The sequence below is a fragment of the Epibacterium ulvae genome, assembly GCF_018678075.1.
Taxonomy (GTDB): Bacteria; Pseudomonadota; Alphaproteobacteria; order Rhodobacterales; family Rhodobacteraceae; genus Epibacterium; species Epibacterium ulvae_A.
Map to the genome: position 1 here is coordinate 1 of NZ_JAHHIR010000060.1, position 43,694 is coordinate 43,694.

General features: G+C 57.6%; 38 protein-coding genes, 1 tRNA gene and 2 pseudogenes. 24 read left to right on the forward strand and 17 right to left on the reverse strand.

Annotation, left to right across the window (positions count from 1 at the left end; translation table 11 throughout):
• Positions 1 to 318: 318 nt before the first annotated feature.
• A complete protein-coding gene (locus tag KMP13_RS14155; RefSeq protein ID WP_215266540.1) occupies positions 319 to 768 on the reverse strand; it encodes an RrF2 family transcriptional regulator in 450 nt (149 codons plus the stop codon).
• Positions 769 to 863: 95 nt separating this feature from the next.
• Here KMP13_RS14155 and KMP13_RS14160 point away from each other — a divergent pair, with 95 nt between their 5' ends.
• Entirely contained in the window at positions 864 to 1,430 is a 567-nt protein-coding gene (locus KMP13_RS14160) for a gamma-glutamylcyclotransferase family protein (protein WP_215266541.1), read from the forward strand.
• 97 nt (positions 1,431 to 1,527) lie between these two features.
• On the opposite strand, the gene gltX is transcribed toward KMP13_RS14160, so the two are convergent.
• Together gltX and KMP13_RS14170 are read right to left on the reverse strand one after the other, a co-directional pair.
• A complete protein-coding gene (gene gltX, locus KMP13_RS14165; RefSeq protein WP_215266542.1) occupies positions 1,528 to 2,853 on the reverse strand; it encodes a glutamate--tRNA ligase in 1,326 nt (441 codons plus the stop codon).
• 142 nt (positions 2,854 to 2,995) lie between these two features.
• On the reverse strand, positions 2,996 to 3,439 hold the full coding sequence (locus tag KMP13_RS14170; protein WP_215266544.1) for a DUF1801 domain-containing protein: 444 nt from the start codon (positions 3,437 to 3,439) through the stop codon (positions 2,996 to 2,998).
• A 125-nt stretch (positions 3,440 to 3,564) separates the two neighbouring features.
• On the opposite strand from KMP13_RS14170, the gene KMP13_RS14175 reads away from it, so the two are divergent.
• The gene (locus KMP13_RS14175; protein WP_215266546.1) at positions 3,565 to 4,497 is read left to right on the forward strand and encodes an MBL fold metallo-hydrolase; all 933 of its coding nucleotides are present in this window, start codon (positions 3,565 to 3,567) and stop codon (positions 4,495 to 4,497) included.
• Between the two features lie 182 nt (positions 4,498 to 4,679).
• Here the strand turns inward: KMP13_RS14175 and KMP13_RS14180 are convergent, their stop codons facing one another.
• Positions 4,680 to 6,338 carry an NAD+ synthase gene (locus KMP13_RS14180; protein ID WP_215266548.1) on the reverse strand — a complete coding sequence of 553 codons (1,659 nt, stop codon included), beginning with the start codon at positions 6,336 to 6,338 and terminating at the stop codon, positions 4,680 to 4,682.
• A 167-nt stretch (positions 6,339 to 6,505) separates the two neighbouring features.
• Here KMP13_RS14180 and KMP13_RS14185 point away from each other — a divergent pair, with 167 nt between their 5' ends.
• Complete coding sequence (locus tag KMP13_RS14185; RefSeq protein WP_215266551.1) at positions 6,506 to 7,948, forward strand: MORN repeat-containing protein; 1,443 nt, start codon at positions 6,506 to 6,508, stop codon at positions 7,946 to 7,948.
• Between the two features lie 61 nt (positions 7,949 to 8,009).
• Here KMP13_RS14185 and KMP13_RS14190 read toward each other — a convergent pair whose 3' ends face one another.
• Entirely contained in the window at positions 8,010 to 8,672 is a 663-nt protein-coding gene (locus tag KMP13_RS14190; protein WP_215266553.1) for a pyridoxamine 5'-phosphate oxidase family protein, read from the reverse strand.
• A 92-nt stretch (positions 8,673 to 8,764) separates the two neighbouring features.
• Between KMP13_RS14190 and KMP13_RS14195 the strand changes: the two genes are divergently transcribed.
• The 3 genes from KMP13_RS14195 (at position 8,765) to KMP13_RS14205 (ending at position 13,499) form a co-directional block, all read left to right on the forward strand.
• Positions 8,765 to 10,162, forward strand: a complete 1,398-nt coding sequence (locus KMP13_RS14195) for a PLP-dependent aminotransferase family protein (protein ID WP_215266555.1) — start codon at positions 8,765 to 8,767, stop codon at positions 10,160 to 10,162.
• Positions 10,163 to 10,372: 210 nt separating this feature from the next.
• On the forward strand, positions 10,373 to 11,947 hold the full coding sequence (locus KMP13_RS14200; RefSeq protein WP_215266557.1) for a 2-isopropylmalate synthase: 1,575 nt from the start codon (positions 10,373 to 10,375) through the stop codon (positions 11,945 to 11,947).
• A 127-nt stretch (positions 11,948 to 12,074) separates the two neighbouring features.
• A complete protein-coding gene (locus tag KMP13_RS14205; protein ID WP_215266559.1) occupies positions 12,075 to 13,499 on the forward strand; it encodes a tetratricopeptide repeat-containing sulfotransferase family protein in 1,425 nt (474 codons plus the stop codon).
• 6 nt (positions 13,500 to 13,505) lie between these two features.
• Here KMP13_RS14205 and KMP13_RS14210 read toward each other — a convergent pair whose 3' ends face one another.
• Positions 13,506 to 14,294: a 23S rRNA (adenine(2030)-N(6))-methyltransferase RlmJ gene (locus KMP13_RS14210; protein ID WP_215266562.1), complete on the reverse strand. Its 789-nt coding sequence runs from the start codon at positions 14,292 to 14,294 to the stop codon at positions 13,506 to 13,508.
• Between the two features lie 257 nt (positions 14,295 to 14,551).
• On the opposite strand from KMP13_RS14210, the gene KMP13_RS14215 reads away from it, so the two are divergent.
• Genes KMP13_RS14215 through KMP13_RS14245 form a run of 7 tightly spaced genes read left to right on the forward strand, consistent with a single transcriptional unit; the run spans position 14,552 to position 21,541 of the window.
• The gene (locus KMP13_RS14215) at positions 14,552 to 15,598 is read left to right on the forward strand and encodes a rod shape-determining protein (protein WP_215266612.1); all 1,047 of its coding nucleotides are present in this window, start codon (positions 14,552 to 14,554) and stop codon (positions 15,596 to 15,598) included.
• Between the two features lie 52 nt (positions 15,599 to 15,650).
• A complete protein-coding gene (gene mreC, locus KMP13_RS14220) occupies positions 15,651 to 16,583 on the forward strand; it encodes a rod shape-determining protein MreC (RefSeq protein ID WP_215266565.1) in 933 nt (310 codons plus the stop codon).
• On the forward strand, positions 16,576 to 17,112 hold the full coding sequence (locus KMP13_RS14225) for a rod shape-determining protein MreD (RefSeq protein WP_215266567.1): 537 nt from the start codon (positions 16,576 to 16,578) through the stop codon (positions 17,110 to 17,112). Before mreC ends, KMP13_RS14225 begins: the two co-directional genes overlap by 8 nt.
• Entirely contained in the window at positions 17,112 to 19,061 is a 1,950-nt protein-coding gene (gene mrdA, locus KMP13_RS14230; RefSeq protein WP_215266569.1) for a penicillin-binding protein 2, read from the forward strand. Before KMP13_RS14225 ends, mrdA begins: the two co-directional genes overlap by 1 nt.
• Positions 19,058 to 20,197 carry a rod shape-determining protein RodA gene (rodA, locus tag KMP13_RS14235; RefSeq protein WP_215266571.1) on the forward strand — a complete coding sequence of 380 codons (1,140 nt, stop codon included), beginning with the start codon at positions 19,058 to 19,060 and terminating at the stop codon, positions 20,195 to 20,197. Before mrdA ends, rodA begins: the two co-directional genes overlap by 4 nt.
• Positions 20,198 to 20,207: 10 nt before the next feature.
• Entirely contained in the window at positions 20,208 to 20,618 is a 411-nt protein-coding gene (locus KMP13_RS14240) for a VOC family protein (protein WP_215266574.1), read from the forward strand.
• Positions 20,615 to 21,541 (forward strand): 2-hydroxyacid dehydrogenase, encoded by a 927-nt coding sequence (locus KMP13_RS14245; RefSeq protein ID WP_215266577.1) that lies wholly within the window; start codon positions 20,615 to 20,617, stop codon positions 21,539 to 21,541. Before KMP13_RS14240 ends, KMP13_RS14245 begins: the two co-directional genes overlap by 4 nt.
• Before the next feature lie 60 nt (positions 21,542 to 21,601).
• Here the strand turns inward: KMP13_RS14245 and KMP13_RS14250 are convergent, their stop codons facing one another.
• From KMP13_RS14250 to KMP13_RS14270, 5 genes are all read right to left on the reverse strand, one after another.
• Positions 21,602 to 23,617, reverse strand: a complete 2,016-nt coding sequence (locus tag KMP13_RS14250; RefSeq protein WP_215266579.1) for a M3 family metallopeptidase — start codon at positions 23,615 to 23,617, stop codon at positions 21,602 to 21,604.
• Between the two features lie 168 nt (positions 23,618 to 23,785).
• Positions 23,786 to 24,838, reverse strand: coding sequence for a HesA/MoeB/ThiF family protein (locus tag KMP13_RS14255; RefSeq protein ID WP_215266580.1), 1,053 nt, complete (start codon positions 24,836 to 24,838; stop codon positions 23,786 to 23,788).
• Positions 24,838 to 25,308 (reverse strand): dUTP diphosphatase, encoded by a 471-nt coding sequence (dut, locus tag KMP13_RS14260; RefSeq protein ID WP_215266583.1) that lies wholly within the window; start codon positions 25,306 to 25,308, stop codon positions 24,838 to 24,840. The genes KMP13_RS14255 and dut overlap by 1 nt, the downstream gene beginning before the upstream one ends.
• 11 nt (positions 25,309 to 25,319) lie before the next feature.
• Positions 25,320 to 26,522: a bifunctional phosphopantothenoylcysteine decarboxylase/phosphopantothenate--cysteine ligase CoaBC gene (coaBC, locus tag KMP13_RS14265; RefSeq protein ID WP_215266585.1), complete on the reverse strand. Its 1,203-nt coding sequence runs from the start codon at positions 26,520 to 26,522 to the stop codon at positions 25,320 to 25,322.
• Positions 26,523 to 26,636: 114 nt separating this feature from the next.
• The gene (locus tag KMP13_RS14270) at positions 26,637 to 27,515 is read right to left on the reverse strand and encodes an RNA polymerase factor sigma-32 (RefSeq protein ID WP_215266589.1); all 879 of its coding nucleotides are present in this window, start codon (positions 27,513 to 27,515) and stop codon (positions 26,637 to 26,639) included.
• On the opposite strand from KMP13_RS14270, the gene cobU reads away from it, so the two are divergent.
• The 4 genes from cobU (at position 27,514) to KMP13_RS14290 (ending at position 31,217) form a co-directional block, all read left to right on the forward strand.
• Positions 27,514 to 28,278 carry a bifunctional adenosylcobinamide kinase/adenosylcobinamide-phosphate guanylyltransferase gene (gene cobU / locus KMP13_RS14275; protein WP_353055716.1) on the forward strand — a complete coding sequence of 255 codons (765 nt, stop codon included), beginning with the start codon at positions 27,514 to 27,516 and terminating at the stop codon, positions 28,276 to 28,278. The genes KMP13_RS14270 and cobU overlap by 2 nt on opposite strands.
• The gene (locus KMP13_RS14280; protein ID WP_215266591.1) at positions 28,275 to 28,853 is read left to right on the forward strand and encodes a histidine phosphatase family protein; all 579 of its coding nucleotides are present in this window, start codon (positions 28,275 to 28,277) and stop codon (positions 28,851 to 28,853) included. Before cobU ends, KMP13_RS14280 begins: the two co-directional genes overlap by 4 nt.
• Positions 28,854 to 28,934: 81 nt before the next feature.
• Positions 28,935 to 29,612 carry a glutathione S-transferase gene (locus KMP13_RS14285; protein WP_215266593.1) on the forward strand — a complete coding sequence of 226 codons (678 nt, stop codon included), beginning with the start codon at positions 28,935 to 28,937 and terminating at the stop codon, positions 29,610 to 29,612.
• An 87-nt stretch (positions 29,613 to 29,699) separates the two neighbouring features.
• Positions 29,700 to 31,217, forward strand: a complete 1,518-nt coding sequence (locus KMP13_RS14290) for a YifB family Mg chelatase-like AAA ATPase (protein ID WP_215266595.1) — start codon at positions 29,700 to 29,702, stop codon at positions 31,215 to 31,217.
• Between the two features lie 9 nt (positions 31,218 to 31,226).
• On the opposite strand, the gene gshB is transcribed toward KMP13_RS14290, so the two are convergent.
• The 3 genes from gshB to rsmI form a co-directional block, all read right to left on the reverse strand.
• Complete coding sequence (gene gshB / locus KMP13_RS14295; RefSeq protein ID WP_215266598.1) at positions 31,227 to 32,159, reverse strand: glutathione synthase; 933 nt, start codon at positions 32,157 to 32,159, stop codon at positions 31,227 to 31,229.
• A 63-nt stretch (positions 32,160 to 32,222) separates the two neighbouring features.
• Positions 32,223 to 32,600, reverse strand: a complete 378-nt coding sequence (locus KMP13_RS14300; protein ID WP_215266600.1) for a YraN family protein — start codon at positions 32,598 to 32,600, stop codon at positions 32,223 to 32,225.
• A gap of 1 nt (position 32,601) precedes the next feature.
• On the reverse strand, positions 32,602 to 33,462 hold the full coding sequence (rsmI, locus tag KMP13_RS14305) for a 16S rRNA (cytidine(1402)-2'-O)-methyltransferase (RefSeq protein WP_215266602.1): 861 nt from the start codon (positions 33,460 to 33,462) through the stop codon (positions 32,602 to 32,604).
• An 88-nt stretch (positions 33,463 to 33,550) separates the two neighbouring features.
• Between rsmI and KMP13_RS14310 the strand changes: the two genes are divergently transcribed.
• Genes KMP13_RS14310 through murJ form a run of 3 tightly spaced genes read left to right on the forward strand, consistent with a single transcriptional unit; the run spans position 33,551 to position 39,058 of the window.
• Positions 33,551 to 34,723 carry a penicillin-binding protein activator gene (locus tag KMP13_RS14310; protein WP_215266604.1) on the forward strand — a complete coding sequence of 391 codons (1,173 nt, stop codon included), beginning with the start codon at positions 33,551 to 33,553 and terminating at the stop codon, positions 34,721 to 34,723.
• A gap of 25 nt (positions 34,724 to 34,748) precedes the next feature.
• Entirely contained in the window at positions 34,749 to 37,514 is a 2,766-nt protein-coding gene (locus tag KMP13_RS14315) for a [protein-PII] uridylyltransferase (RefSeq protein ID WP_215266605.1), read from the forward strand.
• On the forward strand, positions 37,511 to 39,058 hold the full coding sequence (murJ, locus tag KMP13_RS14320) for a murein biosynthesis integral membrane protein MurJ (RefSeq protein ID WP_215266606.1): 1,548 nt from the start codon (positions 37,511 to 37,513) through the stop codon (positions 39,056 to 39,058). Before KMP13_RS14315 ends, murJ begins: the two co-directional genes overlap by 4 nt.
• Here the strand turns inward: murJ and KMP13_RS14325 are convergent.
• On the reverse strand, positions 39,055 to 39,738 hold the full coding sequence (locus tag KMP13_RS14325; protein ID WP_215266608.1) for a rhomboid family intramembrane serine protease: 684 nt from the start codon (positions 39,736 to 39,738) through the stop codon (positions 39,055 to 39,057). The two genes, murJ and KMP13_RS14325, sit on opposite strands and share 4 nt — an antisense overlap.
• Before the next feature lie 102 nt (positions 39,739 to 39,840).
• Between KMP13_RS14325 and trpS the strand changes: the two genes are divergently transcribed.
• Together trpS and KMP13_RS14335 are read left to right on the forward strand one after the other, a co-directional pair.
• Positions 39,841 to 40,869 (forward strand): tryptophan--tRNA ligase, encoded by a 1,029-nt coding sequence (gene trpS, locus KMP13_RS14330; RefSeq protein WP_215266609.1) that lies wholly within the window; start codon positions 39,841 to 39,843, stop codon positions 40,867 to 40,869.
• A gap of 206 nt (positions 40,870 to 41,075) precedes the next feature.
• Positions 41,076 to 41,152, forward strand: a tRNA-Met gene (locus KMP13_RS14335).
• Between the two features lie 6 nt (positions 41,153 to 41,158).
• Here the strand turns inward: KMP13_RS14335 and KMP13_RS14340 are convergent.
• Complete coding sequence (locus tag KMP13_RS14340) at positions 41,159 to 41,518, reverse strand: DMT family transporter (protein ID WP_215266610.1); 360 nt, start codon at positions 41,516 to 41,518, stop codon at positions 41,159 to 41,161.
• 166 nt (positions 41,519 to 41,684) lie between these two features.
• Here KMP13_RS14340 and KMP13_RS14345 point away from each other — a divergent pair.
• Positions 41,685 to 42,470: pseudogene (locus KMP13_RS14345) on the forward strand (transposase).
• Between the two features lie 54 nt (positions 42,471 to 42,524).
• Here the strand turns inward: KMP13_RS14345 and KMP13_RS14350 are convergent.
• Positions 42,525 to 42,722: pseudogene (locus tag KMP13_RS14350) on the reverse strand (NAD(P)/FAD-dependent oxidoreductase); the annotation flags it as partial.
• A gap of 326 nt (positions 42,723 to 43,048) precedes the next feature.
• On the opposite strand from KMP13_RS14350, the gene KMP13_RS14355 reads away from it, so the two are divergent.
• Positions 43,049 to 43,252 carry a hypothetical protein gene (locus KMP13_RS14355; protein ID WP_215266611.1) on the forward strand — a complete coding sequence of 68 codons (204 nt, stop codon included), beginning with the start codon at positions 43,049 to 43,051 and terminating at the stop codon, positions 43,250 to 43,252.
• The last annotated feature ends 442 nt before the right edge of the window (positions 43,253 to 43,694 follow it).

Sequence of the window (43,694 nt, forward strand, 5' to 3'; positions counted from 1 at the left end):
ATATACCCGCAACCCCTAAATCACAAAAACATAAAAGAAATCACACAAAACATAAAAAAATAAACAATATCAATGACCTAACCGTGATAAGTTTCGCAGAAATACACAAAACCAACAGGCCAAACCACCGTGAGGCCAACCCAACGAAACCCCCAAATCACCGAAGAACAACATAAAACAAACATACCAACACACTTATCCACAAAATAGACGGGAATCCCAAACCAAACGCCGACTCGCATATGCGAACCGGCGTTCAAAAACCCAGACCGGCCCCGAATCCGGAGATGAAGAGGTGGAGCGGTGATTTGCCTATGGTCAGGCGCGCACGCAGGCGGCAGGGCGCATGGCATCCATCATCTCTGACGGGTCACAGATCAACGCATCGAGCGTAACCTCGTCCAAAGCCTGAAAGAAGGCATGGGCCGCATCCGACAAAGCGGTGCGCAGGCGGCACACATCCAATTGCGGACAGGAATCCTCGCCATCGCCAAAACATTCGATGATCGGCACCGGACCTTCGACCTGGCGGAAGACGTCGCCCACCCGGATCTCACTGGCGGGACGGGCAAGCGCAATACCGCCGCGCCGACCACGGTGCGTGTTCAGAAATCCGCGCTGGCTGAGCTGGTTGATCACCTGTGCCAAATGGTTCTCTGAAATCTTGCAGCGGTCAGCTATCTCTGCCTTGGTGACAAGGCGGCCGTCATTGGCGGCACAATACATCAGCAACCGCACAGCGATATTGGTCCGTTTGGTGATACGCATGGGACATCTCCGGGTAGAACAATGGATGCATGAGGGTTGCACAGCAGGCCAAAGGCCGGTTTGACATACATCAATAGGAATCGGAGAAAGCGCATATGAAGAACCCCTATTTCTTTGGCTACGGAAGTTTGGTCAATGTTTCCACCCACACTTACGTGGATCCTCGCCCTGCCCGCCTGAGCGGTTGGAAACGTGCCTGGGTTCAGGCCGAAGAGCGGGGTCAGGCCTTTTTGACCGCCGTGCGTGCGCCTGAGTTTGAGATTGACGGGCTGGTCGCGGCCGTTCCCGATGCGGATTGGGTGGCGCTGGATCAACGGGAATACGCCTATGAACGGCTGGCCGCCGCCAAGAGCGTCACCCATGATCTGCCAACGGGCACCGATATTCAGGTCTATGCGGTGGCGCCCGCCGTCCAGCACAAGACCACCCCTGCCTATCCCGTCTGGATGAGCTATCTGGATGTGGTGGTGCAAGGCTATCTGCGGGTCTTTGGCGAGGCGGGCGTTGCAGGGTTTTTCGAGACCACGGACAATTGGGCGCGCCCCTTTGTGGATGACCGCGCCGACCCCAAATATCCGCGTGCGCAAGTACTGAGCACATCGGAGCAAGAGTTGGTGGATCACTGGCTGGCACAGACAGCTGCGGAACGGGTCATGGGCTAAGGGCCGTCGCAGCCATAGAGCAACCATAGACATGCAAAAGGCGCGCCCGATTGGCCGCGCCTTTGTTATTTCAACGATGCCTTTGAGCCGGGCGGCTTTAGCCGCGTGCGCGCACCACTTTCATCAACGGTAGCAGAGCTCCCATATCGGGGCCACGCTCCATGCCGGTGACGGCTTTGCGCAATGGCATGAACAGACCTTTGCCTTTGCGGCCTGTGGCCTCTTTTACAGCCGTGGTCCAGCTCTTCCAGCTGTCAGCCTCATAGGGGCCTTCGGGCAGAAGCTTCATTGCCTCGGCCACGAAATCTGCGTCATCCTCTGCGATCATTGGCTCAGCACCGTCCTGGCAGAGCGTCCACCATTGGCCGAGATCCGCGAGCGTTGTGATGTTTTCACGCGCTACACCCCAAAAGGCCGCCTGTTGGTCGGCAGGCACACCCAATGCGTCGAGATCCGCCTTAACATCCTCGGCCGATTGCGCCTGCAGATAGCGGGCGGTCAGCGGGAAGACGTCCTGAACGTCAAATTTGGTCGGCGCGGTGCCGAAACGGGAGACATCAAAGCCCTCGATCAGTTCGGCCATGCCTGTCCGCAGTTCAACCGGATCCGACGAGCCAAGACGCGCCATCAAGGACAACAGCGCCATGGGCTGCACGCCCTGTTCACGCAGATCACGCAGCGCAAGGGTGCCCAGGCGTTTAGACAGCGCTTCGCCCTGTGGGCCGGTCAACAGAGAGTGGTGGGCAAATTCCGGATGGTCAAACCCAAGCGCTTGCATGATCTGGATCTGGGTTGCGGTGTTGGTCACATGGTCGGAGCCACGCACAACATGGGTCACACCCATATCGGTGTCATCGACAACGGAGGCCAGCGTATAAAGGAACTGCCCATCGCCGCGGATCAGAACCGGGTCAGACACGGATGCCGCGTCAATAGAGGTGTCGCCCCCGATCCCATCGGTCCATTCGATGCGGGCATGGTTCAGTTTGAACCGCCACACGCCATCGCCACGCTCTGCGCGCAGCGCGTCTTTTTCAGCGTCAGACAGCGCGAGCGCCGCCCGGTCATAGACCGGCGGCTTGCCCATGTTCAGCTGTTTCTTGCGCTTGAGATCCAGCTCGACCGGAGTTTCGAACGCCTCATAGAAACGGCCCGCATCGCGCAGCTTGTCAGCGGCCGCCACATACATATCCATACGCTCGGACTGGCGCTCGACCTTGTCCCAGGTCAGGCCCAACCATTCGAGGTCTTGCTTGATCGCGTCGACATATTCTTCTTTGGAGCGCTCGGGATCGGTGTCATCGATACGCAGGATAAAGGTGCCGCCAGCCTTGCGGGCGATCAGATAGTTCATCAGCGCGGTGCGCAGGTTGCCCACGTGAATATATCCGGTGGGCGACGGAGCAAATCGGGTGGTGGTCATCAAGCATCTCCTGTTGCGATGTGCTCTGTCATATGCAGGCTGCTTTGTCCAGTTCGCCCCGGTTGGCGCAGGCTTTTGCAGCGCACCGGCAAGGTGACGCACAGCACACTTTGGAGGTGCCAAAAGAAGGTAAAGGCTTGATTTACGTTGGCGACACGGACCAGATTTTATCCAGATCCTTGAGCCCTTTTGCAATCAGCTCGGCCAGAACATCCATATCGATATCCGCCAGCTTGTTCACGTATAGGCAGGACTTACCTGTCTTGTGCTTGCCAAGGCGCGCCAGAATCTCACCGTAGTCTTGGTAGCCGGGCATGATGTAGATCGAGTGTCGCGCTTTGCGGGGGGAGAAACCGGTGGCGAGAAAGTCCCCTTCTCGGCCACTGTCATAGACATAGTGATAGCTGCCGTAGCCAATGATGCTTGGACCCCACATCTGCGCGTCCAATCCGGTGACTCGTCGAAACAGTAGATCCAGCGCTCGCGCCTCGGCTGCCTTGCGCGCGGGCTCGACGCCGCCCAAAAACGCCGCCACATCCTGCGTGGTCGGAGTGGTTTTGTTTCCGGATTTTGAAGGCTTGGTCATCGGTCTCACCTCTGACTTCATACTGTAGCAATGCTCACGCTCTCGTCATCCCAAAATCGCCAAGCAGTTGTTAATGTGCGCAAGAACACGCCTGTTCGAAGCCCCCTATGGAATGAGGTTCCACAATGTCTTTCAAACTGTCCCGTCGCGCAGCGCTTGGCGCAGCTGCCGCCCTGCCCTTGTCCTTGGCCGCAAGACCTCTGCTGGCCAAAGCAAGCGTGACTCCGGTCAACAGCATAATCGCACGCAGCTTTAAGATCGGTAAATTCGTCGTCACCACCATTCTGGACGGTTCCGCTCGTCGCGAAGACGCCTTTGACATCTTTGGCAGCACTACCACCGAAGACGAATTCAAGAAAGTCTCCGCTGAGAACTTCATCTCTGCAGATGCGGCGCAATTCTATTTCACGCCGACTCTTGTGGACACAGGTGCCGAGCTGGTTCTGTTTGATACAGGCCTGGGCAACGGCGGCATTCAAGCCGGCCTCGCCGAAGTGGGCATCACACCCGAGCAGATCGACGTTGTTGTCATCACCCATATGCATCCTGACCACATTGGCGGAATGGCGACCGATGGTCATGTGACATTCCCGAATGCCCGTTACGTGACGGCTGCGAAAGAGTATGACTTCTGGTCCGGCTTTGATGAGACCCACCGCGTGGGCGGTCTGGTGAAAAAGAACGTGACCCCAGTTGCGGAAAAGACCACTTTTGTCAAAGACGGTGAAAGCGTTGTTTCCGGCGTCACTGCCATCGCCGCGCCAGGTCACACTCCCGGCCACACCATCTATATGCTGGAAAGCGAAGGCCAACAGTTGCTGCTGACCGCAGACATGGCGAACCACTACATCTGGGCGTTCCATAACCCTGAGTGGGCGATTTCCTTTGACGGCGACAAAGACCTCGCGGCCGCGACTCGTCGCGCCAAGATGGACATGCTGGCCGCCGATAAGATCCCGATGATCGGTTACCACATGCCTTTCCCTGGCATGGGTTTTGTTGAAACCCGTGGTTCCGGCTTCCGTTTTGTGCCGGTCAGCTATCAATTCGCGATCTAAGGTGAAGCGGCTGGGGGTGCTCCCGCGCCCTCGGCCCCTCCCCGCCAAAAGGCGGGCACCGACCTCGATCTTGGGCGTAGCACCGCGCTGTGCGCGGTGCTTCGCCCAACTGGCACAGGATTGCCTGCAAACCGAGACAGGCGGGAGCGCTCAGCCGGTGTTTTTCCAAACAGGTTGTGTGATCAGCTTGAGCTGCGCCAACGGTTCACGATGGGGTAGCGGCGATCCAGCCAAAAGGCGCGTGGCGTCAAACGTGCGCCCGGAGCCGATTGGAAGCGTTTGTATTCACTGAGGAAAACGAGATGCTCTATCCGTTTGGCCTCTGCCCTATCAAAACCGGCAGCAACGCAATCCTCGACCGAGCCGTCCTGATCGACCAGAATATCCAGCATCGCATCCAAGATCGGATAATCTGGCAGGCTGTCGCTGTCTTTTTGGTCTTCGTGCAGCTCCGCTGAAGGGGGCTTGTCGATCACGTTAGGGCGGATCACTTCGGTTGCCGGCCCCATCATCCAATCCCGGTGATTGGCATTGCGCCAGCGGCAGGTTTCAAACACCCGCGTCTTATACAGATCCTTGATCGGGTTATAGCCGCCGTTCATGTCGCCATAGATGGTTGCATACCCAACAGCGACCTCGGATTTGTTACCGGTGGTCAGCAGCATCTCGCCAAACTTATTTGACATCGCCATCAACAACAGACCCCGCAGGCGGGATTGGACGTTCTCTTCGGTCAAATCCGCATCCCGGCCCGCAAACAGCGGCGCGAGCGTTTTGGTGATCGCGTCGCGCCCCTCAGAAATCGGCACATAGTCATAGTGAACGCCCAGCGCCTTGGCGACCGCTTCAGCGTCGGACAGAGATTCTGTGGACGTGTATTCGGACGGCAGCATTACGCAGCGCACGTTGTCTGCTCCGATTGCGTCGACCGCGATGGCCGCCACCAGCGCGGAATCCACGCCGCCAGACAGGCCCAGCAACACTTTGGCAAATCCGCTTTTGCGCAGGTAGTCGCGCAGGGCCAGAACCATCACCTGATAGTCCTGCTCCCATTCATCTGGCATATGTGCCTTTTCACCCTCGACCGCGCGCCAGCCTTCTGCGGTGCGTTCAAGATCCAGCTGCGTTACAGCCTCCTCGAACGCTGGCATTTGCAGCGCCAGGCCGCCGCCCGGGTTCAGGACAAAAGTACCGCCATCAAAGACCTGATCGTCCTGTCCACCAACCATATTCAGGTAAATCACCGGCAAGCCGGTCTCAACCGTGCGGGCCACCATATGGTTCTGCCGCACTTCAATTTTGTTGCGGTAATAGGGCGAACCATTGGGGATCAAAAGGAACTCAGCACCGGTTTCCACCAGCGTTTCGGCCACATCAATGTGCCACCCGTCTTCACAAATTGGCGAGCCAACGCGCGTCTCGCCAACCACATAGGGGCCACCCAAGGGGCCTGCATCAAAGATGCGCACCTCGTCAAAGACCGTCTCGTTCGGCAAATGGTGTTTCAGAACACGGCTGGCGATCTTCCCGTTCTTGAGGATCAGATAGGCGTTGTACAATTTGCCATCTTCCGCCCAGGGGCAGCCGACCGCAAGCGCTGGACCATCGGCGCAGCGTTTCGCCAACGCCTCCGCTTCCGCTTTAGCTGCTTGGTGAAACGCGGGCTTCATCACCAGGTCCTGCGCGTTATAGCCGGTCAGAAACATCTCTGGCAGCGCGACCAAATCGGCGTCGGCGGCAGCACCTTCTTCCCAGGCCGTCACCGCTTTGGCTGCATTTCCGGCAATGTCGCCTACAGTCGGGTTCAACTGTGCGAGAGTAATGCGAAATCGATCAGCCATTTTGTCCTACACTTTTTCAGTCGCTCTCCTTGCCATTTATCAGATCAGCCGCCGAGGGGAAGCCCACGCCGTAAAAGAGATTGCGACATTGCACTTGCTGACATAGTTTTTGCCCAAGCATCGGCGCCCCTTGGGGGTGCGTCTCCAAAAGGCAGGCAGAGGTTCACATGATCCGCTTTGGCACTATCACCGCAATCACGACCGCTCTGGCGCTGACCGGCGCGGCCTGGGCGCAAGACGGTCAGCCCATCACCACGCAGGATGAGATCGGCGGCATCTATGAGGGTGAATTCAAAGGCGGGTTGCAACATGGCACCGGCACATACACCCTGCCCAATGGCTATGAATACTCCGGCGCCTGGGTCGAGGGGGAAATCCACGGCCAGGGTGTCGCACGGTTCCCCAATGGGTCGATCTATGAGGGGCAATTTGCCAAAGGCAAACCCGAAGGCATCGGCAAGATCACCTTTGCGGATGGCGGCACCTATGAAGGCGAATGGGGTGATGGTGTCATAAACGGGCAAGGGATCGCGATTTACGCCAATGGCATGCGCTACGAGGGCACATTCGCCGATGGAAAACATCACGGCCATGGCACGATGACCAACCCGGATGGTTACCAATACACCGGCAATTGGGTCGAAGGACACAAAGACGGCAAAGGGAAAATCCTGCAGTCGAATGGTGCCACCTACGAAGGTGACGTACGTGACGGCAAGCTGGATGGCTTCGGCAAACTCACCCTGCCCGATGGCCTGATCTACGAAGGCGAATGGCTCAACGACCAAATGCACGGCCAGGGCAAGCTGACGCTGCCCAATGGTGACATCTATGAGGGTCCGCTGGTTGCCGGGCGTCGTCAGGGTCGCGGCAAGCTGAACTATGCGGATGGCTCAGTTTACGAGGGCGATTTTGAGGATGACCTGCGCCACGGCACGGGGTCCTTTAAGGGCACCGATGGCTATGAGTACTCCGGCAATTGGTCTGGTGGTCAAATCGAAGGCGCTGGTGAGGTCACCTATCCCGATGGCTCGGTTTACAAGGGTGAGTTTCGCGCGGATCTGCCGGATGGCGAGGGGAAAGTCACCTATGCGGACGGCTCCTCCTATGAGGGCAACTGGATAGCCGGCGTGATCGAAGGCGAAGGCAAATCGATCTACCCCAATGGTGTGACCTATATAGGCACGTTCAAAAATGCCAAACACCACGGACGCGGGGTGATGACCTATTCCGATGGCTATCGTTACGAGGGCGACTGGGACAAGAACCTGCGTCACGGCGAGGCGGTTGTCACCTATGCTGATGGTTCAGTCTACACCGGCGGGTTTGACGTCGGGCAGCGCCATGGAACCGGTAAGATCGTGATGGTTGATGGTTTCAGCTACGAGGGCAACTGGGACCAGGGCAAGATCACCGGCAAAGGGATCGCACGTTACACCAACGGGGACATCTACGAAGGCAATTTCCTCAACGGTAAACGCCAGGGCCCCGGCGTCATTCGCTATGCCAGCGGGCAGGAAGCAGCTGGCGAATGGGATGATGGCGCCTTGGTCGTCGCCCCTGTAGCGGCTGAGGGCACCGAAGCTGAGGTCGTTCCGGCCACCGAGTGATCGCGTCTACATCGTTGCGCTCAAAACACCCCCGCTAGGCTTTTCCGAGCGGGGGATTTTTTTAGCCGATTTTGACATCCCCCAAATGCGCAGGCTGCGGCACCTCCAGCCGGGCGTCTGGATCGTCTACTGGCGGATGCAGCGTTATGGTGATCGGCAGCACACCGGCCCAGATCGGCAAGGCATAGTCTTCCTCGTCATCGCTTGGACCACCAGTGCGCACTTTGGCGGCACCTTCGGTGATTGGCATGCGCATCACGGCGGTCGCCTTGAACTCTTGCGCGTTCATCGGGCGCAAGGTCTCCCACCGGCCGGGAAACCAGGCATCAAACATCAGCTCAAGACTGTTTGCCGCGTGATCGCCATGCACCCGCTCGGCCTCTCCAAACAGCATAACAGACCGGAAATTGACCGAATGGTGCATGGCGGAGCGCGCCAGGACATAACCATCCAGACAAGACACGCTCAGACAGACTTTGCGCCCCTCCATCGCGCGCAAGGCTCGGCTGGCGGAGGAGCCGTGCCAATAGACGTAATCGCCCTCTCTCCATTGCAGGGTTGGCAAAATCGATGGCGCACCGTCCATTTCATAGGCGATATGGGCCATTGGCATCGCAGCCAGAACCGCGTCGATGGCTTCGCGATCATAGTGACCCCGCTCATGTGAGCGGCGCAGGCGGCTGCGGTCGGTTTTCAAATCGGATGTGTCGGGGGCTTGGGACATGGCCTGCTTCCTTGGTTGCGTTTGAAAAGCAGAGCTACGCGACAATTGGACACTTCATAAGATCCAGTTTTTGACTATTGTTGCATACCAATATGATTGATCTCTCTGCCCTACTCTCCTTCGATGACCCCGCGCCCCGATACGCGCAACTGGCCCAGGCATTGCGCGGGGCCATTGCAGAGGGACAAATTGCACAAGGCACCCGCCTGCCGTCGTCGCGCGCCTTGGCCCTGGACCTTGGGGTGTCGCGCAGCACGGTTGTGCTGGCCTTTGACCAGTTAACGGCTGAAGGCTATCTGACCGCGCGACGTGGTTCAGGCGTTTTTGCGACCGATATCACCCCGTTGGCGGATGTTCCTGTATCAACGACGTCCACGCCAAGCCCACGCCCTGCCCCGTCGGCGCGGCCCGAGGTGTTGCGTCCCGGAGACCCGGATCCAACGCTGTTTCCCACCCGCGCCTGGGCCCGTACCCTCGCACGGGTGGCGCGCAGCACGCCCGAAGCGCTCTGCCTGCTCAGTGATCCATTTGGCGACGACATGCTGCGTCAGGAAATCGCGACGTACCTGAGGCGTTGGCGCGGTATCACATGTTTCGCAGATCAAATTCTGGTCACTTCAGGCGCGCGTGAAGCACTGGAACTGGCGATTGATCTGACCATTGATAGGCAAGACATTGGTCTTGAAAGTCCGGGGTTTGCGCCGCTGCACCGGTTTGTAGCGGCACGCAATTGGCCCGTGCGCTGGCTGACGCCGGGGGCGCAAGGACCGGAAGCGCCGGACAAGTTGGCCAAAGTCACCGTGCTGACACCGTCCCATCAATTCCCCCTAGGCGGCACGCTGCCAATTGCGCAACGACGCGCATTCCTAAGTGCAGCCAAGGCGCAGGATGCCTGGATTATCGAAGACGATTTCGACAGTGAATTCCGTTACGCGGGTCAACCCGTGCCGGCTATGGCCGGGCTCGACCAACTGGGGCGTTGTCTCTATGTGGGGACGTTTTCCAAGACGTTTTCCCACTCGATCCGCCTTGGATACTTGGTCTTGCCCACCACATTGGTTCCCAAAATGCGCCAGCGGTTCATTCACCCCAGTGCAGGCGCGGGTATCACCGCGCAGCGCCCTTTGGCGATCTTTATGGCAGAGGGGCTATATGATCGCCACATCCGCCGCGCCCGACGTCGATATGGTGAACGATACGAGGCGGCAGTGGCCGCACTGCAGCGCTGGCCACAGGATTGGGGCACGTTCCAGACCCACCGCGCGGGCATGCAGATCGCATTTCACCTGTCCGCCGACCTTGATGATCACGCGATATGTGCAGCCGCCGCAACAGAGGGGTTTGCGGTGCAACCCCTGTCCGCCTGTGATCCAAACGGCAGTCAGCGTGGTCTGTTGATCGGCTTCTGCCGCTCTGAGGTTGCCGATATTCCGGATCTCATCGCCCGGTTGGGCCGTCATGTGAGCGTTGCGCATAAAGCTGCGATTTGACCCTTTTCATTTGCCGCGCCACCTGTATAAATCGCCACATGACCATGCGTGCAGATATCATGACAGCCGACACCGCTTTTTGCGGTGCGCTTCTGCACGACCTACTGCTCCTAATCCGCCTCTGAGCGTGCCATTCGGCGCGTCCGCTCAGAGGGTTTGGCATGCGCGCCACAGAATGGATTTAGGACAGAGACAAAGAAAGCTACCGACATGACAACAGCATCTGACACAGATCGCGTCTTTATTTTCGACACCACACTGCGTGACGGCGAACAAAGCCCCGGCGCGACCATGACCCATGATGAAAAGCTGGAAATTGCCGAGCTTCTAGATGACATGGGCGTCGATATCATCGAAGCCGGTTTCCCGATTGCCTCCGAAGGCGATTTCCGCGCGGTTTCCGAAATTTCCGAACGGTCAAAGAACGCGATGATTTGCGGTCTGGCACGTGCCAATTTCAAAGACATCGACCGCTGCGCCGAAGCGGTGCGCAAGGCCGCGCAGCCACGCATTCACACCTTTATCGGCACCTCCGCGCTGCACCGGGCGATCCCCAACCTCACCATGGATGAGATGGCTGACAAGATTCACGACACGGTCAGCCACGCGCGCAACCTGGTGGACAATGTTCAATGGTCGCCGATGGATGCGACCCGGACCGAATGGGATTATCTGTGCCGAGTGATCGAGATTGCGATCAAAGCGGGTGCGACGACGATCAATATTCCCGATACCGTCGGCTACACCGCCCCTGCCGAAAGCGCTGATCTGATCAAACGTCTGATCGAGACTGTGCCGGGCGCGGATGATGTGATCTTTGCCACCCATTGCCATAACGATCTGGGCATGGCGACTGCAAACGCGCTGGCGGCTGTGGCCGGTGGTGCGCGTCAGATCGAATGCACTATCAACGGTCTGGGTGAACGTGCGGGCAACACCGCGCTGGAAGAGGTCGTGATGGCGCTGAAAGTGCGCAACGACATCATGCCATTCACCACCGGCATCGACACCCAGAAGATCATGCATATCTCCCGCCGGGTTTCGACCGTTTCCGGATTTGTGGTGCAACCGAACAAGGCGATCGTGGGCAAAAACGCCTTTGCTCACGAATCTGGCATCCACCAGGATGGCATGCTGAAAAACAAAGAAACCTTTGAGATCATGCGCCCGGAGGATGTGGGCCTGTCCGGCACCTCACTGCCGCTTGGCAAACACTCTGGCCGTGCGGCGCTGCGCGACAAGCTTTCGCAACTGGGGTTTGAGATTGGTGACAACCAGCTGAAAGACCTGTTTGTCCGCTTCAAAGAACTGGCGGACCGCAAGAAAGAAGTGCTGGACGATGATATCATCGCCCTGATGCGCGTCAGTGAAAACGCCGAAGAAGATCACCTGCAACTGGTGTCGATGAAAGTGGTCTGCGGCACCGGCGGTCCGGCCGAAGCAACGGTTGAGATGGAAGTCGACGGCAAGGACATCACGGCCACCTCCGAAGGGGACGGCCCGGTTGACGCAACCTTCAAAGCGATCCGCAAGATCTACCCGAACACCGCGCGCCTGCAGCTTTATCAAGTGCATGCGGTAACCGCCGGCACCGACGCGCAGGCGACGGTTACGGTTCGTCTGGAAGAAGACGGCAATATCGCAACCGGTGAAAGCGCCAATACTGATACGGTGGTTTCCTCGGCCAAAGCCTATATCCACGCGCTGAACCGTCTGATTGTGCGCCGTGGCAAGATCGGTGAAGGCGTCGACGCGCGTGAGATCTCGTACAAAGATGTCCATTAGGGAAACGTAGGGTTGGATACCTCTTTGAGGTGTCCAACCCCACACTCATCTAAGAGGCTTTCCAACTTAAGAATTTCATAAAAACTTCCTTTTAATCTCCGCTGTGCAAAGAGCACCTGGAGGTCAAATGTCACACCTTGCGCACACAAATAATCCGGCAAAATTTGAGATTGGAACATATCTCCGATTTGCGCAGGATGGCCAGTACACATCGGCATTTTCCTACCTTCAGCCGTTTGTTGCACAAGCCCCCCAGAATCCAGACCTCTTGGAACTGGTGTCAGAGTGTTACTGGCAGCTGGGAATGAAACAGCGTTCATTGTCTGTCTTACAGCTTGTGGTGCAAATGTATCCTCAAAGGCAGCAGAGCATCTTTTGCTTGGCTGGACGTTTGGGACAGATCGGGCAAACTGAAGCAGCCAAAGCTATCTACCATGCGCTGATCCAAGATAACCCGGACAATGTCGACGCCTATATTGGTCTGACCTTCGTGGAAGATTTGCAACCTGGCAATCCAACTACCGAGCGGCTTCGGCAGTTCTTGGACGATCCGTCATTGTCTCGTAACAACCGTTACACCTTGCTTACGGCACTTGGGCACATCCTTAAGAAGCACAGCCCAGATGAAGCATTCATGCTTTTTACGCAATCCAACGCTCTACAAGAAGCCCCCTATTCGCCAACTGAGATTGAAAATGAGGTCGAGGCACAAGGAAAAGCGTTCAAGTCACCCGTTAGGATTGCGCAGCCTCCTCAAGGGAATGTACCAAACTTCGCCTTCATTGTCGGGCTGCCGCGTTCGGGTACAACCCTTTTGGATGCCATGCTGACTCGGCATCCGGAAATAGCAAGTACGAACGAAAGCACCGAACTTGTGGGGGCCAGGAAGATGGCCCAGACCCTTGCCGAGATAAAAGAACAAGACGGGCCTGCAAATTACTGGTCATGGACCAACACGGTCGGGCAATCCACTTTAGAACATGCGCGCTCCAGCTTCTTTTCAAATGTCCATCTGCCAGTTGGTGCAAAACCGAGCCTAGTGATCAACAAGCTCCCTCACAATCGGTTTGAATTGGGTTTTGCTCAGATGATCCTACCGCAAAACCGTTCTATATTCTTGATGCGTCACCCTTTGGACGTTGGTTTGTCGCTTTTTACAACGAACCTCAAAGACGGCTATGAATACACACGCAGGCTCGAATGGATTGGGCATATGATCCGCCAGACCTACAGGAGCCTGGACGACTTCAAATCAAAGCTAGGTGACTCCCTGCGGGTGCAATCGTACAGAGCATTGGTGACAAATACCGAACCCCAAATGCAGGCTATTTTGAATCATCTCGAAATGCCATGGGACCCGGCGTGTATGTCCCCTGAGAGCTCCGAACAGGCGATGGTCACCGCCTACTCCGCTCAGGTTCGCAACGGGGTAAACTCCTCTGGCCTTGGGAAGTGGCAAAAATTTGAATGCCACCTCGCTCCATTGATCGACGCGCTCGGTGGTTGGAGATGGATCAAGGATTGGGAAGCAAGAGACGCAGACCTCGGCTGATCACAATCACACGAGATGAGAGAACAGCTGATCCAATTGCTTTGCCTGCGCCTCCATACCGTAAGGGGCGTTCACGATGAACATGCCGGATCCAATCATGCCGTGGTTTTCGCGGGCGGCTGGAAAGGTAACCTCGTGCCGCACAACGCCCGGCAAGCCTTGATGCTCCAACGCGTTCAGCATCTGTGCGTGGCGTCCGTCACGCAGGATCGGATACCACAAGGCGATGATGCCAACGTTCCATTTGCGATGCAGCTTGGCAATGATGCCCGGTAGGCGTGCGTATTCGGTTTTCACCTCATAGCTTGGATCGATCAACAACATCCCTCGGCGCGGCGTCGGCGGCGCAATGGACAGCGCCAAGTCATACCCGTCTTGTTGACGATTGCGGGCACCCGTGCCCTTGAGAGCATCCTCTAGTGCCGCAAATTCCTGCGGATGCAATTCCGCAAAATGCATAGTGTCCTGCACCCGCAGCAAAGACGCCGCAATCACCGGCGATCCCGGATAGGCATGGTCACCGTGTTTGGCACGTATATCGGCAATCGCTTCCAAAAGCGGGTGATCAGGTGGCAAAATCCCATCGGTCAACACACGCTCCACGCCGGCCGCCGCTTCACCGGTTTTGACCGCCTCTGGCGCATCCAACTGGTAGAGCCCGCGCCCCGCATGGCTTTCCATATAGGTCAGCGGCTTTTCCTTGCGGGTGAGATAGGACAGCATCCAAGCCAGAAGCGCATGTTTCTGCACATCTGCCAAATTGCCTGCGTGATAGATATGTTGATAGGAGAGCATCCCCCCCTGTACCCGGTGTCCAACAATTGTGAAATGGGAAACTGCTGGATTTTTATGCGAATCTATCGTTCGCTTTATGGGGGATTGCGCCAGCTATCCCCTTTGCCTCCAAGTCATTTCTCTGGGGCAAGCGAAAAGGCGCTGCCAGATCCGATTCCAGTCTTTCACCATCAGCCCGCGCTGCTTATAAGATCATAACCTCATTGGCTCTCATGGGAGTCGGTGTGCAATCGCTGAACTTACAGGATCCCGACTATATGGCGTTTTTCGGAAATCTAGGCGGTCTGTTCACTTCGGACATGGCTATCGACCTTGGCACTGCAAATACCCTTGTCTACGTAAAAGGGCGCGGTGTTATTCTCTCCGAACCGTCCGTTGTTGCCTATCACGTCAAAGATGGCGTCAAAAAGGTCCTGGCCGTTGGCGAAGATGCGAAATTGATGCTGGGCCGTACGCCGGGTTCGATCGAAGCGATCCGCCCAATGCGCGAAGGTGTGATTGCCGATTTCGACACTGCGGAAGAGATGATCAAACACTTCATCCGCAAAGTGCACAAACGCTCGACCTTCTCGAAACCCAAGATCATCGTTTGTGTGCCTCATGGTGCGACACCCGTTGAAAAACGTGCGATCCGTCAGTCGGTTCTGTCCGCTGGCGCGCGCCGTGCGGGTCTGATTGCGGAACCTATTGCTGCGGCCATTGGTGCGGGCATGCCGATCACCGATCCAACCGGTAACATGGTTGTCGATATCGGCGGTGGTACAACCGAAGTTGCGGTTCTCTCCCTGGGTGACATTGTTTACGCACGTTCGGTGCGTGTCGGTGGTGACCGCATGGACGAGGCGATTATTTCCTACCTGCGTCGCCAGCAGAACCTGCTGGTCGGTGAAGCCACCGCAGAGCGGATCAAAACATCCATCGGCACCGCGCGCATGCCCGATGACGGCCGTGGCCAGTCGATGCAGATCCGGGGGCGTGACCTGTTGAATGGCGTGCCCAAAGAAATCGAAATCAGCCAGGCTCAGGTTGCTGAAGCCCTGGCCGAACCCGTTCAGCAGATTTGCGAAGCGGTGATGACCGCGCTTGAAACCACTCCGCCGGATCTGGCGGCCGACATCGTGGACCGTGGCGTCATGCTGACCGGTGGGGGCGCGCTGTTGGGCGATCTGGATCTGGCACTGCGCGAACAGACCGGTTTGGCAGTATCGATTGCCGATGAAAGTCTGAACTGCGTGGCTCTGGGCACCGGCAAGGCGCTGGAGTTTGAAAAACAGCTGGCCCACGCGATTGACTACGAAAGTTGAGGCGTTGACCTTCCCGGCCTGATCGGGAAGCGCCATCCCCGAAAGGAACAACGTGTCCCGAGACCGGACTCAGCGCGAAGACTATACAACCCCGCTGCGCCGCTTGCTCATCGGGATCCTGTGTTTGTGTCTTGCGGCTATGTTTCTGGTCTGGCGCATCGATAATCCCCGCGTTGAACGGTTTCGCGCGCAGGTGGTTGATCGTTTTGTCCCCAATATGGACTGGGCCATGGCGCCCGTAACCGGCACCATCAAGTTGCTCCGTGATTTCCAGAGCTACCAGCGGCTCGCGGAACAAAACCAAGAACTGCGCTCTGAGTTGCGCCAGATGCGTGCCTGGAAAGAGGCCGCGCTCCAGCTGGAACAGGAAAACGCCCGTCTGTTGGATTTGAACAATGTCCGCCTTGATCCTCGACTGACCTTTATCACCGGGGTTGTCATGGCCGACAGTGGCTCACCATTTCGCCAGTCCGTCTTGCTGAACGTGGGCGCGCGGGACGGCATTCAGGACGGCTGGGCCGCGATGGACGGGATCGGCCTTGTAGGTCGTATCTCCGGCACCGGACGCAACACTGCACGAGTGATCCTGCTCACTGATACCGCGATGGCCGTGCCCGCGACGATCCAACCCTCGGGCCAGACCGCTTTGGTGACCGGCGACAACACGGCGGCGCCGGTGCTTAACTTTTTGGAAAACTCCGATTTGGTGCGCCCCGGTGACCGGGTGATCAGCTCTGGTGACGGCAGTGTCTTTCCGGCAGGTCTGCTGATCGGTCAGGTCGCTCAGGATCCGTCAGGACGTTTGCGCGTACGTCTGTCGGCAGATTACGAACGTTTGGAATTTCTGCGTGTCTTGCGCCACCATGGCACCGAAGTGATTTCGGATTCTGGTGGTTTGGTGGTCCCTGCCCCGGACGCGACAACCCCTCGGGCGCGGCCTGAAAACCTTGATGAATTGGCGCAGGGCGAGGACGACAATGGCTAGCGGTCAACGCGCGCGTGTCTGGCTGATGCGGGGGACATTTTCCCTGTTGGTGCTGATCATTATGTTCTTCCAACTGCTCCCGCTGGAAACACAGCCGCGACAATGGGCACCACCGGATCTGATCATGGGCTTGGCCTTTGTCTGGGCTCTTAGACGGCCGGATTATGTGCCCGCCTTTCTGCTCGCGACACTTTTACTGCTGTCTGATCTGTTGTTCCAGCGCCCGCCGGGGTTGATGGCCCTGCTGATCATTTTGGCCTGCGAGATCCTCAAGGTGCGAATCCTGTCCAACCGGGAAACGACGTTTATGGCGGAATGGATCGAGGTTGCGCTGGCCATTGCCGCCGTCACCGCGCTCAATCGCGTTGTTTTGAACCTGACGGGCGTTGCGCAAGCCTCTTTGACGCTGACAATGATCCAGATGATCATGACAATTGGAATTTACCCGATTCTCATTGCTTTCAGCCAAACTGTATTGGGTGTGCGCAAGCTGACTCCGGTCGAAGCAGATGCCATAGGAAACCGCTAATGAAACGCAATCCAAAGGAACAAGACGGATCTGGTCGAGTTTTTGCCCGCCGCGCTCTTTTGTTGGGGGGCGCACAGCTGGCCTTTGCCGGCGGTCTGGCCATGCGTATGCGGTTTCTGCAGGTGGATCAGGCGGACCAGTTTCGTCTGCTGGCCGAGGAAAACCGGATCAAGTTTCAACTCCTGGCCCCTGCCCGGGGTGAGATTTTTGATCGCAACGGTTTAATCCTGGCGCGGAACACACCGTCATACCGGATCAACATCGTGCCCGAGGACGCGGGCGACGTTGAGAAAGTCATTCGCGATCTTTCGCTGCTGATCGATCTGGACTCCGACGATCTGGAACGTGCCCGGACCGAGATGCGGCGCAATCGCAACGCGCCGTTCCGCCCGATAACTTTGGCGGACCAGATCCAGTGGGAAGACATCTCAAAAGTTGCAGTAAATGCGCCTGCCCTGCCCGGCATCTCGACAGAAATTGGCCTGTTGCGCAGCTATCCCATGATGGACAGTCTGGCGCATGTGGTGGGCTATGTCGGCCCCGTCTCTGACTATGATTTGAGCCAGATCGAAGACCCCGAACCCATCCTGAAAGAACCACGGTTCCAAATCGGCAAGGTCGGGTTTGAGGCCAAAAGCGAAGGCGTGTTGCGCGGCAAGGCGGGCACCAAACAGGTCGAAGTCAATGCGGCAGGCCGCGTTATGCGTGAATTGAGCCGCCGTGAGGGCACTGCTGGTGCGGATATGCAGCTGACGCTCAATGCCGACCTTCAGACCTATGTTCAAGCGCGCCTTGGCCGTGAAAGCGCCAGCGCGGTCGTGATCGATTGCGAAAACGGCGACTTGGCGGCGATCTGTTCCTCACCCAGCTTTGATCCAAACCTGTTTGTGCGCGGCATCTCTGTCGCGGACTACCGCATCCTGACAGAAGACCCCTATCGCCCGCTTGCCAACAAATCGGTGCAGGGCATCTATCCACCGGGCTCCACGTTCAAAATGGTCGTCGCCATGGCTGCGCTGGAGGCGGGGTTGATCGGCACAGAAGACACTGTCTGGTGTCCCGGCCATCTGGAAGTTGCGGGGCGCCGGTTCCACTGTTGGAAACGTGCAGGGCACGGGCATGTGGATTTGAACGGATCGCTCAAAGGGTCCTGCGATGTCTACTACTACGATCTGGCGGTGAAGGTAGGCATCGACAAGATCTCGGACATGGCAAAACGGTTTGGCATCGGCGTGCGTCACGATATTCCCATGTCTGCTGTTGCGGCAGGATTGGCGCCCAACAAAGAGTGGAAGCAGCGTGTGCACCAACAGGACTGGCGGGTTGGTGATACGGTCAACGCCTCGATCGGTCAGGGGTATATGCTCGCCTCCCCCATGCAATTGGCAGTCATGTCGGCGCGGCTTGCAACGGGGCGTGCGGTGACACCACGCTTGATCAAGTCTCTGGACGGTGTCGAACAGCCCTCAGGTGCAGGCGACTCCCTCGGCTTTAATGAAAACAACCTGCGCGTGGTGCGCCGGGGTATGTATTCGGTCAGCAACGAACGGCGCGGCACCGGCTATCGCAACCGGATTGTGGCAGATGGCATTCGCATGGCCGGCAAAACCGGCACCAGCCAGGTGAGAAACATCACCGCCGCGGAACGCGCAGCAGGCGTGATCCGTAACGAGGACCTGCCGTGGGAGCGGCGCGATCACGCGCTTTTTGTCTGCTTTGCACCCTATGACAAACCCAAATACGCGGTTTCCGTCGTGGTCGAACATGGCGGCGGCGGCTCCAAGGCAGCCGCCCCGATAGCCCGTGACGTTCTGCTGCAAGCGCTTTATGACGGCACGCCGCCGCTTGATGCCTACCCCAAGTCAGACCGCAGCCTCATCCAAGCGCAACAAGAACGTCTGACCCGCGAAATCCGCCAGGCCCGCGCAGCCGGGAGCGACCAAGCATGAGCTATCTCGCCTATCACGCAAAATCGACGCCGACCGGCCTGCGCAAAATTCTGTTTCTGAACTGGCCGCTTGTACTGTTGCTGGCAACCGTCGCCAGCGTTGGTTTCCTGATGCTCTATTCCGTGGCAGGTGGTGATTTCGCACCTTGGGTTGAACCACAATTGAAACGGTTCTTGCTCGGCCTTGGTGTGATGCTGTTTGTCGCCCTGATCCCAATCTGGTTCTGGCGCAACGTCTCGGTTGTCGCCTACCTCGGCTCATTCGCACTGCTTTTGGCGGTGGAGTTCTTTGGCACTGTCGGCATGGGTGCGCAGCGGTGGATCGACGTCGGTTTCATGCGACTGCAGCCATCGGAATTGATGAAGGTCACCTTGGTTATGCTGCTAGCAGCCTATTACGACTGGCTGCCACAAGAGCGGACATCGCGCCCTTTTTGGATCCTGATGCCGGTGGCGATGATTTTGATCCCCACCGCCTTGGTCCTTAAACAGCCCGACCTTGGAACCTCTATTCTGCTGATGGCCTCAGGTGGGGGTGTCATGTTCCTGGCGGGCGTGCACTGGGCCTATTTTGCCGCCGTAATCTCGGCTGGTGTTGGACTGGTTGCAGCTGTCTTCCAAAGCCGTGGCACCGAATGGCAGCTGATCAAAGACTACCAATTCCGCCGCATTGATACCTTCCTTGACCCGTCCCAAGACCCACTGGGCGCGGGCTATCACATCACCCAGTCCAAAATCGCACTGGGGTCTGGCGGCTGGTCTGGACGGGGCTTTATGCAAGGGACCCAATCGCGGCTGAACTTCTTGCCGGAAAAACACACGGACTTCATCTTTACCACTTTAGCGGAGGAGTTCGGGTTCATTGGCGGCGTTACCCTTCTGACGCTCTATATGCTGATCATCGTCTTCTGTGTCGCGGCAGCCATCGCCACCAAGGACCGGTTCTCGTCGCTTGTGACTATGGGCATCGCCCTGACGTTCTTCCTGTTCTTTGCGGTGAATATGTCGATGGTAATGGGCCTGGCGCCTGTTGTTGGTGTCCCCCTGCCGATGGTGTCTTATGGTGGGTCCGCGATGTTGGTTCTGATGGCGGCGTTTGGTCTGGTACAAAGCGCCAATATCCACCGCCCACGCTGAGGACTGTACCATGAGCATCTTTCACCTTGCCTATCACGTGGATGACCTTGACGCCGCGCGCCATTTCTATGGTGAAGTTCTGGGCTGTTCCGAAGGGCGCAGCACCGACAGCTGGGTTGATTTCAACTTCTTCGACCATCAAATCTCACTGCACCTCGGGCCGGTGTTTGCCACGGCCAATACCGGAAGAGTTGGCGCACATATGGTGCCGATGCCCCATCTTGGCGTGATCCTGTCCCAAGACGCGTGGCACGCGCTAGCGGATCGCTTGCAAGCGAAGGGCGTCACCTTTGCCCTAGAACCCACTACTCGGTTTACAGGTGAGCCCGGTGAGCAAAGCACCATGTTTTTCCACGACCCAGCCGGCAACCCGATTGAGATCAAAGGATTTCGCGACATGACAGGAGTTTTTGCCACATGATCAAGGTTGAATTCGCGGCCGGTGACGCCCGTTGGGATGTTTATGAAGCACCTCTGAAACAGGCCTTTGCCAAGCTCAACCTTGATGTGGATCTACGGCTCGGACACGCACCACAGGATGTGGAGTACATCGTCTACGCGCCGGGCTCCTATCTGCAGGACTTCACGCCCTTCACAAATGCCAAGGCCGTGCTCAACCTGTGGGCGGGGGTTGAGCGGATCGTTGGCAATGAAACGCTGACCATGCCGCTGTGCCGTATGGTTGACCCCGGCCTCAGCACGGCGATGGTCGAATGGGTGAGCGGCCATACCCTGCGCTATCATCTTGAGATCGACAGATGTCTGGCCACGCAAAACCGCTGGGATCCCTATGTGCCACCTTTGGCAAAGGACCGGCCAGTCACCATTTTGGGATTGGGGGAACTGGGCCAATCCTGCGCAAAGGCCCTAGCCGCCTTGGGGTTTCCGGTAACCGGTTGGTCACGCTCCGAGCGGGACGTGCCTGGGGTCACCTGCCGTTTTGGCGAGGACGGGATGCACGCCGCCTTGTCCAACGCAGAGATCGTGGTTCTGCTGCTGCCCGATACACCGGCCACACGGGATCTGCTGAATGCGCAAACCCTGTTACACCTGCCAAAAGGCGCGCGGATCCTTAATCCCGGTCGTGGTCCTTTGATCGACGATAATGCATTGTTGGCGGCTTTGGACAACGGTCAGATCGGCCATGCGACATTGGATGTGTTTCGCGTGGAACCTTTGCCACAGGGGCATCCCTATTGGACCCATCCCAATGTCACCGTGACGCCCCATATCGCGGCTGAAACACGCCCATCGACTGCAGCTGAAGTTGTCGCGGAGAACATTCGCCGAGGCGAGGCAGGTGTGGAGTTCATCTACCAAGTGGATCGCGACAAAGGGTATTGAACGCAAAAACGGAGGCTTAACGCCTCCGTTTCAATGCAGTCTTTTGCAGTGGCTCCAGCCTTAACCGGCAGCCAATCCGCGCCCTTTTAGAAGCGCGTCGACACCCGGCAAACGGCCCCGGAAGTTTGTGTAAAGTATCTTTGGATCAACCGAACCGCCAGTAGAGAGTATATGCTCTTCCAAGGCTTTGGCGCGTTCTGGATCGAAGGCATCGCCCGCCTCTTCAAAGGCGGCAAAGGCATCGGCGTCCATCACTTCGGACCACATGTAGCTGTAGTAACCCGAGCTGTATCCATCGCCCGAGAAGACATGTGCAAAATGCGGCGTAGCATGGCGCATAATGATCGCGGATGGCATGCCGATCTCTTCCAGAACCTCGGCCTGTTTGGCCATCGGATCCTTGGGGACGGGGCCGTCGTGGAACGCGAGATCCACCAGCGCAGAGGCCACATATTCCACCGTCTGGAACCCCATGTCATAGGTCGCAGCGCCCAAAACCCGTTTCAACAGATCATCCGGCATCGGCGCGCCGGTTTCTGCATGGGTCGCAAATTTCTGCAAAACCTCTGGCACTTCCATCCAGTGTTCATAAAGCTGGCTTGGTAGCTCAACAAAATCACGCGCGACTGAGGTGCCAGAAATACTGTCATAGGTCACATTGGACAGCATCTGATGCAGCGCGTGGCCGAATTCATGGAACAAGGTGCGCGCATCATCCCAGCTGAGCAGTGCGGGCGACCCTTTGGCGAAATTACAGACGTTGATCACGATGGGCGACTGCACCTCGGGAAACTTTGCTTGACTGCGCATGGCCGAACACCAAGCGCCAGACCGTTTCGACCCACGCGCAAAATAGTCACCAATAAAGACCGCCACATGATCGCCGCCCCGAGTCACTTCCCATGCCCGGCAATCCGGGTGATAGAGAGCCACGTCCAAGGGCTTGAACTCCAGCCCAAACAGTCGCGTGGCACAGTCGAACGAGGCTTCGATCATCCGGTCCAATTGCAAGTAGGGTTTCAGCTCTGCCTCATCCAGATCATGTTCGACGGCACGCCGTTTTTCGGAGTAATACCGCCAGTCCCAGGGTTCGAGCGGCCCGTTGATTCCATCGGCCTGCATCATCTGGGTCAAAACTTCAGCGTCTGCATCGGCTTGCGCCTTGGCCGGGGTCCAGACATCCATCAAAAGACCGCGCACGGCCTCGGGTGTCTGTGCCATTTCAGTTTCAAGCTTGTATTGTGCGAAGGTGTCATAGCCGAGCAATTTGGAACGTTCTTCGCGCAGGCTCAGGATCTCAGCCGCGATGGTGCGGTTGTCGGTCTCACCGCCATTTGCACCGCGCGCAGCCCAGGCGGCAAAGGCGGTTTTGCGCAGATCGCGCCGGGGGGAGAATTGCAGAAACGGGGTAATGATCGACCGCGACAGGGTTACGACTGGACCTTTGGCGCCCTTTTCCTCACCTGCGGCACGGGCTGCTGCAACAGCGAAATCTGGAAGACCTTCAAGGTCCTCTTCACTCAACTCCATGAACCATTCCCGCTCATCCGCCAAAAGGTTTTGGGTGAAATTAGTTCCTAAAGTGGCAAGGCGGGATTTGATCTCTTGTATACGGGTGTCATCAGCGCCTTCGAGGGCGGCGCCCCCCCGGACAAAGCCACGATGGGTCAGCATCAAGACCCGCTGTTGTTCATCCGACAAATCGAGGCTCGCGCGTTGTTCCCAAACAGATTTCACCCGCGCATAGAGCGCTTTGTTGGCGGTAATGGTTGAGAAATGCGCCGCGAGTTTCGGGGAAAAATCACGCTGCAAAGCCTCACGCCCGGGATTGCTGTCGGCGCCAGCTACGGAAAAGAACACCGACAGGACTTGCTCCAAAGGTTGGCACGGGGTCTCCAGCGCTTCGACCACATTGGCAAATGTCGGCGCGTCGGGGTTTTCGGCAATGGCATCAATCTGCGCCTTATGGGCGCTGAGCGCGGCGTCCAGCGCCGGGGCAAAATCGTCATCGGAAATCTCGGAAAACGGGGCAAGGCCAAAGGGGGTGGACCAGTCGGCCAGAAGCGGGTTCGTCATGGGTAAATCTCCTTTGATTGTGAGGCTAGCGAGATGCGTTTGGGGGTGCAATGCGTTGCGACAAATGCAGCGGAAATCGCAGCGCTCCCGCCCGTGTCAGATCCGCCTTTGCAGGCGCTTCTTCCCCCGTTGGGCGTGGCCGCGCTGACGCGCGGCGGGGCCCATAGCTCAATCGGCGCCTTTGCCCTGGCAAATGGGGCAGTCAACGCGGGGCTTCAAAGAGATACGCCGCGTTTCCGCATAAAGCGCATCATAGATCAGCATCGCACCGCGCAGGGTCTCACCCGCACCGGTGATCAGTTTCAACGCCTCAACCCCCATCATCGCGCCAACGACGCCGGGCAAGGGCGCAATCACACCGGCCTCGGCGCAGGCTGGGGCCAGACCGGGGGCCGGTGCTTCGGGAAAGATACATTGATAACAGGGGCCACTCTGGGTTGGATCAAAGAGCGAAATTTGCCCCTCCCACTGGGTGAGCGCGCCGGAAATCAGGGGCTTGCCCAGCTCAACCGCCACCCGATTGGCCAGATACCGCGTTTCAAAATTGTCCGTCCCATCCAGGATCAGATCGTATTCGGCAAAGAGCTCTGCCGCGATGTCTTCTGTCAGACGCCGGTGATAGGGGCGCACCGTGACAAAGGGGTTCTGCGCTTCCATCGCGGCTTGCGCCGAGAAAACCTTTGGGGTGCCGATATCTTCGTCCCGGTGGATCACCTGACGTTGCAGGTTGGCATTCTCAACCTCATCGTCATCGATCACGCCAATGGTGCCGACGCCAGCTGCTGCGAGATACTGCAAGGCTGGTGCCCCGAGCCCCCCAGCTCCGATCACCAGCACCTTGGCCGCTTTCAACTTTTTCTGACCAGCCCCACCAATTTCACGCAGCACGATATGGCGAGCGTAACGGTTCAGTTCGGTCGCATTAAACGCACCTTTCTTTTTCGGCGTCTCGCTCATCGTTCTGCCTTCTGCTTTTTTCTTCAAGCGCCTCAACACGTGGGCGTAGAGATAAATCACAACCGCAACCGCTCCGGCCGCAAGCCAGGGAAGCGCTGAGCCGCCCAAGTTGACCCGAAGCGCAGCCGTTGGCGGCAGTGTCAGATGCACCGCCAGAATCGCAACATAGAGAACACATAACAAAGATTGGCGGATCACGCTGGACATGCCAAGAAACTGCCCACCCCACCAGATCAGTCCGGCTAGGATCAGGATAGAAATCACTATGCGCGCCCGGTGGAGCCAAAGCCACCTGCCCCACGCGCGGTCTCGCTCAGATTTTCAGCCAGTTCAAACCGGGCTTGCACGGCTGGCGCCAGGATCATCTGTGCAATTCGGTCTCCGTGAGCAATGGTAAAGGGGGCCTGGCCTGCGTTCAGCACAATCACCCCCAAGGGACCGCGATAATCGCTGTCGATCGTGCCTGGGGTGTTTGGCAGGGTGATGCCGTGTTTGAGGGCCAGCCCAGACCGGGGACGGATCTGGATTTCATAGCCCTCGGGAACTTCCACCCTTAACCCCGTGGGGACCAAGACGCGCGCGCCGGGCTGCAACGTGATCGATCCTTGATCCGGCACGTTTGCCCTCAGATCAGCTCCAGCCGCACCAGCGGTTTCATAGCTCGGCAATGGGATCGTTTGGTCTGCGCCTTGGTCGTAGGTGACCTTGACGGGGATCGGGGCGGCGTGGGTCATGGGGCTGTTCCTCAGCTCTTGTTGTTCAGAGTGTCTGCAATGCGATCGGCCAAGCGGTCCGCCACGGCCTGTTTGTCCATACGCGGCCAGGGGTCTGCGCCTGTGTCCGTGATCAAGACCACGGCGTTCTCTGCGCCCCCCATAATCCCGGTTTCGGGTGAGACATCATTGGCCACGATCCAGTCACACCCTTTGCGCAGGCGTTTTGCTGTTGCATTGTCGACCACATCATTGGTTTCGGCGGCAAAGCCCACTACCAAGTCTGGACGCCCCTCTTCCAATTGAGAAACGGTGCGCAGGATGTCGGGGTTCTCCACAAAGGTCAGGGACGGCAACCCATCCTTGGACTTCTTCAATTTCCGATCAGAGGCTTCGGCCACATGCCAATCTGCGACGGCCGCGGCAAACACACCGGCATCCGCCGGTAGCGCCGCGATCACGGCAGCTTGCATGTCACGTGCGCTTTCGACAGGGACCACTTCGACACCCGCCGGAGATGCCACGGTTGCAGGGCCCGTGATGAACACCACTTGCGCGCCCCGCGCGGCCAGAGCACGGGCCACCGCCGCCCCTTGCGCACCCGACGAGCGGTTAGCGATGTATCGCACTGGATCAATGGGCTCGTGGGTCGGACCAGAGGTTACAATGATGCGTTTCCCGCTCAAAGGGCCGTCAGCCAACTGTTCGGCAATCGCAGATACGATGGCCTCTGGTTCGGACAAACGTCCGCGGCCGAACTCTCCACAGGCCATGTTGCCTTTGTCCGGTCCCACAAAATGCACCCCGTCGGCGCGCAGTTGGGTGATGTTGCGTTGCGTGGCAGGGTGTTCCCACATGCGCACATTCATCGCGGGCGCAACCAGCACCGGCGTGTCTGTCGCGAGCAAAAGCGTCGATGCCAGATCATTGGCTAACCCATTGGCCATCTTTGCCATCAAATCCGCCGTTGCAGGTGCCACAACCACAAGATCCGCGCTGCGTGACAACTGGATGTGTCCCATGTCGGCTTCATTGGTCAGATCAAACAAGTCCTGATGCACTGCCGCGCCTGCCAAAGCGGAGACGGAAAGCGGCGTCACGAACTCTGCCCCGGCGCGGGTCAACACGGGTGTAATCTGTGCCCCCTGGTCTTGCAGCCTGCGTATCAGCTCAAGCGATTTATAGGCCGCGATGCCGCCTCCAATGATCAGAAGGATCCGTTTGCCTGCCAGCATGCCTCTTGCCCCTTGTTGCGCCACGGCTTTAACTTTACCGCCCCGCTGCGCGAGAGGGAAACGCTTTTGCAAAGAATGCGCAATGCGACATCTGCGGCCAACGTTTGAGACATCTCACACAAGAAGATGCGCAACTTCCCGCGATTGCGACTGCAGATTTTTGCGCATTTTGACAAAGGCCCCAGCCTCCAGCTGGCGCACCCGTTCTTTGGACAGGCCAAGCTCCTGACCAAGGCTCTCCAACGTTCGCGCAGGTTCGCGCAATTTGCGGGCGCGGATGATCAAACGCTCGCGATCATTCAGCGACATCATCGCCGTTGCCAGCCATTTGCGCAGCTGCTGACGGTCCAATGAATCCTCGACCAGTTCTGCAGCCTGCGCACGGTCGTCTTCCAGCGCCTCAATCCATTCACGCCCTTCATCGTCTGACGATTGCACCGCATTCAGCGAGAAATCCGCCCCCGACAAGCGCCCGTCCATCATCTGGACATCGCGCAAAGGCACCCCAATTTCAGTCGCGATCTTTTCATGGAGCTGGTGTTTGTCGAGCTTGTGGCCCTCTGCAAACGCATCGCGTTCCAACTGGGCCTGAATGCGGCGCATATTGAAAAACAATGACTTTTGCGATGAGGTCGACCCGGTGCGCACCATGGACCAATTGCGCATCACATATTCTTGGATCGACGCTTTGATCCACCACACCGCATAGGTTGAGAACCGCACCCCGCGGTCCGGGTCAAATTTGTCAGCGGCTTTCATCAGGCCAAGGCCCGCTTCCTGGATCAAATCATTCATCGGTGCGCCGTATCGTTTGAATTTGGCAGCCATTGAAATCGCCAAACGCATATACGCATTGATCAAACGATGCAGCGCTTCCACGTCACGGTCATCCCGCCACGCGTAAGCAAGTTTCAATTCCGTTTCTGCATCCAATAGTTCCGCACTCATCGCCTTTTTAGGCAGCGGATTGGGACTGGAGTCGTCAAGTGCCATGTCTTCCCCCCGAAATCAGATAAACCGAATACGTCCTGTGGGAAGTTTTGGATTAGTTATTATCTGGCCCGGTGGTTTTGGGTTTTCTACCAGGAGACAGCGGCAAGAAAATGCGCTGTTGCGCCCCTGTCATCGCGTTGAAACGAACCTGCGTGGTTCAATGCGACGTGGCGGGCTTGTCATTGACGGGCCTTGCGGATACCCACAGGATCATCCTTTTCGTATCCTTAGGGTAATAAAATTGTCCGGTTCTGTCACACTCATTCTTGGAGGCGCGGCCTCAGGGAAATCGGCTTTTTCCGAGGGCATTTGCGCAAGCGCAGGAAAAGAAAAGATTTATTGGGCCACATCACAAATCTACGATGATGAAATGAAGGCCAAGGTTTCCCGTCATATCGACCAGCGTGGCCCAAATTGGACCACCATAGAGGAACCGCTGTCGGCGTCGCTCGCCCTATCCGACCTTTCTGCGCGCCAAATCTGCCTGATGGATTGTGCCACAATGTGGCTGACAAACCACGTGTTGGCCGAGCATGATTTGCAGCAAGCGGAGGGCGATCTCTTTGCCGCCATCGATGTCTGTGCGGCAGATCTTGTCATTGTTAGCAATGAAACCGGAATGGGCATCGTGCCAGAAAACGCGCTTGCCAGGCGGTTTCGCGAGGCGCAGGGGCGGCTCAATATTGCACTGGCCGCGCGAGCGGATCGGGTTATCTTGGTCGCTGCCGGCCTGCCCCTAGTTCTAAAAGGCGCACCGCTTTGACCCGATTCTTTCTCTTGCGCCACGGACCGACCCACGCAAAATCCATGGTTGGCTGGTCCGACCTGCCCGCAGATCTAAGCGACATAGCCGCGCTGGATCGGATCAATGCTTATGTGCCCCAAGACGCGCTGGTGGTGAGTTCCGATCTGAGTCGCGCTGTTGAGACGGCCGATGCCGTGCAAGGCAGTCGCAAACGGTTGCCCCATGATCAACGTCTGCGCGAAATGCACTTTGGCGATTGGGAATTGCGCACCTGGTCAGAGCTCGAAGAAAGCTGCCCGGATCACATTCGCGCTTTTTGGAAAACGCCGGGCGATGTGCGGCCGCCCAATGGGGAAAGTTGGAACCAGCTTTCGGCGCGGGTGGATCGGATATTTGACGAACTCGCCGTACAATATGCGGGTGCAAATATTCTGGTTGTTGGGCATTTTGGCCAGATCCTGACCCAAGTGCAGCGAGCGGATCGATTGACGGCGGATGAGGCATTTGCGCGTCGGATCGACAATCTGTCGGTGACAGAGATCGCTCACTTAGGTCACGCATGGTCGCTCGGCACGATTAATCAAATTCCGTGACGGAATTCTCCAAAATATAACATTTGATAATGTCGCATTTCTTCTTAGGCTGCCACCAAAGTGTAGCAGAAGGAATGCGCAATGTATGAGCTTTTTATTGGTGACCGTCTCTTTTCCAGTTGGTCGATGCGCGGTTGGTTGATGCTGCGCAAATTCGACCTTCCCCATCAAACCCACATGATCGGGCTTTATCGCGGGACAATGGCCGAAGATATGAAAGCCCTTGCGCCCGCAAAACTGGTCCCGGCCCTGCGTACGCCCCAGGGTGTGGTCGTTGGCGAGAGCCTTGCACTGGCTGAAACTCTGGCTGAAGAAAACCCCGATACCGCCATGTGGCCAAAGGATCCTGCGGCACGCGCCACAGCACGTTGGCTTTGCGCGGAAATGATCAGCAGTTTGAACGCGTTGCGCGGTGAGTGCTCGATGCAGCTGCGCCATGTCTGGGATGGGTTCACGGTTTCAGACGCGGTTCAAAAAGATCTTGATCGTGTGGCCGCCCTTTGGGCCCATGCGCGGACGTTTTCTAACGGCGACGGAGACGGTTTGTTTGGAAGCTACAGCTTGGCCGATGTCTTTTATACCCCTGTTGCGGCGCGGATTGTCGGATATGGCCTGCCTGTCTCGGATGAGGACCGCGCCTATTGCCTTGCCCTGTTGGCAGACCCGATTGTGCAGGAGTGGCGCAACGAAGCGTTGACCGTCACCTACGACCCGATGCCCTATGATCTGGACCTTCCGCATCGCGAATGGCCGGTGTAGGTCACGATTTCACGCGGCACTGACGGGTGGGTTAACACTTCAGAAACCATGATTGACAAGCCTGTCTCCTAACCAGGGAGACAGGCCATGATCGCACGATGCTACACAGTCGCATTCCAAGGTGTCGAAGCAAGAACGGTTGAAGTTCAATGTTCCGTGGCGCCGGGGCTGCCCGCGTTTAACTTGGTTGGACTGCCGGACAAGGCCGTCAGCGAGGCGCGCGAACGAGTGCGGGCGGCGTTTTCAAATATGTCCGTCGCTCTGCCCTCAAAACGGATCACGCTAAACCTGTCGCCCGCCGACCTCCCCAAGGAGGGCAGCCATTTCGACCTGCCAATCGCTTTGGCGCTATTGGCAGCGATTGAGGTCATTCCAAAGGACATGGTCGCCGAAACCGTGGCTTTGGGGGAATTGTCGTTGGATGGTCAGCTCATGCCGGTGCTTGGCGCGCTGCCCGCAGCTTTAAATGCAGCAGAAGAAAACCGAAGGCTCTTGTGCCCCAAGGCATCCAGCGCCGAAGCCGCTTGGGTCGACGCGGCCGAAGTGATTGGTGCGCATTCCCTACTGGATGTAGTGCGCCATTTTACCGGGCAAATGCCGCTTACCCCGGCCACCGCGGGCGAAGTTTCAATCACCGCCACACAAAAAGATATCCGCGATGTGAAGGGGCAAGAGCGCGCAAAACGCGCGCTGGAAATCGCGGCAGCCGGGCGACACCATATGCTGATGGTCGGCCCACCTGGGTCCGGAAAATCCATGTTGGCCGCACGTCTTCCCTCCCTGCTCCCGATGTTGACAGCGCGTGAAGCGCTTGAGACTTCCATGATCCATTCCCTGTGCGGGCTTCTGGATGAAGGCGGCATCAACAGAACACGCCCGTTTCGCGAACCCCACCACACCGCCTCGATGGCGGCAATCGTGGGCGGTGGGCGGCGGGCCCATCCGGGAGAGATCAGCCTTGCCCATAACGGCGTTTTATTTCTGGACGAGCTGCCAGAGTTCAACCGAACCGTGCTGGAAACCCTGCGCCAACCGTTGGAGACAGGGGAGGTCATGGTCGCGCGCGCCAATGCCCATGTGAAATACCCTTGCAAGTTCATGTTGTTGGCGGCAGCAAACCCCTGCAAATGCGGCCATCTCGCCGATCCGGCGCAGGCCTGCGGACGCGCGCCCATCTGTGGGCAAGACTACCTTGGACGCATATCTGGCCCGTTGATGGATCGGTTTGATCTGCGTGTTGATGTCCCGCCGGTCGCCTTCACCGACCTAGATCTGCCGCCGCCCCAAGAAGGGTCACAAGAGATCGCCCCACGGGTTGCCATGGCGCGTGAATTGCAGGCCGCACGTTATGCCAAATATGACAGGCTCGAGCTGAATTCAGACGCCGAAGGAGAGGTTTTGGAAAACGTGGCACGACCCTGCGATGCGGGGCGTGCGTTGTTGCAACAAGCGGCAGAACACTTTGGCCTCACCGCGCGCGGCTACCACCGGGTTCTGCGTGTCGCGCGCACCATTGCCGATCTGGACGGTGCGGAACAAATGAGCCGCACCCACCTGGCCGAGGCGATCAGTTATCGCCTCAACCCGGTTGCTAAGTCCGTATAGGATAGGCGTTTAGAGTTTGGACTCGATGGCCTGCCAGACTTTTTCAGCGATATTGACACCATCAAAGCGTTCCAGCTCTTGGATGCCCGTTGGCGAGGTCACGTTGATCTCGGTCAGGTAGTCGCCGATCACGTCGATCCCAACAAAGATCTGACCCTTTTCACGCAGCAACGGACCAATAGCGGCGCAGATTTCCAGATCGCGTTCTGTCAGGCCAATCTTCTCGGGCCGTCCGCCAACGTGCATGTTAGACCGCGTCTCACCCGCAGCAGGAACGCGGTTGATCGCGCCAACCGGCTCACCGTCCACCAAGATCACGCGTTTGTCGCCATTAGAGACATCCGGCAGGAATTTCTGCACGATCAGCGGCTCGCGGCTGAACCCGGTGAACAGCTCATAGAGCGAGGACAGGTTGCGGTCGTTTTCATCCAGACGGAACACCCCCGCACCGCCATTGCCATAAAGCGGCTTTAGGATGATATCGCCGTGCTTCTCCTTGAACCCTTTGATCGTGTCGAGATCGCGCGCAATGGTAGTAGGCGGGGTCAGATCCGGGAAGTTCAGAACCAGCAGTTTTTCAGGGTAGTTCCGCACCCAGAACGGATCATTCACCACCAGCGCCTGACCTTTCAGGCGGTCCAGCAAATGGGTTGAGGTGATATAGTGCATATCAAACGGCGGATCCTGACGCAGCCAGATGACATCAAAATCAGCCAGATCCACCTCGCGCAAGTCGCCAAGGGTCGCAGGAGCATCGGCAACCCGCTGCACCGTCATGTCGTGACCGCGCGCGGTTACCCGCCCTTCTTGGAAGGCCAGCTGATCTGGTGCGTAGTAAAACAATTCATGCCCGCGCGCCTGGGCCTCTTCTGCGAGGCGAAAGCTGCTGTCGGCGTTAATGTCGACCCCAAGGATCGGATCCATCTGGAAGGCGATTTTCATGACGCATGTCCCCTGTCGTGTTGCTGACCTACATGGCGTACCGATCTGTCATGTTCAATGGGGTCAGCCCAAACCAAACGCATTTTCAAGGATTTCGATCTGCCCCTGCCCATCAACAAGCGCCGCATCAAAGCGCAAGTCGCATGTTTGCAGATCGCCGGATTGGGCCACATAGGCCTCAGCCGCGCGATAAATCCGCGCCTGTTGGTGTGCGCTCAGATGGCTTGCGGCCTCGGCATGGGTTCGGCTGGTTTTAACCTCGACAAACACCACTTGGGTGGCCTTGCGCAAGATCAGATCAATTTCACCCGCGCCGCCACGCCAACGTTTGTCAAGCAGCGCAAAGCCCAACAATTCGTACTGGCGCAATACGGCCTCTTCTGCGGCGACACCTGCGTGATGGGACCGTTGCCCCCGGTGATGGCGCGCAGAAGGTGGCATATCAGTCGGCGTCCTTTCCGAGCTGCAGCGCCAGCTGGTAGACTTTTCGACGGGGCAAATCGTGGGTTTTCGACACAAGGTCAGCGGCATCTTTGACCGAGTTTTCCTTGAGCGCGACACGCAGATCGCTTTCCAGATCCGCGGCGCTGACTTCAACCTCGCCTGCACGTTCGACTAACAATACGATTTCGCCTTTGACTGGTTTATCCTCAAGGCTTTGAGCGAGGTCGACCAAGGGAAGGCGGCGCACTTCTTCGAATTTTTTGGTCAATTCTCGGCACATGGCTGCCGTGCGGTTACCCAACACTGTGGCCATATCACGGACCGAGGCCTGCACCCGTTTGGGAGATTCGTAAAAGACCAGCGTGCCCGGCACCTGTTTCAACTCTTCCAATCGCTTGCACCGCGCGCCCGTCGCATTCGGCAGGAAGCCCGCGAAAAAGAACGCATCAGTCGGCAGTCCGGCGAGTGTCAAAGCCGTCACCACAGCGGACGCACCGGGCGCACAGGTCACCATATGCCCCGCCTCTGCCGCGTCCCGGTTCAGATCATACCCGGGATCGGCGATAAGTGGCATACCCGCCTCAGAGGCATATGCGACCGACTGACCGGCTGCAATCGCCTCCAAAAGCCGGGCGCGCGTTCCGGGACCACTGTGATCGTGATATGCAATTATGTTACGATCTTTTAAAGGAACACCGTGTATTTCCATCAACTTACGAAGGCTACGGGTATCTTCGGCGGCTATGACATCGGCTGACGCAAGAACATCCAAAGCCCGCAAAGTGATGTCGCGCGCCGTCCCAATGGGTGTGGCAACAAAATACAGTCCTGACTGCAATCGGACATTCTGGTGATTCAACTCTGGACCCGCCTATTCGGTTGTCTATTATTTGCGCCTGAAACCCAAAACGACCAGAACGGTCGGAACATGGAGCAAAAGCATTATTATGTTTGCTGTTTTCAAGAACGCCCGCAAGATGGCATGTGGTGCCGCATTGGCAATTTCCGCCTTGGCCCTGGCTGCGTGCGAACCGGTAGCATTAAACTCCGGCCCTACTATCAATCCTTCCAAACCTGTGAAAGTGGCGCTTTTGGTTCCACGTGGCTCTACACAGACGGGCGACAGTGTTTTGGCACAAAGCCTGGAGAACGCCGCCCGGATGGCCATTGGCGATCTGAACGGTGTGGAAGTCGACCTGCGCGTCTATGACACGGCGGGAACGCCCGAAGTGGCGGCCACTGCTGCAGATCAGGCGATCAAAGATGGCGCGGGCATCATTCTCGGCCCGCTTTACGCCGAAGCCGCCAATGCCGCAGGCCTCGTCGCCGCGCAAAAAGGCGTGAATGTTCTGGCGTTTTCCAACAACACGGCCATCGCAGGCGGTAACGTCTTTATCCTGGGATCAACCTTTGACAATACCGCCCGCCGTCTGACGCGCTATTCGGCACAACAAGGCAAACCCAATGTTTTGGTGGTTGCCGGCGACAATGCCGCTGGTGCTGCCGGGCGCGAAGCGGTGAACCGCGCGGTTGCCGGGTCGTCGGCCCGTGTCACTGGCGCGGTCAGCTATGAGCTGTCGCAACAGGGCGTAATCAACGCGATCCCAACCATTCGCGATGCCGCAAACAGCGGTGGCGCTGACGCGGTCTTTATGACTGCGACAACGGCCGGTGCTCTGCCCCTGTTGACACAATTGTTGCCCGAAGCAGGGGTGTCCCCGGAGAATTTCCAATACATCGGCCTGACCCGTTGGGATATTCCGCCCCAGACCCTTGAACTTCCTGGCGTTCAAGGCGCTTGGTTCGCCCTGCCCGACCCGTCCCAATCCGGAAAATTCCGCGAACGTTACACCGCCACATATGGTGCCGGCCCTCACCCAATTGGTGGTCTGGCCTATGATGGCATAGCCGCGATTGGCGCATTGGCCCAACAGGGCAAGAGCGATGCACTGACCGCCGCAGCCCTGACACAAGGCGCCGGCTTCCAAGGCACAGGCGGGATTTTCCGTCTGCGCGCGGATGGCACCAATGAACGTGGCCTCGCAGTGGCCACAATCGAAGATAGGAAAGTTGTCGTAATTGACCCAGCCCCAAAAAGCTTCGCTGGCGCAGGCTTCTAAAGCGCCCTCTTTAACGCAAGCTGACATGACGAAATCCGATCAGGTGCCATTGATTTTGGCACCTGAATTGATTTTCGACATTCAGGCCGTTTACGATGATATTCGCGCCAAGGCCCAGGAGCTGTCCGGGGCTGAGCTGCGGGCGCATGTTGTCGCCGTGCTGCGTGAGGGGAATACGGCTGGCCGCGCCGCAATTGCAGAGGCCTTTGCCGCATCGCCCTTTGCCGCACGTGCCGTCACCCGGTCCTACACATATCTGACGGATTGCATCGTCCGTACCGCGATTTTTACCGCCACTGAATTTGTGTACCCCAATGCCACACCGACCCAAGGGGAACGGATCGCGGCCATGGCGGTTGGTGGCTACGGTCGTGGCGAGATGGCGCCGTTCTCGGATGTCGACCTTCTGTTCCTGACGCCTTACAAAATCACCGCCTGGGCGGAGAGCGTGATTGAAACGACGCTCTATATCCTGTGGGATCTTCGCCTGAAGGTCGGACATTCTAGCCGCACCATTCGCGACTGTATCCGGCTCGGCAAAGAAGATTTCACCATTCGCACCGCGATGCTGGAACACCGGTTCCTGACCGGGGATGCGGAACTGGCAGGTAAACTGGAAGAAAAGCTCAACAAAGATCTCTTTGCCCATAACGCACGTGAATTCGTATCTGCCAAATTGGCGGAACGGGACAAGCGCCACGTGAAACAGGGGGAACGCTATGTGGTTGAGCCAAACGTAAAAGAAGGCAAAGGCGGCCTGCGCGACCTACAATCCTTGTTCTGGATCGCGAAATACCTGTATCGCGTGCAAGACGTCGAAGAGCTGGTGGGTCTGGGTCTTTTCAGCGCGGAAGAATTCGACGTCTTTGCCAAGGCCGAGAATTTCCTCTGGGCGGTGCGGTCGCATCTACATCTCTCGGCCAATCGCGCCACCGAACAGCTGTCTTTTGATCAACAGGTCGAAGTTGCACAGCGGATGGGGTTCCAGGACACCGCCGCACGGCGCGGTGTGGAAGTCTTCATGCAGGAGTATTTTCGTCACGCCACGCGTGTTGGCGACGTGACCCGCATTTTCCTCTCCGAACTGGAGGCCAGCCAGCAAAAAGAAGAGCCGCTGCTGGAACGAATTTTCCGCAGACGGCCCCGCGTCAAACCCGGCTTTGCAGTGGTCCACAACCGTCTGCAGGTCGAAGACCCGGATGCGTTTTTGCAAGATCGTCTGAATATCCTACGTCTGTTCCAAGAAGGCTTGCGCACGGGCATGTTGATCCACCCCGACGCCATGCGTCTGGTAACTGCGAATCTGCATCTGATCGACAACAAAATGCGCCAGGACAAGGAAGCCAACCGCATCTTCCTCGATCTCATGCTGAAACACGGCAATCCCGAACGTGCGCTGCGGCGGATGAACGAATTGGGCGTGCTCGGCGCGTTTATTCCTGAGTTCGAGCAGATCGTCGCCATGATGCAATTCAACATGTATCATTCCTACACGGTTGATGAACACACGATCCAGGTGATCTCCAACTATGCGGCGATTGAACGGGGTGAGCTGGAAGACGAACTGCCACTTTCCTCGGACATCTTGCGCAAAGGACTAAGCCGCAAGGTTTTGTTCGTCGCTCTGCTGCTGCATGACATCGGCAAGGGCCGCGAGGAAGACCACTCGATTGTCGGCGCGCGGATTGCCCGCAAACTTGCGCCGCGGTTTGGCCTGAACAAAGCCGACAGCGAAACAGTCGAGTGGCTGGTGCGCTATCACCTGTTGATGTCCGATATGGCGCAGAAACGCGATATCGCCGACCCTCGGACCGTGCGTGACTTTGCCAAGGCGGTGAAAACGGTCAAACGTCTGGATCTGCTGCTGCTACTGACTGTCTGTGACATTCGCGGCGTTGGCCCGGATACTTGGAATAATTGGAAAGCGGTACTGTTGCGCGCGCTCTATGGCCAGACCCGCAAGGCGCTGGAAGGCGGCATGGAGGCGCTCAGCCGTGAACACCGCGGCCATGAAGCAAAAAGCAAACTGCGTGCAACCTTGACCGACTGGAGCAAAGCGGACCTCAAACGAGAGACCAACCGCCATTACCCGCCCTATTGGCAGGGTCTGCATGTCACAGCGCATGTGGATTTCGCAGAAATGTTCCGCGCCTTGCACGAGGGCGGCGATCAATCCGCGATCAAGATTTGCCTTTTCCCGGATGAGGACCGCGACGCGACACGCGCCTGTTTTGCAATGGTCGACCATCCCGGCATTTTCGCCCGTGTGGCCGGAGCGCTTGCACTTGTGGGGGCCAACGTTGTGGACGCGCGGTCCTACACGACCAAAGACGGCTACGTCGCGGATGCTTTCTGGATCCAAGATTCAGAAGGGAGCCCGTTTGAGGCCTCACGCCTGCCACGTCTGGAACAAATGATCCGCAAAACGCTGAACGGTGAAGTTGTTGCCACGGATGCGTTTAAATCCCGCGACAAAATCAAGAAACGCGAACGTGCCTTCAATGTGCCGACCCATATCACCTTTGATAACGAAGGGTCTGAGATTTACACGATCATCGAAGTGGACACGCGCGACCGACCCGGATTGCTTTATGATCTGGCGCGCACCCTGGCGCATCTGAACGTCTATGTGGCCAATGCGGTGATTGCGACATATGGCGAACAGGTGGTCGATACCTTCTATGTCAAAGACATGTTTGGGCTGAAGTATCATTCCGAATCCAAACAACGCACGCTCAAGAAAAAGCTGCAGGAGGCGATCAAAGAAGGCGTCAAACGGGCAGAGGCATGAAACCGATCAAACTCCTGTCAGGGTTTCTGACAGTCGGATTTTGGACCTTGGCCAGCCGAATCCTGGGTTTTGCCCGCGAAATCCTGATCGCGGCCTATATTGGCCCGGGTCCGATGATGGATGCCTTTGTTGCTGCCTTTCGTCTGCCCAATATGTTCCGCCGTTTCTTTGCCGAAGGGGCGTTTAACGCAGCTTTTGTACCGATGCTGTCCAAGAAGGTCGAAGGCGAACAGGACGCGCCTGCCTTTGCGCAGGACGCGTTCAACCTGTTGGGCGCTGCCGTGCTGCTGCTCGTTGCGGTGTCAATGATTTTCATGCCGGGTATGGTCTGGTTCACCTCTGGTATCAGCGACGGCGACGCGCGGTTTGACGCCACGGTGGGCTTTGGCCGCATCATGTTTCCCTATATTCTCTGCATGTCGCTGGCGGCATTGTTTTCCGGGATCCTCAACGCAACGGGGCGGTTTTCGGCGGCGGCGGCGGCCTCTGCCCTGCTGAATGTCGTCGCAATCCCTGCGATGATCGCCGGGGCCGTTGTAGGGGGCGAGGTCATTCAATGGTTGATCTGGGCCATTCCTGTCGCGGGTGTCGCACAATTGGTGCTGGTCTGGGTCGCCGCAGAACAGGCCGGGTTCAAACTGCGCCCTGGGCTGCCGCGCCTGACGCAGGATATGCGCCATATGGTCAAAGTTGCCCTGCCCGCCGCACTGGCCATGGGTGTCACGCAGGTCAATCTGGTAGTGGGTCAGCGGGTTGCCCAAGACATCGAGAACGCGCTGAGCTGGCTGTTTATCGCGGACCGCCTGTATCAGCTGCCCCTTGGCGTTGTTGGTATTGCGGTAGGCATTGTGTTGCTGCCAGACCTGTCGCGCCGGTTACGTGCGGGCGACGCAGACGGTGCGCAGAATGCCCTGTCCCGTGCGGGCGAGTTCTCACTCGTCCTCACCCTGCCGTCTATGGTGGCCTTTGTGGTCATTCCGCTGCCGCTGATCTCGGTCCTGTACGAACGCGGTGCGACGGATGCTGCAGATGTACAGGCGATTGCTTTGGCGGTCGCGATTTACGGCGTGGGGCTTCCGGCCTTTGTCCTGCAAAAAGTGCTGCAACCACTTTACTTTGCGCGTGAAGACACACGGTCACCTTTTCGCTTCGCGCTTGTGGGCATGGCCGTGAATGCGGCCCTCGCTGTTGGTCTGAAACCCATTGTCGGCTGGATTGCCCCGGCCATCGCGGCCAGTGCGGCGGGTTGGGCGATGGTTTTCCTGCTCTGGTTTGGTGCCCGCCGCATGGGAGAGGTCGCACAATTTGACAGCCGTTTCTATGACCGCTGCTGGCGAATTTTCGCGGCGTCCGGCGTTATGGGGGCGGCCGTTTTCAGCAGCTATCGGACCTTTGACTGGCTGTTCTACGTTCCAAGCTGGCGCTACCTCGCCCTACTGGGCCTGATCGTTTTAGGTGCGGTCACTTACTTTGGGGCGGCCCAAGTATTGGGTGCGATCAAACTGGGTGAGATGAAACAATCGCTGCGCCGCCGAGGCGGTTAATCGCGGCGGATCTTTTGCAGGATCCGCTGCCATCCGCCGGGCACAAGGAAAAACGACACGCCAAATCCGGTGGCAAAACCGGCAATATCCGCAACCCAGTCGGGGCGACCGCCGAGAATCAGCCCGAACAGCAACTGGATGCCCATCAACATCCCAATCAGGCTAAAGGCGCGCGCCTGTTGTTCCCCCATCGCACCAAGCGCAATCCACCGCACAAAGGTAAAGGCCCCGATCAACCCATAGACCGCCGGGAAACCGCCGATCAAGGGATAGTCGGATCCAACCGTCGCATAGATCAACGCGCCTGAGATGCCGGACAGAAGAAACACCAGCAACATGCGGATTTCACCAAAGACTTCAGCCACCATTTTGCCAAGCGCCAGCAGGAACACGCAGACAAAAAGCGCCTGAGTGAATGAGCCATGCACAAAAAGGTAAGAGACGCAGCGCAGCAGGTTCTCAACCGACCATCGTTGGGTGTCGACCATCCACCAGAAGATCTCACCCGAAAATGCATAAGATTGCAGCGCGTCCAGACGCCAGCCAATCGCGGCAGGCCCGCCAACGATCCCCCGCGCGCCCAAGGAAAACACGGCCTCAATTCCGATGATGACCAAGGCAAGCGCCACAACGACTGCTGGAATGGTGTTAAAGGGCGATTGCGTATCAGGATTACTCATCCGATGGGCTCCTATGCCACGCCTTTCGGGCTGGCGGTTGACGATGCGGTGCGCCATGGGTAAGCGACTGTGGTGCAATTTTCCAGACGGGAGTTTCCTGACATGAGCGAAACCAGCTTCACCCCGCGCGTCTTTTCCGGCATCCAGCCTTCGGGCAACCTGCACCTGGGCAATTACCTGGGCGCTTTGAAGCGGTTTGTGGACTGGCAGGACCGTGACGTAGAATCGATCTTTTGCATGGTCGACCTGCATGCAATCACTGTCTGGCAGGATCCGGTTGATTTGAAAAAATCAACGCGTGAGCTTTGTGCCGGTTTCATCGCCTCGGGTCTTGATCCTGAAAAGTCGATCCTGATCAACCAAAGCCAGGTCCCAGAACACGCGCAGCTGGCGTGGGTTTTCAACTGTGTCGCCCGCATGGGGTGGATGCAACGGATGACCCAGTTCAAGGACAAGGCCGGTAAGAACGCGCAGAACGCCTCGTTGGGGTTGTTTGCCTATCCTGCGTTGATGGCGGCTGACATCCTGACCTATCACGCAACCCATGTGCCGGTCGGCGAAGACCAAAAGCAGCACTTGGAGCTGACACGCGACATCGCGACCAAATTCAACCATGACTACGGCGTTGAATTCTTCCCGGTCACCGAACCCGTGATCGAAGGCGCCGCCACCCGCGTGATGTCGTTGCGGGACGGGTCGAAAAAGATGTCGAAATCCGACCCATCGGATGCAAGCCGCATTAACCTGACTGACGACGCGGACACAATCGCCAAGAAGATCCGCAAGGCCAAGACAGATCCCGAGGCATTGCCGTCCGAGGCCGAAGGGCTGGAAGGGCGCCCCGAAGCGCGCAACCTGATCAACATCTACGCGGCGATGAACAACCAAAGCGTTGATGAGGTTTTGGCGGACGTGGGCGGCAAGCAATTCTCGGAATTCAAACCGATGCTGGCCGAGCTGGCAGTTGCCAAGATGTCCCCCATCACCACCGAAATGGCGCGCCTGATGGAACATCAAGACGAGATCGACAAGATCCTGTCGCGCGGTTCAGAACGCGCCCGGGCGATCACAGCTCCGATCCTGCGCAAGACGTACGAGATTATGGGCATGGTCCCACCGGTCGAGATGTAAACGCCTTGCCCCTCAAATGCCGCCCCAATCGGGCGGCATTTTTCTTTGCCATACCACATATTTAAGGCACTGAAATAAAACAACCATTCACATACGTGGTGAATTTTTCCCAGAATCCCCGGAATTACTGCATTTCCCGCTTGACCCCTTCCGCCCGAACCCTTAAATCGCCTCCACACAGTCACTAAGACAGTGAATGTCTCTGTGGCGGAGTAGCTCAGCTGGTTAGAGCAGCGGAATCATAATCCGCGTGTCGGGGGTTCAAGTCCCTCCTCCGCTACCACGACTTTCAAGGATCTGAACAAGACCTTGCGTGGCCAAGCCTCAACTCGCATCGACCAATTTTAATCCCACGATCCCCAATCAGGATGAGTGCGACGCAGATCATGCGCGGCCAGGAAACGGGTTCGGCAAGGATCAGAATGCCGATGATCACCGTGCCCGCCGCTCCGATGCCGGACCAAACCGCATAGGCCGTTCCAACCGGGATCTGTTTCAACGAGAGGCTCAACATATAGAGGCTGATGAGCACCAGAACCAATGTGATGGTAGTGGGAACAAGGCGCGTCAGCCCGTCCGTGTATTTCAGGCAAATCGCCCAGGCCGTCTCTAACGAGCCCGCAAAACTAGGATTAGCCAGGCCATCCAATTCACTTTCTTCGGAAAAAAAGGCGTGCAGGGATCTGCACGCCCAGTGTGGGGATCAAGAATTGTCATCCGCGGGTTAAATCCCCGCTGAGGCCTCTGCATGTGCTTTGTCGCACTTAATCGGTTGAGGGGATTCATGTTGTGAAACCAGCATGATAGCTGAAGGCATGAGCAGCTGGGCCCCAACGAAGTACAAGACCACAAATTGGCCGCCTTACAATGACAGTTTGAAGCTACGCGGATCGCTGTCGATTTGGTTTGACCCTGAGATGGCCTGGGTGCCACCGCCAAGCGGCAAGCGGCAAGCGCGTTCGATAACAGAGTTTCAGCGACGCGGCGATAGACGTGCCTGACTTTGAAGGTCCTGTTCGGGCTTCCATTACGGCAGACCACTGGCTTTGTGCAAAGCCTGCTGGCTGGTCGGACTGGACTGGGCGGCACCTGATTTTAGCACCCTTTGCCGTCCCATTGCCCGACAGGCGATTGTGTAGAAATCTGCCGAGGGGCGAGGTCACCACCAGCGATATTGGTGATGCGCCGAAGCTGCCAGAATTGCTGGATCGAAATTCCACCCGATCAGAACATCGGCAGTGTCACAGCAGACGGAGCGTATGACACTCGAAAATGTCACGAGACGATTGCCGCCCGCAATGCCCATGCTGTCAGCCCACCGCGCAAGAATGCCAAGCCATGGAAGCCCACAAGCGCCGGTGCCTCCGCCCGAAACGAGGCCGTCAATGCGCAGCGGTTTCTAGGCCGCACTCTGTGGCGACGGCTCCGGCGAATACCACCGCCGAAGCCGTGTCGAAACCAAGATGCATTGTATAAAACTGCTCGGTCAATCGCTGATGGCCAAGGACTTCGACAGGCAGGTCGCGGAGATCCCAATCCGCATCGCCGTCCTCAATCAATACACGGCCCTTGGCGTACTTCTCACAGAGGCCGTAGGATAAGTCCCTCTGGGAAAAGGCGACGTCCGACCCTCACACGATTTGTGCAACAAAACCCATCGTGCAGTGAACCGGTTCCCCGTTTCCATCCAGACCAGTGCGCCATGTGTAGTTCCACAGACGACCCCAGTTGCTCTGTTTTTCGAAACAAACGACCTCGGGGATCTCCGCCCCTTTTTGTGCTGCCGACTGGAACGCACGCAATTGGGACAGACCAGACGGGCCTGCACCGATCACCGCAACCCGTTTCCCCATGACAATCTTCCATTCCTACTTTGAGCTGAACCAAATTGATAAACTGGTTCAAAATTCATGGACTAGAACGGCGTCGGAAGTTTGCCTGAGTAGAAACTTATTTTCTCGTTTTAACTCACGAAAATTGGTCTGTAGATGAAAATATGAGCACACCTACTCTTTTTCAGCGACTTGCAGCGACTGCTTCATCCCGCCCATTGGGCGCGCAGAATCGGTTTTGTCACCCCCTTGTCCGGACCAGAGGCCGAATGGGGTCAACAAGGAGTGGATGGTTGCCAGATCTGGGCCGACGGTATCAACCAATCCGGTGGTCTGATGGTGGCCGGATGAAGATCATCGTCCACGACAGCGCGCTCGGGGCCGCGGCCACGATGCAAGCCACACGCGATTTTGTCGAACGTCAACGGGTGCCGTTGATCCTGACCTTGGGTGGAACCAGTTTCGCAGCAGTTCTGCCCTACGTGATGCAACAGCGCATGCTGGTGGCAACCCTGCAGCCAACCGACCTGTCACCGGACACCTCTTTATGATCGCTCCGGCCGAGGCGACCCTCTGTTCGACGTCACCAGCGTCGACTGGCTGGCCCGTGTCGCACCAAACGCGCGCAAGGTTGCGCTGTGCAGCCAAAGCGACCAATTGGGCCTGTCCTCGCTTGCGGTCTATCGTGCGACGTTTGAAGCCTCGGGGCATCAAATGGTGAAAGAAGTGCAATATGCCCCCGACACAGAAGATGCGTACGGGATCGTCGCAGCCATGCTGGCAGACAATCCAGACATACTATGTTGATGCTCATCTGCTCCACCGATGAGCGCCCTGACAGAATCCGCATACAATTAAGGATCTAAGGGAGCGATCCTAGCCTACACCACGGACAATTACCCCCGAATGATTGCGCCTACCTCTGCAGGTTTCATGGATAAATACACTTTCCAATTCCCAAATTTCGACGACCTAGGGTCTGGACCCATTGAT

Coding starts and splice junctions, on each gene's coding strand:
- KMP13_RS14155 (WP_215266540.1), bottom strand. CDS start 768: ATGCGTATCACCAAACGGACCAATATCGCTGTGCGGTTGCTGATGTAT.
- KMP13_RS14160 (WP_215266541.1), top strand. CDS start 864: ATGAAGAACCCCTATTTCTTTGGCTACGGAAGTTTGGTCAATGTTTCC.
- gltX (WP_215266542.1), bottom strand. CDS start 2,853: ATGACCACCACCCGATTTGCTCCGTCGCCCACCGGATATATTCACGTG.
- KMP13_RS14170 (WP_215266544.1), bottom strand. CDS start 3,439: ATGACCAAGCCTTCAAAATCCGGAAACAAAACCACTCCGACCACGCAG.
- KMP13_RS14175 (WP_215266546.1), top strand. CDS start 3,565: ATGTCTTTCAAACTGTCCCGTCGCGCAGCGCTTGGCGCAGCTGCCGCC.
- KMP13_RS14180 (WP_215266548.1), bottom strand. CDS start 6,338: ATGGCTGATCGATTTCGCATTACTCTCGCACAGTTGAACCCGACTGTA.
- KMP13_RS14185 (WP_215266551.1), top strand. CDS start 6,506: ATGATCCGCTTTGGCACTATCACCGCAATCACGACCGCTCTGGCGCTG.
- KMP13_RS14190 (WP_215266553.1), bottom strand. CDS start 8,672: ATGTCCCAAGCCCCCGACACATCCGATTTGAAAACCGACCGCAGCCGC.
- KMP13_RS14195 (WP_215266555.1), top strand. CDS start 8,765: ATGATTGATCTCTCTGCCCTACTCTCCTTCGATGACCCCGCGCCCCGA.
- KMP13_RS14200 (WP_215266557.1), top strand. CDS start 10,373: ATGACAACAGCATCTGACACAGATCGCGTCTTTATTTTCGACACCACA.
- KMP13_RS14205 (WP_215266559.1), top strand. CDS start 12,075: ATGTCACACCTTGCGCACACAAATAATCCGGCAAAATTTGAGATTGGA.
- KMP13_RS14210 (WP_215266562.1), bottom strand. CDS start 14,294: ATGCTCTCCTATCAACATATCTATCACGCAGGCAATTTGGCAGATGTG.
- KMP13_RS14215 (WP_215266612.1), top strand. CDS start 14,552: ATGGCGTTTTTCGGAAATCTAGGCGGTCTGTTCACTTCGGACATGGCT.
- KMP13_RS14225 (WP_215266567.1), top strand. CDS start 16,576: ATGGCTAGCGGTCAACGCGCGCGTGTCTGGCTGATGCGGGGGACATTT.
- mrdA (WP_215266569.1), top strand. CDS start 17,112: ATGAAACGCAATCCAAAGGAACAAGACGGATCTGGTCGAGTTTTTGCC.
- rodA (WP_215266571.1), top strand. CDS start 19,058: ATGAGCTATCTCGCCTATCACGCAAAATCGACGCCGACCGGCCTGCGC.
- KMP13_RS14240 (WP_215266574.1), top strand. CDS start 20,208: ATGAGCATCTTTCACCTTGCCTATCACGTGGATGACCTTGACGCCGCG.
- KMP13_RS14245 (WP_215266577.1), top strand. CDS start 20,615: ATGATCAAGGTTGAATTCGCGGCCGGTGACGCCCGTTGGGATGTTTAT.
- KMP13_RS14250 (WP_215266579.1), bottom strand. CDS start 23,617: ATGACGAACCCGCTTCTGGCCGACTGGTCCACCCCCTTTGGCCTTGCC.
- dut (WP_215266583.1), bottom strand. CDS start 25,308: ATGACCCACGCCGCCCCGATCCCCGTCAAGGTCACCTACGACCAAGGC.
- coaBC (WP_215266585.1), bottom strand. CDS start 26,522: ATGCTGGCAGGCAAACGGATCCTTCTGATCATTGGAGGCGGCATCGCG.
- cobU (WP_353055716.1), top strand. CDS start 27,514: ATGTCTTCCCCCCGAAATCAGATAAACCGAATACGTCCTGTGGGAAGT.
- KMP13_RS14270 (WP_215266589.1), bottom strand. CDS start 27,515: ATGGCACTTGACGACTCCAGTCCCAATCCGCTGCCTAAAAAGGCGATG.
- KMP13_RS14285 (WP_215266593.1), top strand. CDS start 28,935: ATGTATGAGCTTTTTATTGGTGACCGTCTCTTTTCCAGTTGGTCGATG.
- KMP13_RS14290 (WP_215266595.1), top strand. CDS start 29,700: ATGATCGCACGATGCTACACAGTCGCATTCCAAGGTGTCGAAGCAAGA.
- gshB (WP_215266598.1), bottom strand. CDS start 32,159: ATGAAAATCGCCTTCCAGATGGATCCGATCCTTGGGGTCGACATTAAC.
- KMP13_RS14300 (WP_215266600.1), bottom strand. CDS start 32,600: ATGCCACCTTCTGCGCGCCATCACCGGGGGCAACGGTCCCATCACGCA.
- KMP13_RS14310 (WP_215266604.1), top strand. CDS start 33,551: ATGTTTGCTGTTTTCAAGAACGCCCGCAAGATGGCATGTGGTGCCGCA.
- KMP13_RS14315 (WP_215266605.1), top strand. CDS start 34,749: ATGACGAAATCCGATCAGGTGCCATTGATTTTGGCACCTGAATTGATT.
- murJ (WP_215266606.1), top strand. CDS start 37,511: ATGAAACCGATCAAACTCCTGTCAGGGTTTCTGACAGTCGGATTTTGG.
- KMP13_RS14325 (WP_215266608.1), bottom strand. CDS start 39,738: ATGAGTAATCCTGATACGCAATCGCCCTTTAACACCATTCCAGCAGTC.
- trpS (WP_215266609.1), top strand. CDS start 39,841: ATGAGCGAAACCAGCTTCACCCCGCGCGTCTTTTCCGGCATCCAGCCT.
- KMP13_RS14355 (WP_215266611.1), top strand. CDS start 43,049: ATGAAGATCATCGTCCACGACAGCGCGCTCGGGGCCGCGGCCACGATG.